The following is a 55759-nucleotide window of genomic DNA, read 5'->3' as shown; positions in this document are numbered from 1 at the left end:
GTCCTCGACCGGCGTGACGGCGATGGGCCGGGGCGCGGTGAAGGCCTGCAGGTCCTGGGACTTGAGCCACGGCGTCGCGCTCCGGGCCGAGGGACTCTCAGGGCCGCAGCCCCCGGACGCGCGGCGGCAGTATTCGCTGACCACCGTGTAGGGCCGGGCCTCGGCCCGGAAGGCGTAGCGGTCGGGCGCGTTCTTGACGTTGAAGTCCCCGCCGATCAGCACCGGCCGGTCGGAAAGCCCCGCCCGGACGAAGCCGTAGAGCTCCTCGGTCTGCACGTTGTGGGCCCACAGCGTGCGGGCCAGCGGCGCGCGGGCCGCCCGGCGGGAATTCATGTGGGTGTTGACCACGTCCACCGCGAAGGGGACGCCGTCCAGCTTCAGCGTCACCCGCATGGCGCCCTTGTTGGCGAAGCAGTCGAAGCCCGCGCAGGCGCCGTAGGCCATCCGCTCCACGTCGGCGATGGGCGCATCGCTCAGTACGTGCAGCCCGCCCCCTAATATCGGCAACCGCGGTCCGCCCTTCATGGTCCGGGAAGGGCCCTGGACCCAGTGCCGATAACCCGAGGCGCGGACCAGGTCGGCCACCTCGCCCCGGAAGCCCTCCTGGATCAGCACCACGTCGGGCTGGCGGCCCTGGCGGCGGAGTTCGGCGAGCTGCTCGCCGATGGCCCTGAGCGCCTGGGCACGGCCCGTCGCCACGGGCCACGGCAGGCCCCGGACATTGTAGGTGAGGACCGATATCTCGCGGCTCTCCACGGCCGCCGCCGGTTCCGCCGGAACATCCGCCCACATGCCGGTCTCTCCCAACAAGGCCGCCAATGGCTTCTGATCGATGCGGGGCGAGATGACGGTGTTCGGTGACAGGGGTTTGCAGGCTTCGTGACCGTCCTGCGAAGGTCGATGCGGCGCCTAGGCGCATCGCGCGGCGGCTGGGCTTTTGGCATGAGCGGACTCATCCGACCATCGCGAGCCGACACGCCGGGGGAGCCGTCATGCCCGAACAGATCACCAAGAAACGGCTGGCCGAATGGGCCTCGGCGGGCCTGGTGCTGCTCTCGGGCGCGATGGCGGGGCATTACGCGGCGCTCGGCATGAACCTCGTCCAGTGGGCCGGCGCCGTCGCCGCCGTCCTGGGCTCGGTGACGGTCGCCGTCGCCGTCCGCATCTGGCCCGGTCCCCGGAAGGCCGAGGCCAAGACCCGGGACTGAGGCCGGGCCGGCGAAGCCGTCATCGGGCAACCGCAGAAAACGCGGAAGATCGCAGAAGTCGGCTGTCATCCCTGCGAGTCAGCACTGGCCAGCGGCGCCGCTTCGCGGCCTGAGGGACGGTCTCTTTCTGCGTCTTATGCGGTTTCGAGCGGAAGGGCCGCTTGCCCGGAGACCGCCGATCGGACAGCCTCCGCTCCGAGGTCGAGGGCGGGGCGCATGCGGATCATCCGGAACATCGTGCTGGGCGCGCTGGCGCTCGCCTGCGCGGCGGGCGCGGCGCGGGCCGAGACCATCTATCTGCGCGCCGGACGGCTGATCGACGTGGAGCGCGGCGCCGCCCTCCCCGACCGGCGCCTGAAGATCGTCGACGGCCGGATCGCCGAGGTCGCGCCCTGGAGCCCGCCGCCGGCGGACGCGGCCGTGGTGGACTGGTCAAGGTTCACCGTCCTGCCCGGCCTCATCGACCTGCACACCCACGCCGCCGACGGCTTCGGCCAGACCAATGACCCGGCCGAGCCGCTCAAGCATTCCGCCGCCGAGACCGTGCTGAAGGGGGCCGAGGCCGCCCGCACCCTGCTGATGGCCGGCTTCACCACCATCCGCGACGTGGGCGTCTATCGCGGCCTCAGCGACGTGGCCCTGCGGGACGCCATCGCCAGGGGCTGGGTCGAGGGCCCGCGCATGGTCGTGGCCGGCGCCTACATCACCGCGCCGGGCGGCGGCGGGGCGGTGACCGGGGCGGCGCCCGACGTGGAGATCCCCCGCGACTTCCGCCTGGGCGAGGCGCGCGATCCCGTCGAGGCCCGCGACCGGGTGCGCTACCTGCTCCAGCAGCGGGCCGACTTCATCAAGATCATCGGCACCGGGGCGGTCCTGGCGCTGGGCAGCGAGCCCGGCGCGCTGGAGCTGACCGAGGCCGAGATGAAGGCCGCCTGCGACGAGGCCGCCGCGCGCGGCAGCTACTGCATCGTCCACGCCCACGGCGCGGCCGGGATCAAGGCCGCCATCCGGGCCGGCGCGCGGACCATCGAGCACGCCAGCCTGATCGATGACGAGGGGATCGCGCTCGCCAAGGCCCGCGGCGTGTTCCTGGACATGGACATCTACAACGGCGACTGGATCGAGGAGGTGGGGACGCGGGAGGGCTGGCCGGCCGAGTACCTGCGCAAGAACCGCGAGACCACCGACCTCCAGCGCGAGGGCTTCCGCAAGGCGGTGAAGGCCGGCGTGCGCCTGACCTTCGGCACTGACGCCGCCGTCTATCCCTACGGCCTGGGCGCGCGGCAGTTCGCCTACATGGTCCGTTACGGGATGACGCCCGCCCAGGCGATCCGCTCGGCCACCACCGAGGCGGCCGCGGCGCTTCGGATGGAGCGCGAACTGGGCCAGGCCGCGCCGGGCTTCCACGCCGACCTCGTCGCCGTCGAGGGCGACCCGCTCACCGACGTCGCGACGCTGACGCACGTGACGGGCGTGATGAAGGCCGGGCGGGTCGTCAAGGCGCCCTGACGTTTCCGCAAACAAACTGTTTGTATGTCATCTGAAGCTGCGCTACACACCTCTCCGACGCCGGGCGAGCCGCCGGCCCACGGAGAGAGACCGATGAAACCAAGAGCCGCGATGATGGGGCTGGCCGTCGCCGCCCTGGCCGCCTCAGCCGTGGCCGTTCCCGCCGCCGCGCAGACGATCGCCGACGCTCAGAACCCGCTCGAGATCGACGTCACCATCGTCAACGACAGCCCTTATCCGGTCTTCACGGACACGGAAGCTGGCGCGATCAACTGCTTCCGCGGCGGCCTGCCCGCGACCACCCTGCAGCCGGGCCAGAAGACCTCCTTCCCGCTGATGGCGGTCTGCGACACCCTCTCGGGCGAGCAGACCTTCGTCCCGGCCCTGCATGGTCCCGAGCAGCGGCTGAACCTGGCCTTCCGCGTCGACCTCGCCAACCCCGCCGCGCCGGTCGCGGGCGCGGCCAACGCCGCCATCGCGGTGGAGGCCCAGGGGTGGGTCGCGCCGAAGAGCTGGCTCGGCAATCAGACGCCGGCCGCCATCACCTGGCGGATCGCCTGCCCCGCCGGGGGCTGCACCGCGAAGTGACCCCTTTCCCGCGCACCTGAAGCCTAGCCTGCGCCGGGCCGCGGCGCTGTTCCTCGCAGACCTTCCGAGAGGAGCCCGACCATGAAGCCCGCTCGTTCCCTCGCCCTGCCTGCCCTCGCCCTGCCTGCCCTCGCCGTCGGCGCCGCCGCCCTCGCCACCCCCGCACTGGCGGACGACGTGCCGATTCAGCTCGTGACCCAGAACAACATGCCCGTGCCGGTCTACACGGACACCCAGGGCGGCGGTTCGACGTGCCTGCGCGGCCTCCCGGGGACCAGCGTGCCCGCCAACGGCGTCGTCTACGTCACCATGTGGATGACCTGCCAGCCGATGCGGGGTCAGCAGGTCTTCATCCCCTCGGTCGCTGGCCCGGAAGTACGCACGAACGTGGGCTTCGGCTTCAAGGTCGACCCCGCCAGCGACGCCCTCGATTTCAGCGGTGGGACCGGAGCGTCTCCGGCGCTGAGCGTCTCGGTCTCCGGCTTCGACGCCAGGACCATCACCCGGGTGGAACTCAACCTCGGCAACGTCGTCACGGTCCAGGGGCTGAGCTGGAAGTGGACCATCGACTGCCCGGCCGCCGGCTGTCCGAAGCCCTGAGCGCCGCGGGCCGACGACGGGTCCCTATTCCGCGGGGGTCAGCGGCACCTGGATCTCGCCGCCGCTCTCGCGGAACTTCCTGGACATTTCGACCATCCCGGTCCGCACGTCGTTCTGGCCCATGTCGTTCTGGCCCATGTCGTTCTGGCCCATGTCGTTCTGGCCCCGGGCCGCGTCGCGGATGTCCTGGCTGATCTTCATCGAGCAGAACTTCGGCCCGCACATCGAGCAGAAGTGGGCGGTCTTGAACGCCTCCTTCGGCAGGCTCTCGTCGTGGTACTCGCGCGCCGTCTCGGGATCGATGCCCAGGTTGAACTGGTCCTCCCAGCGGAACTCGAAGCGGGCGCGGCTGATGGCGTCGTCCCACATCCGGGCGGCCGGGTGGCCCTTGGCGAGGTCGGCGGCGTGGGCGGCGAGCTTGTAGGTCATCACGCCGACCTTCACGTCCTCGCGGTTCGGAAGGCCCAGGTGCTCCTTGGGCGTGACGTAGCAGAGCATCGCCGTGCCGAACCAGCCGATCATCGCCGCCCCGATGGCCGAGGTGATGTGGTCGTAGCCGGGCGCCACGTCCGTGGTCAGCGGACCCAGGGTGTAGAACGGCGCCTCGCCGCAGACGGCGAGCTGCTTGTCCATGTTGGCCTTGATCTTGTGCATCGGCACGTGGCCTGGGCCCTCGATCATCACCTGGACATTGTGCTTCCAGGCGATCTGGGTGAGCTCGCCCAGTGTCTCCAGCTCGGCGAACTGGGCCGCGTCGTTGGCGTCGGCGATCGAGCCGGGGCGCAGGCCGTCGCCCAGCGAGAACGAGACGTCGTACGCCTTCATGATTTCGCAGATGTCCTCGAAGCGCTCGTAAAGGAAGTTCTCGCGGTGGTGGGCCAGGCACCACTTGGCCATGATCGAGCCGCCGCGCGACACGATCCCGGTCACCCGGCTGGCGGTCAGCGGCACATAGGCCAGCCGCACGCCGGCGTGGATGGTGAAGTAGTCGACGCCCTGCTCGGCCTGTTCGATGAGGGTGTCGCGGAAGACCTCCCAGGTCAGGTCCTCGGCCACGCCGCCCACCTTCTCCAGCGCCTGGTAGATCGGCACGGTGCCGATCGGCACGGGGCTGTTGCGGACGATCCAGTCGCGGATGTTGTGGATGTTGCGGCCGGTGGAGAGGTCCATGACCGTGTCGGCGCCGCAGCGGATCGCCCACACCATCTTGTCCACCTCGTCGGAGACGTGGCTGAGGACCGCCGAGTTGCCGATGTTGGCGTTGATCTTCACCAGGAAGTTCCGGCCGATGATCATCGGCTCGAGCTCGGTGTGGTTGATGTTGGCCGGGATGATGGCGCGGCCGCGGGCGATCTCGTCGCGGACGAACTCGGGCGTCACGAAGTCGGGGATCGCGGCGCCGAAGTCCTCCCCGTCGCGGATGAAGGCGTCGGCCTCCTTGCGGCGCAGGTTCTCGCGGATGGCGACGTATTCCATTTCCGGCGTGATGATCCCGCGCCGGGCGTATTCGAGCTGGGTGACGTTGCCGCCCGCCTTGGCGCGATAGACGCGGCGGGGCGCGGTGAACTCGGGCGCGAGATGCTCGCCTTTCGCGAAGCCGTTGTCCTCGGGCTTCACCTGGCGGGGGCTCTCGACGATCTCGACGTCTCCCCGGCTGACGACCCACGGCTCGCGGGTCTTCGGCAGGCCCTTCTCGATGTCGATCCGGACCGCGGGGTCGGTGTAGGGGCCCGAGGGGTCGTAGAGCGTCAGGGCCGGCTCGTTGGCCGACGGATGCACCGCCACCTCGCGGAAAGGCACGCGGATGTCCGGCCACAGCCGGCCGGGCTCGTGGACCTTCCTCGATCCGGGGCGCTCGCCGGTCGGGATGGCGGCGGGCTCCAGGGTTCCGGCGGGCTTGTTCATCGGCGCGGCTCCGTAACAGGACGGATCACGGGCGTCGGGACGGGGTCTTCAAGCTGGCCCTTCCCTTCGCCGGCATGACCCGGATCAGGTTCGACGGGTCGTGGGCTCACCCACCTCTCAGCCGCTTGGGCGCGGCCCCCCGAGGATCGGCGGACGCTACGCCGGAAGGCGCCGCGGGGGAAGGCCCGAATGCCGGCGATATCGAATCCATCGACCTGGACGGCGGAGCTTGGTTTGATGGCCCCAGCGACGAGGGGGATGGAATGGCGCAGATCGAACTGGGCGCGGGCGACCTGCTGGACCGCCGGGGGCGCCTCGCCGAGGCCGGCTGGGCCCGGAAGGAAGCGCGCCGCTACGACCGCGCCGCCATCGCCGCCTCGCCGCTCCGGATCAAGGAGTGGGACTACTACTGCGTGCTGGCCGGCGACTACGGCCTGTCGGCGGTGGTGGCCGACAACGGCTACATGGGCTTCCTGTCGGTCGTCTGGCTGGACTTCCGCACGCCGTCGGTCACGGTCGAGAGCGTCATCACGCCCTTCCCGTTGGGCCGGATGCGGATGCCCGGGAGCGCCGATGCCGGCGACATCGTCCAGGACCGCCCCAGGCTCAGGCTCGCCTTCCGCCACACGCCGGGCGGCCGCCGGCTGAGCATCGACTGCCCGGGCTTCGCCAAGGGCAAGGGCCTCCGCGGCGTCATCGACCTGGCCCAGCCGCCCATGGACCGGATGATGATCGCCACGCCCTGGCGAGGCGCGCCCAAGGCCTTCTACTACAACCAGAAGATCAACTGCATGGCGGCCAGCGGCGAGGTGATCCTGGGCGGCGAGACCTACGCCTTCCGGCCCGACCGGGCCTTCGCCGTGCTGGACTGGGGCCGGGGCGTCTGGACCTACCGCAACACCTGGTACTGGGGCTCGGCCTCGGGCCTGGTGGACGGCCAGCCGTTCGGCTTCAACATCGGCTACGGCTTCGGCGACACCTCGGCCGCCTCCGAGAACATGGTCTTCCACGAGGGCGTGGCCCACAAGCTCGACCAGGTGACCTTCCACCTGCCGCCGCCGAGCGCCGCCGGGACCTATGACGCCGCGCCCTGGCGGTTCTCCAGCAACGACGGGCGCCTGGAGATGACCTTCGAGCCGATCATCGACCGCGCCGAGACCACCGACCTGAAGGTCATCCGCTCCATCGCCCACCAGGTGTTCGGCCGCTTCTCGGGGACCGCCATCCTCGACGACGGGCGCAAGGTGGCCTTCACGGACCTGCTGGGCTTCGCCGAGAAGGTGGAGAACGCCTGGTAGCGGGCGTAGGATCGCGGCCACACGGAGGACCGCCGATGAAGCTCCTGCTCGCCGCCACCCTGGCCCTGGCTCTCCCGCTGACCGCCTGCGCCGCCAAGCCGCCGCCGGGCGACATGGCCGGCGTCCTGCCCCCCGCCCCGCCGCCGGGGACGCGGCTGGCCTCGGCCGACTGCTTCCGTTCGGCCGACATCCGCAACCACACCATCGGCGACAGCCGCACGCTGTTCCTGAGCGTCCGCAACCGCGACGTCTACCGCGTGGGCATGAGCGGCGCGTGCCTGGCCGGCGCCTTCCCGTCGGACTTCCTGGTCACCCGCCAGCCGCCGGGCTCGTCGCTGATCTGCGCGCCCATCGACATGGACATCGCCATCTCCAAGGGGACGAGCGGCGGCTTCGAGACGCCCTGCATCGTGGAATCCATCGTCAAGCTCACCCCGGCCCAGGTCGCCGCCCTGCCGCCGAGGTTGCGGCCCTGACCGGAAAGGGGCTAGGGGCGGAGGATGCATTTCGCCCGCTACAACCCCGTCCGCTTCGCCCACCTGCCCACGCCGCTGGAGCCCCTGCCCGGCCTGACCGAGGCGCTCGTCACGCCCGACGGCGGCGGGCCCACGCTGTGGATCAAGCGCGACGACTGCACGGGCCTGGCCGGCGGCGGCAACAAGACCCGCAAGCTGGAGTTCCTGCTGGGCGATGCGCTCGCCAACGACGCCGACACCCTGGTGACGCAAGGCGCCGTCCAGTCCAACCACGTGCGCCAGACCGCCGCCGCCGCCGCCCGCTTCGGCCTGAAGTGCGAGGTCATCCTGGAGCACCGCACGGGCTCCGAGGCCCACGACTACAACCGCTCGGGCAACGTCCTGCTGGACGAGCTGCTGGGCGCGCGGATCCGTCACGTCCCCGGCGGAACCGACATGAACGCCGCCCTGGCGGAGGTGGCCGAGGAGGTCGCCGAGGCCGGCGGCCGGCCCTATGTGATCCCCGGCGGCGGCTCGAACGTCATCGGCGCCCTGGGCTATGCCGAGTGCGCCATGGAGCTGGTGGCCCAGGCCAATGAGCTGGGGCTGGAGATCGACCGCATCGTCACCGCCACCGGCAGCGCCGGCACCCACGCGGGCCTGGTGGCCGGCCTGGCGGTGATGGGCGCCGACATCCCGGTGCTGGGCATCGGCGTCCGCGCGCCCCAGGACGTGCAGGAGGCCAACGTCTTCAATCTGGCCCAGGGAACCGCCGCCCTCCTGGGCCACGAGGACCGGGTGAGGCGGGACATGGTGGTCGCCGACTGCGACTACGTCGGCGAAGGCTACGGCCTGATCGACCAGGGCGTGATCGACGCGCTGAAACTGATCGCGCGGACCGACGCGATCCTCCTGGACCCGGTCTATACGGGCAAGGCGATGAAGGGTCTGATCGCCCTGTCGCGGGCCGGCGCGTTCGACGGCGAGACCGTGGTCTTCCTGCACACCGGCGGCGCCCAGGGCCTGTTCGGCTACCAGGGCGAACTGGACGGCAAGCTCTGATGTCCGAGGAGAGCGACAGCCTGACCCTCGGCGTCCTGGGCGGCATGGGCCCGGCGGCGACGCTGGATTTCCTGGCCAAGATCCTGGCCTACACCCCGGCCGAGAAGGACCAGGACCACATCCGGGTCATCGCCGACATCAATCCCAAGGCGCCCGACCGCAACGTCCCGGGCTCCGACACCGGGCACGTGCTGGCCGAGATGGCCGGCGCCCTGCGCGGCGCGGGCGCCGAGCTGCTGGCCATGCCGTGCAACACGGCGCACGCGCATGCCGACCTGATCCAGCGGGCCTCCGGCCTGCCGCTGATCGACATGATCGACCTGGCCGCCGAGGCCGCCGCCGAGAGCGGCGCGATCCGGGCGGGCGTGCTGGGCGCCAAGGGGGCGCTGAAGCTCTACCGCGAATACCTGGCCGCGCGGGGCCTGGGCATGGTCGCCCTGCCGCCCGATCGCCAGGAGGCGTTCATGGAGACCCTCTACGCCATCAAGGGCGGCGACCTGGGCCCCGAGGCGAAGCGCCAGATGAAGGCCTACGCCGCCGAGCTGGTGAAGGGCGGCGCCGAGGTGCTGATCGCCGGCTGCACCGAGGTCCCGCTGGTGCTGGAGCCCCAGGACGTGAAGGTCGAGCTGGTCGACCCCGCCGACCTCCTGGCCCGCCGCTGCGTGGCCGTCTGCCTGGGCTACGAGACGATCCCGCAGGTCGGGGCCTGACCAGCGCTCACCGCCGCGTCTTCGAGATCTCCTGCACCCGCCGGTTGGAGTCGGCGAGCGCCCTGTCGGGGATGCTGGGCAGGTGCGAGGTGTCGATGCTTGCGGGCGGAGCGCCCGGATAGGGCAGAGACGGCAGGCCCGGCGGCGGCCGCTGGCCCTGGATGATCGCCTGCTCGGCCCGCTGGCGGGCCTCCAGCGACATGAGCTGGTTCTGGAGGTCGATCGAGCGCTGCTGCTGCATCTGCTGCTGGAGACGCAGCTCGTCGAGCTGAAGCTGGTTGAGCCGGTCGAAGTCCTGGGCCGCGGCGGTCCCGGCCGTCGCCAACGCCAGTCCCGCGATGAGAACCAGGGTGCGCATGGCCTTCATATGGGCGCCCTCGCGCCGGGCGGAAGTCCGTGCGGGAACCACGAAGGACACGAAAGGGGGGGGGCTTGTCCCCTGCCGCCGCGCCAGCGGGGGCGCCCTTTTGAAGGAACCACGGAATACACGGAAGGACACGGCAAGCGCCGACGCCGTCCGTGTATTCTGCGTCTTCCGTGGTTTGATCCTTGCGGACTGACCGCTGCGCGGTCGGTCGGAGATCGCTCCCCCTTTCGTGTCCTTCGTGCTTTTCGTGGTTCCTAGCGCCGCTGGACGGTGAAGCGGGCGAGTTCGCGCCTGGGGGCGTCCCATTCCGGGCTGAGCTCGACGGCCTTCTGGTAGTCGAAGTAGGCCGACTTCATGTCGTCGAGCCCTTCGTGGGCGAGCGCGCGGTTGTAGTAGGCCTTCTCCGGCTCCTGCACGCCCAGCGCCAGCGCGCGATCGAGGTCGGCCAGGCCCTCGGCGTAGCGGCGCGCGCCCACGGCCGCCGCGCCCCGGTTGACGTAGGCCTCGCCCAGCTCCGGCTGGATGGAGACCGCCTTGTCGAAATCGGCGGTCGCGGCCGCGAACTCGCCCCGCCGCAGCTTGAAGACGCCGCGGTTGACGAAGGTGCCGGCCCGGTCGCGCGGCGACAGCGCCTCGGTCGTGAGCGCGATCGTGCAGTCCTCCTCGAAGCGGCGGTCCGACTCCCCGGCCAGGGCCGCGTCCGAGCACTTGCGGGCCATGCCGCCGCCCAGCACCGTCACCGACTGGGCCGCCGCGCCGGAAGCCGCCAGCGCCACAACGGAAAAGACGAGATATCTCAGCATGGACCAGCTCCCGCTAGGAGGTCCCGAGGCTCCGCCCGTAACGCCGGTCTGTCAAACGATACTCCGGGCGCCGATCAGGACGGCGAGCGAAATCGGCGCAGCTCGCGGTGCAGGATGTAGACCCCGCTGGCGGCCACGATCAGCGCGCCGACGACGGTGGCCGGATGGGGCAGCTCCCCCCAGATGACGAGGCCCAGGAGCGCGGCCCAGACGAGCTGGGTGTAGTCGAAGGGCGCCACCACGCCGATGGGGGCGTTGCGCAGGGCCTCGGTGAGGAAGAGCTGGCCCACGCCGCCGATCAGGCCGGCCACCACCAGGAGGCCCAGGGTGGCCGGGTCGGGGATCGTCCAGCCGAACAGCAGCGAGCCCGCGAGCCCCAGCACCGTGCCGCCCAGGGTGAAGTAGAAGACGATGGTCGGGCCCCGCTCGGTGTCGGCGATCTGACGGATGGCGACCATGGCCCCGGCCGCGCCCAGCGCGCTCAGGATGCCCAGGGTGACGCCCACGACGTTCATGTGGCCGGGGACCGGGCGGGCCATGATCATCACGCCCACGAAGCCCACCACGACCGCGCCCCAGCGGTGCTTGCCCACCGGCTCGGCCAGCAGCAGGGCCGACAGCGCGGTCATGAACAGCGGCGAGGCGAACTGCAGCGCCGTGGCCTCGGTGAGCGGCAGGTGCTGGACCGCCGAGAAGCCGCACACCATGCCCGAGAGCCCGACCACCGAGCGCAGCAGGTGGCCCAGGGGGCGCTTCGTCCTCAGGACCTCGAAGCCCGTGGTGCGCCAGATGTAGAGGCCGAGCGGGACGAAGGCGAAGGCGTTGCGGAAGAAGATGATCTCGAAGACCGGCACGCCCCGGTCCCCGCACCACTTCACCAGCGCCGACAGGAGCGCCATGCAGGCCATGGCCGACACGCGCAGCACGATGCCCAGGAGCGGACGGTGGACGGGCGCGTGGAGGCTGTCGGCGGGCACGGCGGCGCTCGTCGCAGGCCCCGGCGGGGCCGTCAACCGGCGACGCCGGGGAAGGGGTCGGTTCAGGCGGCGCGGCGGGCCGTCTCGGCGAACGCGAGCGGCAGCCGGATCTCGGCCTCGAAGCCCGGTGAAAGGTCACGAACCGCCAGGCTCCCGGCCGCGCCGTAGAGCGCCGCGAGCCGGGCGCGCACGTTGGCTAGGCCGACCCCGGCCCCCATCAAGGCGCCTGGCGCGGGCGGTGCGGCGGCCGCGCCGTCGTCCTGGACGCCGAGCACAAGTTCCGCGCCCTCCTGTCGCGCGGCGACCCGCACGGTCACCGGCCGGCGCGAGGCGGCGACCCCGTGCTTGACCGCGTTCTCGACCAGCGGCTGGAGCAGGAAGTGGGGGATCATCGCGCCCATCAGCTCGGGCGGGGCGTCTATCTCCACGGCCAGGCGCGGCCCGAAGCGCGTCGCCTCGATCTGCAGGTAGGACCCGATCACGTCCAGCTCCTCCTCCAGGGGCAGGACGGCCCCGGGCGGCGTGCCCAGCGAGGCGCGGAAGAAGCTGGAGAGCCGGCCCACCACCCCTTGCGCCTCGGCGTTGCGGCCGGCCCCCACGAGCGAGGTCACGGCGTTCAGCGCGTTGAACAGGAAGTGCGGATTGATCTGGAAACGCAGGGCGGCGAGCTGGGCCTCCTGGGCCGCGGCCCGCGCGTCCGCCAGGCTGCGCTCGCGCTCCCGCAGCGCCTCGTCCGACAGGGCCAGGGCCGCGCCGGTGGCGAAGATCGCATAGACCGAGGCGAGCGCCGTCAGGTTGGTGAGCAGCAGCATCTCGAAGACGCCCGCCGGATCGCGCCGGCCGAGCACGGCGGCCGGATGCATCAGCGCATGGTACAGCCAGGAATCGAACACGGTGTGGACGCCGAGCGCGGCCAGCGTCACGCCGGCGCCCATGGCGAGGCGGCGTCGGCGCGTCGCCCGCTGGCCCGCCCGCAGCGCCAGGAAGATCCCCCAGCAGAACGCCATGCCCACCAGGCCGCAGACGCTGAAGTAGGCGACCAGGCGCGGTTCGAGCCGGCCGATGGACAGGAACGGGGCCAGGTAGAAGACCTCGGCCACCAGCCAGAGCCCGATGCAGAGCAGCGCCGCCTGCCGGGCGGTCCGCGCCCCTCCTCTGTCCGTCACGTCGCGCATCCTCGAAGGCCCCGCGCCAGCCTAGCACGGCCGGACGGAGCCCCAGGAGTCGCATTCGTCGCGCGATCGGCGGCGCTCGTCGCGCCGGGGGAAGAAAAGTACGGGAGGGCCGACTTCGGGGATTGGCGGCCCTCCCGCCCCACGCTCCAGCCCTAGAAGCTGTAGCGGAGGGTAAGGCGGACGCTGCGCGGCGCCTGGTAGGACCGCGGCCGGCCGTAGGTCGTCACCGGCGTGCCGGGCAGGCCGCCCGTCTCGCCCTGCTCCACGACGCGGGTCACGGCGTGTTCGTTGAAGACGTTGAACACGTCGAGCGCGGCGGTGACGGCGCCCAGGCCGTCGCGCTGCGGAACCACGTCCCAGGTGACGTTCAGGTCGGTGTTGGTCACCCAGTCGGTACGGCCCGCCGCGCCGCGCGGCGTCGGCGTCGGGACGCCGTCCTTCACGCAGTACCAGGCCCCCGGCGTGTTGCCCGGGGTCGGGTCGTCCGGATGGTAGCCGATGCAGCTATAGGGCCGCCCCGACTGGGCGTAGAAGTTCGCGCCCACCCGCAGCCGCTCGGTCGCCTGCACGAAGCCGTAGAGCTTGAAGGTGTGCCGGTGGTCGTTCGGCAGGTAGCCGTAGCCGCCCTCCGACAGGAAGTAGGCGTCGAAGTCCTGGGTGAGCGAGGTGTCGGTCTGGCCGATGTCCGACTTCACCGCGCCCTCGTAGTTCCCCTTGGACTTGGCCCAGACATACGAGCCCTGCAGCGCCCAGCGGCCGTCGAAGGGACGTTCGAAGGTGAATTCCAGGGCGTCGTACTTCCGCTTGACCTTTTCGAGCCGCAGATCCTCCTCGGTGAAGACCACCTCCTGGAGGTTCGCCCCGCCCGGGCCGCCGGCCAGGTCGAGCATCACGCGGATCGGCTTGCCGGGGTTGGTCAGGATGTAGTGGCCGCTGAACCGGTCGTTCGCCGTGCCGTCGGCGTCCGGCGCGCAGCCGGCCGCGTGGGTGCGCGCGCAGTAGCGGTCCACCGCCCCGCCGTGGCCGATGTCGGTGTCCTCGATGGTCGACTTCAGGTCGCGGTGGACCCAGCGGACCCCTCCGCGCCAGCCGTCGAACATGCCGCCGGCGAACTCGTGCTCGTAGCCGAGGATGAACTCCTCCTCGAACATCGGGTCGATCTCGGCGTTGACGATCTCGCGCGGGTCCGGGGCGACGGGCCGGGCGAAGACGGCGTCGGGCCGCAGGCGCTCGCCGAGGATCGGCACGCCGTTGGCGTCGCGGCGCAGGGAGCCGTCCGGATTGACCGTCACCGCGCGGTACTCGACGTGGAAGTCCTCGCCCGACACCGCCCGGATCGAGGTGTTGGTGGCGATCGGCAGGTAGTAGCGGCCGAACGAGCCGTACAGCTTGTCACGCCCCTCGCCCCGCGGGTCCCAGGTGAAGCCCAGGCGCGGCGCGATCTGGTCGTCGAGCTTGATGTAGCTCTCGCCGTCGCGGTTCTTGTAGTTGTACTGGTCGAGCCGCAGCCCGGCCTGGATCGTCAGGGTGTCGGTGACGTCCCACGAGTCCTGGACATAGGCCGCCGTCTGGCTGGCGTCGTACTCACCGCCCGATCCATAGTAGGTGGTCTGGGCGTAGGCCTGCGGCGGCAGCGTCGTTCCGGGCGGGGTCCGGAAGAGCACGTCCATGGCGAAGCCGCCGTTGTAGAGGTGGGTGTCGGTGGACTTCAGGTCCTCGCGGTCATAGCCCATCCGGACGTGGTGGCGGCCGAAGAAGTCGGCGTAGAAGTCGGCGTCCACGCGATAGGTCTTGCGGACGTCCTCGCCCACCGGCTGCAGCGAGCCGGCGACGTTGGCGGGGGTCAGGAAGACGGTCGTGCTGGTGCGCCGGTCGCGGACGCGCGGCGTATCCACCAGGTCGCCCTCGTCCTGCTGGTCCGAGACCGTCTCGCCATAGAGCGCCGAGAGCGTGAACCAGTCGGTGAAGGCGCCGGTGTACTTGTAGATCTGGTTGAAGCCGCCCGCCTTCTCCACATAGCCGAGGCCTTCGCCCGTGATCCCCTGCCGGGCGTCGAAGTCGAAGAAGCGCTGGTCGGTCTCGGACTCGTCCGAGAACAGCGTCGCCTCCAGGCGCTGGCGGTCGGTGATGTTCAGGTCGAACTTGGCCAGCCAGCGGGGGCTGTCGCTCTTGTTGTAGGTCTGGGTTCCCCGGTACTGGTTCTCGCCGGTGGTCCCGAGGGACGTCACGGCGAAGTATTCCTCGGTCTTGCGGGCGTTGTAGAGGCCGAAGAAGAACAGCCGGTCCTTCAGGATCGGGCCGCTCAGGTAGACCGAGGTGTCCAGGGTCTCAAGGCTGGCGGCGTCGTTGTAGACGTTCGCGCCCGAGACGCCGACGCCGCCGGCGCTGAAGGCGTTGGGGGACTTCGCCCGCCAGGTCTTCGGCGAATAGGTGGCGGTGACGCCGCCGTGCCACTCGTTCGAGCCCGAGCGGGTGACGATGTTGACCACGCCGCCGGTGGCGCGCCCGAACTCGGCCTGGTAGCCGCCCGTCTTCACGTCGATCGACTGGATCGCGTCGAACGGCAGGTCCGCGTAGCCCAGCAGGTTGCGCAGGTCCGTCACGTTCAGGCCGTTGATGTAGTAGACGCTCTCGGCCGCCGATGTGCCGCCCACGACCAGCGTCGACTGGTTGCGGCGCGAGCTGGCCGCGATGGTGGCGTCCGGGCGCGAGACGCCGGGGGCCAGCAGGGCTACGTTGGCGATCGAGCGGCCCACCGGAATCTGCGAGGCGACCTCCTGCACGTCGATCACCTGGCCCACGTCGGTGCGGGCGAAGTCCTGGGTGCGGCGCGCGCCGGTGACCACCAGTTCCTCGACCGTGCCGCCCGACAGGGTGAAGGTGAAGGACGAACCGCCGGGGGCGACGCTGACCCGCTGGTTGGCGAGCGAGGTATGGCCCGGCGCTGTCACCTCGGCCGTGTAGGCGCCCACCGCGAGCGCGTTGATCTGGTAGCGGCCGTTCGCGTCGGTGACAGCTTGGCGCACCGCGCCCTGGCTCGAACGCACCGTCACCTGGGCTCCGGCGACCGGGGCGCCGTCGGCGGTCTCCACCCGGCCGGCCAGGTTGCCCGAGGTGTAGTCCTGGGCCAGCGCCACGCCGGGCGTCAGGACGGGAACGGCGAGGCCGAGGGCCGCGGCGCCGGCGAACAGGGTCGTCGCCAGAAGCCGACCGCGCATGGTCGAAGTCTTCACGTCATCGCTCTCCAGTGTTGCGAAGGGGCGGCCTGCCCGGCCGCGCGTTCGCGAATCCCCAAGCGACGCCCTGCGGCGTCACACGGGCGTCACACTGGTCGGGGCGCTGGCGGCGCGCTGGCGGTTTGCGACGAACTGCGACAAGTCTGCGGCCGGCGGCGGGGTCAGCCGGCGCGGTCCAGCCCCAGCGCTTCTGCGACCTTCCTGGCGTAGCTGACGCCCACCTCGACCGCGGCCCCGTCCTCGGTGTGCAGGCGCATGAGGTTGCGCCCGCCCCGCTCCACGCGGGCGACGGTCGAGAGCCGCACGAAGGCCGACCGATGCACCCGCATGAGTTCGGCCGGGTCCAGCCGCCCGGCGAGCTCGGCCATGGTCGTCCGCTGGATGTAGGTCTTGGCTGCGGTGTGGATGAGCGCGTAGTCGCGGGCCGCCTCGATCCGCAGGATCTGGGAAACGCGCACGCGCACGAAGCCGTCGCGGCGTCGGACCCACAGCTCCTCGTCGTAGCCGTCGGCGGGCGGAGCTTCCGCCGCCTGCGCCCGCACCTCCTCGCCGTCCCGGGACCGGCTCTCGCGCCGCCGACGGGCCCGGCGCACCGCCTCGGCCAGGCGGTCGGGCTGGACCGGCTTCAGGAGGTAGTCGACGGCCTCGATCTCGAAGGCCTCGGCGGCGTGCTCGGCGAAGGCGGTGACGAAGACGATCTCCGGCCCCCGCGTTTCCGACATGGCCCGCGCCAGGGTCATCCCGCTCTCGCCCGGCATCTGGATGTCCAGGAACACGAGGTCGGGCCGCAACTCGGCGATCAGCGCCCGCGCCGCCTCGGCGTCGGGGGCCGTCCCCACCAGCTCCATGTCCGGCCAGCCCGAAAGGCATCGCGCCAGCCAGTCGGCGGCCAGCGGCTCGTCGTCAACGATCAGCACACGCAACTGAGAACGCGCCCCGTCAAAACGCCCCCGGTCGGCGCGCCCCCGCCCCGGCCGGACAAGACTGATCCCCCTGACCCCCTTCGGGTTCCGGGCGGCACCGTAACATTCATTGTCGCGCCAGGAGACGTCTTCGTCGCGAACCGGGGCGCATTCGTCGCAAAGACCGGCGCGCCGGACGCGGAAGGACGCCGGACCCGGGACATCGCCGATGGGGAAGATCGCGCCGAGGAGACCGTGGTAGCTGGGGGCGGGCTCGAACCGCCGACCTGTGGGTTATGAATCCACCGCTCTAACCAGCTGAGCTACCCAGCCACGGTCGCTCGCGCGAGGTGGGGCTTATAGGGGCTTGCTTCGCGCGCTTCAAGCGCTTGGGCGAAGGCGTTTCACCGGCTAGGTTCGGGCCGCGATGAGCGTCCTCCACCTCCTGGGCGCCGCCGGCGACGGCGGCGCGGAGACCTATTTCGTCGACCTCGTGGAGGCGCTGGCCCGCGCGGGCTTGCCCCAGGCCGCGGCCATCCGCCGTCATCCCGGACGGCAGGCGCGGCTGAGGGCGGCGGGCGTGCCGGTCCGCACCCTGCCCTTCGGCGGCCCCGTCGACATCCTGACCAGGCCCGCGGCGGCGGGATTCGCCGCCCTGCACGGGACCAAGGCGGCGGTGGCCTGGATGAACCGGGCGGCCCGCCACACCCCCCGGGGACCCTGGGCCCGGATCGGCCGCCTCGGCGGCTACTACAGCCTGAAATACTACAAGGGCTTCGACCACCTGGTGGCCAACACCGAGGACATCGCCGACTGGATCGTGGCCCAGGGCTGGCCCGCCGGGCGGGTGACCTGCATCCCCAACTTCGCCGCCGCCCCGCCCGAGGTCGCGCCGGTGGACCGGGCGAGCCTGGCCACGCCCGAGGATGCGCCCCTGCTGCTCTCCATGGGCAGGCTGCACGACGCCAAGGCCCACGACGTCAGTCTCCAGGCGCTCACGAGGCTGCCCGACGCCGTCCTGTGGATCGCCGGGACCGGCCCCGAGGAGGCCAAGCTGAAGGCCATGGCCGAGGTCCTGGGCGTGGCCCCGCGCGTGCGCTTCCTGGGCTGGCGCACCGACGCCCACGCCCTCTACCGCGCCGCCGACGTGTGCGTCTTCCCCTCGCGCTACGAGCCCCTGGGCAATGTGGTCATCCAGGCCTGGGCCCACGGCCTGCCGGTGGTGGCCGCCGCCAGCCAGGGGCCGAAGGCGCTGATCACGCCCGGCGACGACGGCCTGCTGGTTCCCATCGACGACCCCGAGGCGCTAGCCGCCGCCATCGCCCGCCTGCTGGCCGAGCCCATGCTGCGCGCCCGCCTCGTCGCCGCCGGCCAGGCCCGCGTGGAGGCCGACTTCTCCGAGGCCGCCGTCGTCGCCCGCTGGAAGACCCTGTTCGCCGACTACGGGGCCCTCTGATGTGCGGCATCGCCGGCCAGCTCGGCGGCGAGGCGCCAGCCGCCGAGCCGATGATCCGCGCGCTCGCCCATCGGGGCCCGGACGGCGTGCGGGTGGAGGCCCTGGCGGGCGCATCCCTCGCCCACGCGCGGCTCTCGATCATCGACCTGGAGGGCGGCTGGCAGCCGCTGCACGCCGCCGGAGGCACGGTCGTCGGCAACGGCGAGATCTACAACTACCTGGAGCTGGCCCGGGACTTCCAGCTCGGCGACCGGCTCGCCACCGGCTCGGACTTCGAGCCCCTGCTCCATCTCCACGCCCAGGAGGGCGAGGCCGCCTTCGACCGCCTGCGGGGCATGTACGCGCTCTGCCTGATCGGCCCGGACGGGCGGGCCTGGCTGGCCCGCGATCCCTTCGGCATCAAGCCGCTCTACATCATGGAGCATGCGGGGGGGCTGGCCTTCGCCTCCGAACCCCGGGCGTTCTTCGCCGCCGGCCTGATGCGCGCCGAACTGGACGAGGCCGCCGCCCGCGAACTCCTGTCCTTCAACTACACGGTCGGCGAGCGCACCGCCTTCCAGGGCCTGCGCAGGCTCGCGCCCGGCGAGGTGGTGGAGGTGCGCGACGGCAAGATCGTGGCCGGCCGGCGGCGTCGGGCGCTCCTCCCCCGCCCCGCGGGGGAGGGGGACCCCGAAGGGGTGGAGGGGGCGCTGCCGGCGCACGGTCCCGACGCCCCCTCCGTCGCATTCGCGAGACCTCCCCCGCGCGCGGGGGAGGAGCGCGACCTCATCGCCCGCCTCGACGCCGTGCTGGAAGACAGCGTCCGCGTCCACCAGCGCTCGGACGTCCCCTACGGCCTCTTCCTGTCGGGCGGGATCGACTCCGCCGCCATCGCCACGCTCATGGCCCGCCTGAACGAACGGCCGGTGACCGCCTTCACCTGCGGCTTCGACGTTCCCGAGGCCGCGGACGAGCGCGCGGGGGCCGAGCGCATCGCCCGGGCGCTGGACCTCGACTGGCGCGAGACGACCTTCGGCGAGGCGGACTTCTGGCGCATCCTGCCGCAGGTCGCCTGGGCCCTGGACGATCCCACCGCCGACTACGCGACCTTGCCCACCTACAAGCTGGCCGAGGCCGCCAAGGGGACGCTGACGGTCGTGCTGACCGGCGAGGGCGGCGACGAGCTGTTCGGCGGATACGGGCGCTATCGCCGCGCGCTCAGGCCCGCCTGGCTGGGCGGCCGTCCCGCCGAGCCCCGGGGCGCCGACGCCGCGTCCCTGGAGAGCTGGCGGCGCGCGGCCAAGGCGCCGCCGGGCCTTACCCAGCTACAGCAGGCGCAATGGGCCGACATCGCCACCTGGCTGCCGAACGACCTGCTGCTCAAGCTGGACCGCTGCCTGATGGCCCACGGGCTGGAGGGCCGCACGCCCTTCCTCGACCCCGAGGTCGCCGCCTTCGCCTGGGGCCTGCCCGACCGCGCCAAGGTGCGGGGCGGCTACGGCAAGTGGCTCCTGCGCAAGTGGCTGGAGCGCGCCTGCCCGGCCGCCAGTCCGTGGGCCGGGAAGCAGGGCTTCACCGTCCCGGTGGACGCCTGGATCGCGCCGCGCGCGGGCGACATCGCCGCCCGCATCGGGAAGGTCGGGGCCGTCCGCCGCATCCTCGGCGACGAAGCCGCCGTAAGGATGCGTGAAGGGGGGCCGGGACAGCGCTGGCCCCTGCTGTTCTTCGCCGTCTGGGCGCTGATCCATCTGGAGGGCGCGGAACCCGGGGCCGCGCTTTCCGCTGTCGCCGGGATGGAGGTTTGAGGGAATCCGACATGAAGACGCCGCTGATCGCCACGGCCGCCGCCGTCCTCGTCGCCGCCTGCGGCGGCGCGGAAGGCCAGGCCCAGCCCAAGGCGCCCGCCGCGCCGGAAGAGACCCGGCCGCCGAACGCCGCGGCCCAGACGTCGGCCTTCCCCGGCCAGACCCGCGCGCCGGCCGTGAAGTCGAACGTGGCCTACCGGGTCGCCGACTACATCACCGGCGTCGAAAAGCCCTGGGCGCTGGCCTTCCTGCCGGACGGCGGCCTGCTGATCACCGAGAAGGCCGGCCGCCTGCGCCTCTTCAAGGACGGCAAGCTGTCGGACCCGATCGCCGGCGTCCCGGCCGTGGACGCCTCGGGCCAGGGCGGCCTGCTGGGCCTCGCCGTCGACCCGGACTTCGCCCGCAACGGCTACGTCTACATGTCCTTTTCCGAGGCCCAGGATGGCGGGCGCAACAACACCGCCGTGGCGCGCGGGCGTCTGGTGACCGCGACCGGCCAGCCGCCCCGCCTGGAGGGGGCGACGACGATCTGGCGCCAGACCCCGGCCATCGCCTCGCGCGGCCACTTCGGTTCGCGGCTGGTCTTCGCCCGCGACGGGACGCTCTTCGTCACCACCGGCGACCGGCAGATCAACGAGAGCCGCCCCAACGCCCAGCGGCTGGACGGGACCATCGGCAAGGTGGTCCGCATCACCCGCGACGGCGCGGCGCCGAAGGACAATCCCTTCGTCGGCCGGGCGGACGCCAGGCCGGAAATCTTCTCCCTGGGTCACCGCAACATCCAGTCCGCGGCGCTCAATCCGCGCACCGGCGAACTCTGGGAGGTCGAGCACGGGACCAAGGGCGGCGACGAGCTGAACATCGTGCGGGCGGGGCGCAACTACGGCTGGCCCGACGTGGCCTACGGGGTCGAGTACGCCGGCGGCCCGATCACCGGCGGGATCACCCAGATGGCCGGGACCGAGCAGCCCGCCTACTACTGGGACCCGGTGATCGCCCCCTCGGGCATGGCCTTCTACGAGGCCGATCTGTTCCCGGCCTGGAAGGGCAGCCTGTTCGTGGGCGGCCTGGGCTCGAAGCGCGTGTCGCGCCTGACCCTCGACGGCGACCGCGTCACGGGCGAGGAGTGGCTGTTCGGCGAGCTCGGCGAGCGCATCCGCGACGTGATCGTGGGCCCCGACGGCGCCCTCTACCTGGCCACCGACAACGCCGACGGCCGCGTCCTGCGCATCGCGCCGCGATAGGCCGAGGCGCGCTAAAGCCCCAGCCGCGCCGCCGCTTCCTCGCCGATGGCCAGGGACGAGGTCAGGCCGGGGCTTTCGATGCCGAACAGGGCGACCAGCCCCGCGATCCCGTGGACCTCCGCCCCGTCGATGCGGAAGTCCGGCTGCGGCTCGTCCGGCCCGTGCAGCTTGGGCCGCACCCCGGCGTAGTCGGGCGAAAGCGCCCCGTCCGGCAGGCCCGGCCAGAACCTGCGGATGTAGCGGTAGAAGCCATCGGCCGCCTCGGGCTCGACCGTGTAGTCGGGGGCGTCCACGAACACCAGGTCGGGGCCGAACACCGCCTGGCCGCCGAGGTCGCGGCGGTAGTGGACGCCGAGCGCCCCTTGGATCGGCGGCGGGTAGATGAGCCGCGCGAACGGCGCCCGGCCCTGGAGCCGGAAGTAGCGGCCCTTGCCGAAGTGGGCCTCGGGGATCTGCGCGGCCGGGAAGCCCTCGATGCGGGCGGCCACGTCCTGGGCCGAGAGCCCGGGCGCGGTGACCAGCCGCCGGCAGGTGAGCGTCGTGGGCTCGGCCCCGCCCGCGCGCACCTCGAAGCCGCCGCCGTCCAGCGGGGTCGCCCCCTCGAACGGCGTGGAGAGCGCCACCGCCCCGCCCGCCGCCTCGATCTCGCCCTGCAGGGCCAGCATGTAGCCGTGGCTGTCGAACACCCCGCTCTGCGGCGAGATCAGCGCCGCCTCGCAGGCCAGTTCCGGCTCCAGCGCCTGGGCCTGGGCGCGCGACAGCCGGGCCATGCCCTCGACGTCGTTGACCCGCGCCTGCTCCAGGATGGCGTCCAGCCGCTCCACCTCCTCGGGGCCCGTCGCCACCACCAGCTTGCCGCAGCGGTCGTAGGCCACCTGGTGGGCGTCGCAGAAGGCGTAGAGCATCCGCCGCCCCGTCACGCACAGCCGCGCCTTCAGCGAGCCGGTCGGATAGTAGAGCCCGCCGTGGATCACCTCGGAATTGCGCGAGGAGACGCCCTGGCCGATGGCCGCGTCCTGCTCCAGCACCGCCACCACCAGCCCGCGCCGGGCGAGGGCGTAGCCGCACGCCAGCCCCACGGCGCCCGCGCCCACGACCACCGCGTCGAAATCGAAATCCGCCATCCCGTCTCTTGAAGCACAGAATCGCCGCGCGCGGCACGGCGCCTACGCAGTCTCCCGGACTTGGGGCCGCTCCTTCGGCTCGCTATGTCGGGCCCATGAACGCGTTCGAGCACCCTCGCCGCCCCCGCATCGGCCCCGGCGTGGCCGTCGGGATCACCGAGGAGGTCATCCGCCGCCAGGTGCACGCCTTCTACGGCCGGGTGCGCGAGGACGAGGTTCTGGGCCCGATCTTCAACGGCGCTATCGCCGACTGGGACGAGCACCTCGCCAAGCTGTGCGACTTCTGGTCCTCGGTCGTCCTGATGACCGGCCGGTTCAAGGGCTCGCCCATGGCCGCGCACGCCCGCCTGCCGGGGATCGAGCCCGAGCACTTTCCCCGCTGGCTCGGCATCTGGCGCGAGACCGCCCGCGACCTCTGCCGCCCCGAGGCCGCCGACCTCTTCATCGCCAAGGCCGAGATGATCGGGGAGAGCCTGAAGCTGGGCCTGGCCGTCAGCCGCGGCGAGATCCCGCCCCTGGCCGAGCGCCGTCCCTAGGGGGGGCGGCCAGTCGTCGCACCACGACGCTTGTTAGGTTGACCGAAAGCCCGACTGCCCCATCTTGGCCGGACCGTTTCGCCGGCCTGGAGGCGTTTTCGTATGCCCAACCTCGTCCCCAAGACTTGGCGACGCCGGGACACGCTTGCCTTCGCGGCTGGCGCGCTCGGCTTCTCCGCCCTCTCCGTTCCCAACTGGGCCAACGCCCTCCCCGTGACCGCGCCCCGCCGCGCGGCGCTGAAGAACCTGCACACCGGGGACGCCTTCAACGACGTCTATTTCGAGAACGGCCGCTACCTGCCCGACGCCCTGGCCGAAGCCCAGCGCGTGCTGCGCGACTGGCGCAACGGCGAGGAGCACTTCATGGACCCCGGCCTGTTCGACGCCCTGCACGCGATCTCGGAAAAGCTGGAGACCCGCGCGCCCTTCCAGATCATCTCGGGCTACCGCTCGCCCAAGACCAACGCCATGCTGCACGCCCGCTCCAAGGGCGTGGCCTCCAACAGCCAGCATACCCAGGGCAAGGCCCTGGACGTCCGCATCCAGGGCGTCGACCTCGCCAACCTGCACAAGGCCGCCCTCGCCGTGGGCGCCGGCGGCGTGGGCTACTACCCCGTCTCGAACTTCGTCCACGTGGACACCGGCCGCGTCCGCCAGTGGCGGGGGGCCTGAGTCACGCGGGTCCGGGAACCAGGCCGGGGTAGAGGTCTTCCCAGCGCGGGTTGAGCTTCTCGATCAATTCGAGCTTCCAGCGCCGGCGCCAGCGCTTGATCCGCTTCTCTGCCGAGATCGCCGCGTGCGCCGTTTCGTACTGTTCGAACCAGACGAGCAGCTTCAGGCCGTACTTGGCGGTGAAACCCGGCGCTAGGCCCTCGCGGTGCTCATACGCGCGGCGAAGCAAGTCATTTGTCATGCCGACGTACAGAGTACCGTTCCGGCAGCTGGCCATCATGTAGACGAAGTAGGTCCGGTCCACGCCCGAACCCTAACCGTCATCCCGGCCGTAGCGAAGCGGAGAGCCGGGACCCAGGGGTTCTGGAGTGCGGCGGCCCCTGGGTCCCGGATCGGCCTTTGGCCGTCCGGGATGACGAAAGATTATGTTCAGGTCGGCGGCCGATCCTTCGGCGCTTCCTTCGGCGCGGGCGGCGGCGGGAGGGCGGGCTCGACCGTGGTCAGGCCGACGGCGGCGGCGTCCTCCTGCACCTGCAGCTCCTCTGGCGTGAGCGCCGGCGGCGCGGCCACCACCGGCTCAGGCGCCTTGGTCACGGTGGGCTGGGCGGCGTCCTCGGCGGCCGGCGCCTTCTCGGGGACCTTGGCGGGCTCGGAGGTGAACCGCACGCCGCGGCTTAAGGCCAGCACCGCCAGGATGGCCGCGCAGGCGAGCGCCAGCCAGATCACCGTCCGCTTCATCGTCTTCCCAAATCCTTTCAGGCCCCAAATCGTCTCAGGCCGCGGCGGGGGCGAGTTCGCCCGTCAGCTCCAGGAGCAGCGTATCCCACTTATAGGGGTCGGCGCGGAAGTGCATCTGCCCGTCCGCGCCTGCGAAGGCCGTCCAGTAGAGCACGAACACCGGCACGTGCTCGGAAAGCGGCGCCCGCAGGGTCTTGCCGGTGGCGAGCTGGGCCTCGATGCCCGCCTTGTCCCACTTCGGGTCCCCGGCCAGCAGCGCCTCGGCCAGCAATTGCGCCTTCTCCAGCCGCACGCAGCCGTGGCTGGCCTGGCGGGCATAGAGGTCGAAGGCGCCCCGGCTCGGCGTGTCGTGCAGATAGATGGTGAAGGGGTTGTCGAAGTCGAACTTGAACCGCCCGAGCGCCGCCTTGGGCCCCGGCTTCTGCTGGATGCGCGAGCCGCCGCCCTCGGTGGGAATGACCACATAGTCGTTGCGGGCGAAGTAGCCCGGATCGCGCTTCGCCTTGGGCCACAGCTCCTTGGTCGCGATGGAGCTCGGCACGTTCCACGGCGGGTTGATGACCACCGAATGGATCTCGGAGATCAGCATGGGCGTCTCGTCGCCCGGCCTGCCCGAGACGGCCTTCATCGACAGCACCGGCTTGTCGTCGCGGAACAGGGTGACGATGGCCGCGCCCGCATTCACCTGCACCCGGGTGGCGGGCATGGTCCTGGGCAGCCAGCGCCAGCGCTCCAGGTTGGCGACGATCTGGCGGATGCGCGCCTCGACGGGCACGTTCAGGAAGGCCAGCGTGCCCGGCCCCACCGCCCCGTCGGGCTTGAGGCCATACCGCTTCTGGGCGCGAACCACGGCGTCCTGCAGGGCCTGGTCGAAGGTCGCCGCCCCCTTGGCGGCGAGCTGCGGGTCCTCCGCGGCCAGGCGGGCGCGGAGCGCGGGGACGCGCGGGTCCGTGGAGCCCAGGCTCATGGTGTCGCCGGCCGGAATGGTTTTCCAGCCGCCGGCCGCGGCGATCTCCCGGTAGCGGGCCAGCCCGCGCAGCAGCGCCTGGTAGCCGGCATAGGGGGGATCGAGCCCGTCCAGCCAGGGTCCCAGCCGGTCCTCGGCCACGGCCTGGGCCAGGTCGGCGGTCGGGTCGTAGGGCGCCGGCCGGACCGCCCAGTTGCGCGGGAAGTCGCCCAGCGCCAGGCGGCTCACCTTCACGTCGTGGGCGTAGCGGATCAGTCCGCGCACCAGGGCGGCGCCCTGCTCGGGGCTCAGCGCGGCGGCGTCGGTGACGCCAGCCGGCAGGTAGTCCTTCGGCCGCAGCCCGTGGGCGTCGGCCGCGCGCAGGGCTTCCAGCGCCGTCGCCGCCTGGGCCGGACTCAGCATGATACTCTGCGCTGAGGGCGGGGCGATGCTCAGGACCGGCGCCTGCTGGACGGCCGGCGGGGGGACCGGGACCGCCGGCGGCTCCTGGGCCGCCGCGCCGAACCCCAAGGCCGCTGCCGGCAGGGCCGCGATCCATCCCCAACGCATCGAAACTCTCCTCGTGGCCGTCGCCTCCCTAGGCAACGCATGAGATGCGGATTTGCGCCCCCATTCCTGAACCCCGCATTGACGGGCGTCACTCGCCCTCTTGGGGAGCCTCCGGCGGATAAGCGTGCGGAATCCCTTGCGGATCGGTGACATGGGTCCTGCCGTCGCGCTCGGATACATAGGTCGGGCCCACCGGCGCCTTGCCGTGGCCGCCGGGGATGTCGAGGACGTAGGTCGGCTGGGCCAGGCCCGAAAGCCGCCCCCGGATCGCCCGCATCAGCGCCTGGCCCTCCTCCAGCGTCGTGCGGAAGTGGCCGGTGCCGGGCGCGAGGTCGCCCTGGTGGAGGTAGTAGGGCTTGATCCGGGCCTCGACGAAGGCGCGCATCAGGGCCTCCAGCACGGGGGGATCGTCGTTCACGCCCTTCAGCAGGACCGTCTGGCCCACCATGGGGATTCCGGCGTCCACGATCCGCGCGCAGGCGGCCCGCGCGGCGGGCGTCAGCTCCTCGGGATGGTTGGCGTGCAGGGCGACCCACACCGTCTTGCCCGAGGCCTTCAGCGCCTCGACCAGCTCGGGCGTCACCCGGGCCGGGTCCACGGCGGGCGCCCGGGTGTGGAAGCGGACGACCTTCACGTGGGGGATGGCGGCCAGCCGCGCGCCGATGTCGGCCAGTCGCCGGGGCGAGAGGATCAGCGGGTCGCCGCCGGTGACGATGACCTCCCAGATCTCCGGCCGGGCGGCGACATAGGCCATGGCCGCGTCGAGCTGGACCGGCGAGAGCGGCCTCACCCCGTCCGGCCCCACCATCTCGCGCCGGAAGCAGAACCGGCAGTAGACGGCGCAGGCGTGGTTGGCCTTCAGCAGCACCCGGTCGCGATAGCGGTGGACGATCCCCTCGACCGGCGAGTGGGTCTCGTCGCCGATGGGGTCGGCGCTTTCCTCGGGCCGGGCGTCCAGCTCGGCGGCGGTGGGGATGAACTGGCGCGCGACTCCCTCGCACTCGGCGGCAAGCCCCGCCATGTCCGGCGTGATCGCCACGGCATACCGCTCGGCCACCCGCGCGAGCCCCTCCAGCGCCTCGGGCGGCGCGAGCCCGGCGGCGGCCAGGTCCTCAGGCGTGCGGAGGGGACGGGTCATGCCGGGGCGCATATGGCCCGGACGCCCCGCGACTGCAACTTGGGGGATGTCCACGAACCCCACGAACAACACGAACAACACGAACGAGGGAGACCCGAGACGCCGCGCCAGCGGCGGCTCGCCGATCTGGAACCACGGACTTCACGGATTTCCACGGATGGATGCAGGGGCTCGGGCAATCCGTGCAATCCGTGAAATCCGTGGTTTGCAGATCGGCGCCGCTTCACGGCGCGTTCGTGCCTTTCGTGGGGTTCGTGGACCTTACGGAACCGGCGCCCAGAGGACCTGTTCGATGTGGGCGGCCCCCGTGGCCAGCATGGCCAGGCGGTCGAAGCCCAGGGCCCCGCCGCTGGCCGGCGGCATGAGGGCCAGGGAGTCCAGCAGCTCCTCATCGATGGGATAGGTCTCGCCATAGACCCGCTGCTTCTCGGCCATCTCGGCCTCGAACCGCCTGCGCTGCTCGGCCGGGTCGGTGAGCTCGCCGAAGCAGTTGGCCAGCTCCACCCCGCAGGCATAGAGCTCGAAGCGCTCGGCCACCCGCGGATCGCCGGCCTTGGGCCGCGCCAGGGCCGCCTCGGAGACGGGGTATTCGCACAGGATGGTCGGCCGCCCCTGTCCCAGCGCCGGCTCGACCTTCTCGACGATGATGCGGGAGAAGACGTCGGCCCAGACGTCATCCTCGGCCACCCGGATTCCCTTCGCCTTCGCCTGGGCCGCCAGGTCGCCGAAGAGGTCGATCCCGGCGTGGCGCTGGAACGCCTCGGCCACCGTCACCCGCTCGGGCTCGGCCAGCGGATCGCAGGCCATCCCCTTCCAGCGGAACTCGGCCGCGCCCGTCGTCCGCGCCGCCAGCCGCAAGAGAGCCGCGCAGTCCTCCATCAGGACCTCGTAGGGCGCGCCCGTCCGGTACCACTCCAGCATGGTGAACTCGGGATGGTGCAGCGGTCCCCGCTCGCGGTTGCGCCACACCTTGCCCAGGCTGAAGATCGCGGTCTCCCCGGCCGCCAGCAGCTTCTTGCAGGCGAATTCGGGCGAGGTGTGCAGGTAGAGCGTCCGCCGCGCCCCGTCCGTCCCGACCGCCTCGGTGGCGAAGGCGTGCAGGTGGGCCTCGTTGCCGGGCGAGATCTGCAGGGCGGCGGTCTCCACCTCGGCGAACCCCTGGCCCTCGAACCAGGCCCGCACGGCCCGGGTGATCGCCCCCCGCCCCGTGAGGAACGGGCGGCGGTCGGCGTGGCGGTCCGGGGCCCACCAGGGCGAGGTCTGAAGGTGCGGCATCGGCTCGGGGGACTGGCGATTTCGGCGACAGTCGCTATACGAGCCGGCCAAGAACTCGCAAAGCATCCTCGAGGACCGAACTTGAAGGTTTCCGCCAGCTCCCTCCGCAAGGGCAACGTCGTCGATCTCGAAGGCAAGCTCTACGTCGTGCTCAGCGCCCAGAACATCCACCCGGGCAAGGGCACGCCGGTCACCCAGCTCGACATGCGCCGCATCTCCGACGGCGTGAAGGTGTCGGAACGCTACCGCACGACCGAAACCGTCGAGCGGGCCACGGTGGACGAACGCGACTACACCTTCCTCTACGAGGACGGCGAAGGGTTCCACTTCATGAACCCCGAGAACTACGAGCAGGTCACCGCCTCGGCCGAGATGATCGGCGACGCCAAGTACTACCTGACCGACGGCTGCACGGTGAAGCTCTCGACCCACGAGGGCGTGCCGATCGCCATCGAGCTGCCGCGCCTGGCCACCTTCGAGGTCGTGGACACCGAACCCTCGGTGAAGGGCCAGACGGCCTCGTCCTCCTACAAGCCCGCCGTGCTGTCGAACGGCCTGCGCACCATGATCCCGCCCTACATCACCGTCGGCACCAAGATCGTCGTGCTGACCGAGGACGGCTCCTACCAGGAACGCGCCAAGGACTGACAAATCCCGTCATCCCGGACGGCCGACGGCCGATCCGGGACCCAGGGCCGCCGCACCGCCGAACCTCCTGGGTCCCGGCTCTCCGCTGCGGCGCGGCCGGGATGACATGCACCTCTTCTGAGCCCGCGATCAGAGGAATTGGTTGGCGGGGCCGCGAGCTAGGCCTTAGCTGGCGGCCCGATGGATCCTGATTTCTGGCTCTTCGCCGCCGTCGGCTTCGCCGCCCAGCTCGTCGATGGCGCGCTGGGCATGGCCTATGGGGTCATCTCCACCACCGTCCTGCTCAGCTTCGGCGTGACGCCGGCCAACGCCTCGGCCAGCGTGCACGCGGCCAAGGTGTTCACCGGCGCGGCCTCGGGCCTGTCGCACGTCCTCTACCGCAACGTGGACTGGAAGCTGCTGGGCCTGCTGGCCGGCGGGGGCGTCGTGGGCGGCGTGCTGGGCGCCTATGTGCTGACCTCGGTCCCCGGCGAGGCGGTGAAGCCGTTCGTGGTCGCCTGGCTGGGCCTCATGGGCCTCGTCATCCTCTACCGCGCCTGGCGCCAGCGGCGGCCCAGGGTGTTCTCGTGGAAGTCGCCCCTGCCGCTCGGCCTCGTGGGCGGCTTCTTCGACGCGGTCGGCGGCGGCGGCTGGGGTCCCGTGGTGACCAGCTCGCTGATGGGCGCCGGGGCCGACACCCGCAAGGCCATCGGCACCACCAACGCCGCCGAGGTGTTCGTGGCCGCCGCCACCTCGGCCGCCTTCCTGGGCTCGCTGCTCACCGGCCATTGGGAGACCGACGGCCTGCGCGACCTGCTGTGGTCCTTAGGGGGGCTGATCGCCGGGGGCGTGGTGGCCGCGCCGCTGGCGGGCTGGATGACCAAGGTGCTGCCGCTTCGCCTGCTCACCTGGATGGTCGGCGTCCTGGTGGTCGCCCTGGCGGGCTGGCAGGCCATGACGCTCTTCTAGCTGCAACCTCGCCCTGCCCCGCGGGTTAACGCCGACGCCGGCCCGGCCGGTCCCACCCGCATCGCAGGAGCCTTCCCCATGAGGATCAACGAGATCATGTCGCGCGACGTGGAGCGCGCGAGCCCGCGGGACACCATCCAGGAGGTCGCCCGCAAGATGCGCGACATCGATTCCGGCGTCATTCCCGTCTGCGACGGCGACAAGGTCCAGGGCATGGTCACCGACCGGGACATCGTGCTGCGCGCCGTCAGCGAGGGCCGCAGTTTCGCCACGCCCGTCTCGGAAGTGATGACCTCGGACGTCGAGTATTGCTACGAGGACGATGACATCACGGCGGCGGCCGATAAGATGGCCGAGCTCCAGGTCCGTCGCCTCGCCGTGCTGGACCGCGACCGCAGACTGGTCGGCATCGTGTCCCTGGGCGACATCGCCCAGCAGGGGAAGGACAAGACCACTGGCCAGGCTCTGGAAGAGATCAGCGAGCCCAACCGCCACTAGGCGCCTGAGGGCGGGCGGCCCCCTTGGCGCTCCAAAGGGCGACGGCGAGCGTTCGGCCGCCCTGTTCCTCGCCGCCTCCGACAGCATCAGGAAGGGAAGGGCCGGCCGGGTGTCGGACGCCGCCGTCCTCAGGCTGGCCGACAAGATCCGTCCGGCGGTGCTCGCGGCGCGCGTGGCGCGCACCGCGCCGGGCGCCGGCTTCCACCTGCTCGACACCACCATGATGTACGCGCCGAAGTCGGGGGGCGTGAAACGCTACCTGCTGGCCAAGCGCGCGTGGCTGGAAAAGCGCCGCCCCGACCTGCGCCACAGCCTGGTGGTGCCCGGCGCCCGGACGGCCGCCGACGCCTCGGGCCTCGTCACCGTCGCCGCCGCGCGCCTGCCGTTCGGCAACGGCTACCGGATGCCCGCCAGCCTGGCGAAGTGGCGGACGGTGCTGACCCTGCTCAGGCCAGACATCATCGAGGCGGGCGACGTCTTCGTGCCCGGTCACGCGGCGCTGGAGGCCGGCGAGGCCCTGGGCGTGCCGGTCGTGGGCTTCTGCCACACCGACGCCGCGGCGCTGGCCGCCCTGCATTTCGGGGAATGGGCCGAGACGCCCACCTTCAACTTCTGGGCCCAGGCCTTCCAGCGCTTCGACCATGTGGTGGCCCCGTCGCGCCACATGGCCGCGCGGCTGGCCGAGGCGGGCGTCGAGCGGGTGACCATCCAGCAGCTCGGCGTGGACACCGAGGTCTTCGACCCCGCCAAGGGCGACCGGGCCAGGCTGTTCAGGCGGCTGGGCCTGCCGTGGGAGACGCGGCTGCTGGTCTTCGCCGGGCGTCCGGCGCGGGAGAAGAACATCGAGTCCATGGTCGCCGCCGTCGAGAAGCTGGGCGATCCCTACCGCCTGCTGCTGGTGGGCGCGGGCGAGGACGCGCCCTATTCGCGCAGCGTCATCTGCCTCGACTACGAGCGCGACCAGAACCGGCTGGCCGGGATCATCGCCTCCTGCGACGCCTGCCTGCACGCCAACGAGAACGAGATCTTCGGCCTGGTGGTGCTGGAGGCCATGGCCGCCGGCCTGCCCGTGGTGGGCGCCCGGACCGGCGGCGTTGGCGAGCTGATCGACGAGACCGTGGGCCAGCCGGCCGAGACGGTCGACGCCCCGGGCCTGGCCGCCGCCATCGAGGCCCTGTTCGCCCGCGACCTGGCCGAGCTCTCGAAGGCCGCGCGCCTGCGGGCCGTCACCCGCCACGGCTGGGACGCCACCTTCGAGAACCTGACGAGGCTCTACGGCGAACTCGTGGGCCGGAGCGCCGAGGCGCCCCTGGCCCTCACCGCCTAGGAGCTAGCGCCCCGTCGGCAGGTCCTTGAAGGCGATGTCCTTGTCCACCCGGATGTCGCCGGGAAGGCCAAGCACGCGCTCGGCGATGATGTTCTTCAGGATCTCGTCCGTGCCGCCGGCGATCCGCAGGCCCGGCGCGAACATCAGCGAGCCGTGGAACGCGCCCTTCAGCGGGGCGAGGTCCGGGTCGTTGATGATCCCGTACTGGTCCAGCATCTCGATGGCGCTGTTGGCCAGCTCCTGCATCTGCAGCGCCGAGACCACCTTGCCGATCGAGCTCTCCGGCCCGGGCGTCTGACCGCGCGACAGGGCGGTGATCGTCCGGTTGCGCGTGTGCTTCAGCCCTTCCGTCTGGACGTACCAGTCGGCCAGCTTCTCGCGCAGGGCCTGGTCCTTGATGGCCGGCGCGCCGTCGATCCCGGCGATCCCGCGGGCCGCCTCCAGGAACTGGGCCCAGCCCGCCCCCGAGGGACCGCCCACCGCCAGGCGCTCGTTCATCAGCGTGACGAGGCTCACCCGCCAGCCGTCGTTGACCGCGCCCAGCCGCTGACTGTCCTTCACTCGCACGCCAGTGAAGAACACCTCGTTGAACCCCGACCCGCCCGACATCTGGTGGATCGGCCGCACCTCCACGCCCGGATCGTGCATGTCGATCCAGAACATGGTGAGGCCCTTGTGCTTCGGCGCGTCCGGGTCCGTCCGCGTGACCACGATGCCGAAATCCGAGAACTGGGCGCCTGTCGTCCACACCTTTTGGCCGTCGATGATCCAGTCGCCCGACCCGTCGTCGACCCGCACCGCGCGGGTGCGCGCCGCGGCCACGTCGGAGCCGCCGGACGGCTCGGAAAAGAGCTGGCACCAGATTTCCTCGCCGCGAAGGGCGGGGCCCACGAAGCGCTTCTTGGTCTCGTCGTCGGCGAAGGTCATTACCGTGGGCACGCACATGCCCAGGCCGATCTGGAAGACGTTCGGCGGCGTCGGATACTTGGCCTCTTCCTGGTTGAAGATGACCTGCTGGATCGGCGTGCCGCCCGGGCCGCCCCATTCCTTGGGCCAGGTGATCTGGGCGAAGCCGGCGGCGGCCTTCTTGGCCTGCCAGGCCTTGGAGGCGGCGAGCGAATCGCCGCCGCCCTCGGGGTCGTCGGTGGCGGCGTGCTTGGGCGCGTTCTCCTTCAGCCAGGCCTGGACCTTGGCGCGGAAGGCGGCTTCTTCGGGCGTGTCGTTGAAATCCATGTCTGAAAATCCTCAGGCCGCGTTGCGCCGTTCAAGGTGGCTGACCAGCCGCTCCTTCCAGACCCGCGGCGCGCCGGCCACGAGGGAGAGCTGGCGCGAACGCCGGTAGTAGAGGTGGGCGTCCACCTCCCAGGTGAAGCCGATGCCGCCGTGCGTCTGGATGTTCTCCTTCGAGCCGAACCAGAACGCCTCGGAGGCGGCGATGCGCGCGGCGCTGGCCGCGATCGGCAGCTCGGGCGCGTTGGTGTTGAGCGCCCAGGCCCCATAGTAGGCGTTGGAGCGGGCGAGCTCGTTCTTCACGTACATGTCGGCCAGCTTGTGCTTGATGGCCTGGTACGAGGCGATCACCCGGCCGAAGGCGTAGCGCTCGAGCGCATAGGCCTTGGCCATCTCCAGGCACTTGTCGGCCCCGCCGCACTGCTCGAAGGCCAGCAGGACGGCGGCGCGGTCCATGACCTGCTCCAGCAGGGCCAGGCCCTCGCCCGCCTCGCCCAGGCGTTCGGCGGGGGCGTCCTTGAAGGTCAGCCTGGCCGCGTCGCGGGTGGGGTCGAGAGTTTTCAGCGCCTCGCGGGTCACGCCGGACGACAGGTCGACCAGGAACAGGCCGGGCTTGCCGCCCTCCTTGGCCAGCACCACCGCGTGGGTCGCGATGTCACCGTCGGTCACCGGGATCTTCGTCCCCGACAGCTTGCCGCCCGAAACGGAGGCCTGCACCGAGGCGGCCGTCACCGGGCCGGGCCCCTCGGACGTCGCCAGGCAGCCGATGACCTCGCCCGCAGCGATCTTCGGCAGCAGGGCGGCCTTCTGGGCGTCGGAGCCCGCCAGCATCACCGCCTCGGCCAGGAAATAGACCGTGGAGGCGAAGGGGATCGGGGCCACCGCGCGGCCAAGTTCCTCGGCGATCACGCAGAGCTCCAGGTGCCCCAGGCCAAGACCGCCGTGCTCCTCGGGGATGGCGGCGCCCAGCCAGCCCTGCTCGGCCACGGCCTTCCACAGCGCCTCGTCATAGGCCTTGCCGTCATCGTCCAGCACCTTGCGGACCTTGGCCGCCGAGGCGTTGGCGTCGAGGAACTTGCGCGCCTCGGACTTCAAAAATTTCTGGTCGTCGGAAAAGTCGAAATTCATCTCGGCCCCATCGCGCCGGTTATCGCCGGCTTCGGCTTCCTCTGCCCGGAAGCATACGCGTGGGTTCGGCGGTGAAAAGTATGACCTCGCGTCAGCCCGAGCCGCCTGCGGTGAACAGCCCCAGGCTCGAGAAGCGGCCGACCAGCCGTCCGCCCTCCCAAAGCTCCATGGGACGCTCGGCGTCCTGCAGCACGCGCGCGGTCTCGATGGCCAGGGTGTCGCTCTCGGCGTTGAAGGCCTCGCCCAGCAACAGGCGGCCGCCGTGGCCGACGCGATAGATCCGATAGGAAGGCAAAGGCGCAAATCCCCGAGGGCGGAGAGCCCAGGTTGACTTGCGGCGCCGTGGAGCCCCTGTCTGTCGCCTTCCTGACCCTCGTCGCAACAAAGGCGGGCCGGAACACCCCTGCCCACGCCCAGGCCGCCTCGCGGGGCGGCGGCGCGCTCGGTCACGGCGGCCCAAGCCATCGCCGTGCTGGTCGGCGCCCACAGAGGACACCACCCTGGACGCCATCGACCTGACGGCCGGCTATCCCGCCCGAGGCCTCAGGCGGCGTCCTGCCAGGGGTAGTTCATCCGCATCATCACCGGCCGGCAGATCGCGGCCACGGCGGCCTGCCAGTCGGCCCTCAGGGGGTCGAGGCGGGGCGTCAGGTCGATGGAGCCGCCATACTTTGGCGAGCTGGTGGGGTCGTCATCGGAGCCGAAGCTGGTCCGCAGCCGCCCGTCCGGCGTCTGCCATAGGCGGCTGGCGACGAACCCGGGCGCCTCGACGAGCTTGGCCATGGCGCTCAGGACTCTCGCGGTGTTGAGGTCCTCGTACCGGAACATCAGGTGCCGGCCGCGGAAGTTGTGGGAAAGGACGGACTGGTAGTCGCGGAGGTAATCGCGCGCGACGTCCAGCGCCATCTCCAGGGTGAAGGGCTCGCCGCTGGTACGCTCATAGCCGTCCTGCCGCGACCGCACGACGTCGAAGGGGTGGCGGCAGACCGTGACGAAGCGCGCGTCCGGCAGCAGGCGGGCCGCCCATGGAAACCACTCGGTCATCAGCGGGTCCTTGAGGCACAGAACCCTTGGCCGGCCGACGTGGCGCCAGAGGTCCTGGAGAACCGCCTCCGCGGCCGCCGCGATCGAAAGGCGGAAGGTCTCCGCGTCGGGATAAAGCCCGTGGGTGTGGATGTCCCAGTGCGTGACCCCGGCGTAGTAGGCCTTCACCAGATGCACGAAGAAGCTGGCCTCCGGGACGTACCCGTTGACGCCCGGCGCAGCGCAGAGAACGGCGTGGGTGATGGTTGTTCCTGAGCGCGGCGTGCCGCCAACGAACACCACCTTCTCTGGGCCACGGGGGCTCGCGCTCATCCGTCGAGGCTCCTGAAACGCCGCAGGTTAGCGCGGCCGGCAAGGCGTCCAGTTATGAGTCCCCCGTAGCGCTTCAGCAAGCGGCGGTTGCGGGGAGTCCGCGATGCGCCCTCTGATACACGTCGTCTTTCCCGAGCCGCTCATGCTCTGGCCGACCGACGACGGCTGATCTTTCCCCCTCTCCATTGTCATCTTCCTGGCCTTGGCGTGGCGGGACAACAAGTGGATCGTCGAGCGGAACACCGCCGAGGTCGGCGCCTACGCCTACCGCCCCATGCGATCGAACGCGCCAGGACACTGGCCGCCGACGGTCGCCGCCCAGGGGATCGACTGCTACCTCCTGATCCGGGAACGCGACGGCGCCTGGTCGGAGCGCCCCTGTCCCCGCCCCGCCCGACGTCGCGCGGGCCGCTGATGCGCGACGCGCCGCCTTGGCGCCGCCCAACCGGAAGGCCTAGATGACCGCCATGCGCACCGACACGCCCCAGGCGATCAAGCTCGCCGACTACCGCCCCCCCGCCTTCCTCGTCGACGAGGTCCAGCTCACCTTCGACCTCAAGCCCAACGCCACCCGGGTGAAGGCGCGCCTGTCCGTGCGCCGCAACGGCGACCACGCCGAGCCCCTGCGGTTCAACGGCGAGCGGCTGAAGCCCCTGTCCGTGGCCATCGACGGCCGCATGTTGGCGGCGGCCGAACACAGCATCGACGCCGAGTGGCTGACCATCCCCGACGCGCCTGACGCCTTCACCCTGGAGACCGAGGTCGAGATCGACCCGGAGAACAACAAGGCGCTGGAAGGCCTCTACATGTCCGGCGGCCGCTTCTGCACCCAGTGCGAGGCCGAGGGCTTCCGCAAGATCACCTTCTGGCCCGACCGCCCCGACGTGCTGTCGCGCTTCACGGTCCGCATCGAGGCGGACAAGACGTTCCGCCACCTGCTGTCGAACGGCAATCTGCTGGAGGCGGGCGACCTCGGCGACGGCCGCCACTACGCGGTCTGGAACGACCCCTTCCCCAAACCCTGCTACCTCTTCGCCCTCGTGGCCGGCGAGCTGGACGTGCTCGAGGACAAGCTCGTCACGATGAGCGGCCGGACGGTCGACCTGAAGATCTATGTCGACACCGGCATGGCGCCCCGGGCCGCCTACGCCATGGACGCCCTGAAGCGCTCGATGAAATGGGACGAGCGGGCGTTCGGCCGCGAATACGACCTCGACCTCTTCATGATCGTCGCGGTGCGCGACTTCAACTTCGGGGCCATGGAGAACAAGGGGCTGAACATCTTCAACAGCTCCCTGCTGCTGGCCGATCCCGCGACGGCCACCGACCTCGACTACGAACGCATCGAAAGCGTCGTGGCCCACGAGTATTTCCACAACTGGACGGGCGACCGGATCACCTGCCGCGACTGGTTCCAGCTCTGCCTGAAGGAGGGCCTGACGGTCTTCCGCGACCAGAGCTTCTCGGGCGACATGCGCGGCGAGGCCGTCCAGCGGATCAAGGACGTGAAGGCGCTGCGCGCCCGCCAGTTCGCCGAGGACCAGGGGCCGCTGGCCCACCCGGTGCGGCCGTCCAGCTACCTCAAGATCGACAACTTCTACACCGCGACGATCTATGAGAAGGGCTCCGAGGTCATCCGTATGCTGAGGACCCTGATCGGGCCCGAGGCGTTTCGGGCCGGCATGGACCTCTACTTCGAGCGCTGGGACGGCCACGCCACCACCGTCGAGGCCTTCATCAACTGCTTCGAGGACGCCTCAGGCCGGGACCTTTCGGATTTCTTCGCCTGGTACGAACAGGCGGGCACGCCGCGCGTGTCGCTCACCAGCCGCTACGACGAAACGTCTCGGACTCTGGAGCTGAAACTCAGCCAGGAGACGCCGCCCACGCCCGGCCAGGCCTACAAGAGGCCGCTGCCGATCCCGGTGCGGCTGGGCCTGCTGGACCAAGAGGGCCGTACGCTGGCCTTCGAGCGCGACGGCCAGGCCGTGGACGAGACAGTGGTCGTGCTGGACGAGGCGCAGGTCACGCTCACGCTCTCCGGCGTGGACCGGCCGCCGGTGGTCTCGGCGCTGCGAGGCTTCTCGGCGCCGGTGGTGCTGAAGACCGACGCGCCGGCCAAGGACCGCTACGTCCTGCTGGCGTCCGACCCCGACCTGTTCAACCGCTGGGAGGCGGGCCAGGAGCTGGCGACCGACCTGATCCTCGCCCGAGCCGCGGGGCGGCCAAACGAGGTGGGCGAGGAGCGCTACGCCGAGGCCGTCGGGCGGGCCCTGAGCGACCAGGCCGCCGAGCCCGCCTTCAAGGCCCTGCTGCTGGCCCTGCCGTCCGAGCCGGACCTGGCGCTGAAGATGAGCCCGGCCGATCCCACCGCCATCCACGAGGCCCGCGACGCGCTCAGGGTTCGGCTGGCCCTGCACCTGGACGCCGAACTGCGGCGGCTGCACACCGGCCTGCAGGACCTGGGCGAGTTCTCGCCCGACGCCGCCGGCGCGGGCCGGCGCGCCCTGCGCAACGCCGCCCTGGAGCTGCTGACGGCCAATCCGCGCCATGAGGTCGCAGACCTGGCCCTGGGCCACTACCGGGCGGCCGGCAACATGACCGACGCCATGGGCGGCCTCTCGGCCCTGATGCAGATCGGCGGCGAGGCGTTCGAGGAAGCCCTGACCGACTTCTACACCCGCTGGAAGTCCGAGCCGCTGGTCATCGACAAGTGGTTCGCCGTCCAGGCCCGGGACCCGTCGGAAGGCGCCCTGGGCCGCGTGCTGGGCCTGACCGCCCATCCCGCCTTCGAGGCCAAGAACCCGAACCGTCTGCGGGCGCTCGTCTCGACCTTCGCCAACTTCAACCCGGCGCGGTTCCACGATCCGAGCGGGGCGGGCTATCGCTTCCTCGCCGACCAGATCCTGGCCACCGACGGCTTCAACCCGATGACGGCGGCGAGGCTGGTGGACCCGCTGGGCGGCTGGCGGCGCTACAAGCCCGAGCTCGGCGCGCAGATGAAGGCCGAGCTGCAGCGGATCGCCAAGGCCGAGGGCCTGTCGAAGAACGTCTACGAGCTGGTGACGCGCGCGCTCGCCGACTGACGGGCGGGTGACGCTCCGACGCCGATTCGCTTAGACTCCGATTTGCGCCGGGGCTGACTCGGCGCCGGCGACGGAGTTTGGGCCTTGGCCAAGGGCGGGGGGCGGAAGGCTGGAGGCGCGCGGCCGCGGGGCCGCTTCGCACCGCTTGAGCCCGCGCGTCCGCCGACCCAGCGCTTCGTCCGGATCGGCATCCTCTCGGCGCTCCTGCTGCTCGCGGTCTACACGGCCCTTGCGCTCGCCCGCCTGCGCACCGGCCCGCAGAGCGCCGAGGAACAGTTCGTGTGGCTCGCCACGCCGCTCGCCGTAGCCTTCGCGCTCGGCGTGCTGCTGCTCCTCGAATCCCGCCGGGTGGAGCGGGCGCATGCGGCCTATTCGGATTCCGAGCAGCGTTTCCGCATGGCCGTGGAGGCCGCGCGCTGCGGCATCTGGGAATGGGACCTGGCGGCGGACAGGATCTTCATGTCCGAGGTCACGGCGGCGCTGTTCGGCTGGCGCGGCGGGGTGGTGGACGGTCAGGACGTGCTGGACCGCGTCTCGCCCGGCCACCGGGACGGCCTGCGCGAAGCCCTGGCGACGGCGGCGATCTACGGCGATTTCGACGTCTCGTTCCGGGTGCCCAGCCTGGCGGGCGGCAGGCCGGTGTGGATCGACGCACGCGGCCGCGGCTTCGGCGAGGCGCCCGAGGGCGGCTACGCCCGGATCATCGGGGTGGCCCTGGACGTCACCGAGGAACGCTTGGCCCAGGCCCGCGCCCAGCAGGCCGAGACCCGCCTGCGCGACGCCATCGAGAGCGTCTCGGAAGCCTTCGTGCTCTGGGACCGCCACGGCCGGCTCCTGATGTGCAACCGGAACTTCCGCGACTACTTCCGGCTGGACCCCATCCTGCTGACCACCGGCGTGGGGCGCGAGCAGGTGGACCGGGCCGCCCGCGCCGCCATCCGGCAGGAGTATCCCGGCGGCGGCCCCGGGGTGCGCGAGGCCGAGCTGTCGGACGGCCGCTGGGTGCAGATTTCCGAGCGGCCCACGGCCGAGGGCGGCCTCGTGGTGACCGCCGCCGACATCACCGTCCTGAAGGCCCAGGAGGAGGCTCGGCGGCTGAAGGAGGAGGAGCTGCGGCGCGCCGTCGTGAACCTGGAGCGCAGTCAGGAGCAGCTCTCCGAACTGGCCCGCAAGTACGAGATCGAGAAGATCCGTGCCGAGGGCGCGAGCCAGGCCAAGAGCGAGTTCCTGGCCAACATGAGCCACGAGTTGCGCACGCCGCTGAACGCCATCAACGGCTTCTCCGAGATCATGGTGGCCGAGATGTACGGGCCGCTCGGCGACGGGCGGTATCGCGACTACGCCCGCGACATCCTGAATTCGGGCCAGCACCTGCTCGCGCTCATCAACGACATCCTCGACATGTCGAAGATCGAGGCGGGCAAGATGAACATGCGCTTCGACCCGTGCTCCATCGAGGAGATCGCCGAGGACGCGCTGCGCCTGGTGCGCAATCGCGCCGAGAGCGCCGGCCTCCAGCTCGTCCTCGACTTCGTGGAGCTGCCGGACGTCGAGGCCGACTACCGGGCCATCAAGCAGGTGCTGTTGAACCTCTTGTCCAACGCCATCAAGTTCACGCCCCGCGGCGGCAAGATAACCGTACGCGCCGAGCGGCGGGACGACCCGCGCGGCGAGCGGGTGAAGATCAGCGTGCAGGACACCGGGATCGGCATCGCCCCCGACGACCTGGCCCGCCTCGCCCGGCCCTTCGAGCAGGTCGAGAGCCAGCACTCCAAGACCCAGCAGGGCTCGGGCCTGGGCCTGGCCCTCACCAAGGCCTTCGTGGAGATGCACGGCGGGCTCCTGGACCTGAAGAGCACGCCCGGCCAGGGCACCACGGCGAGCTTCGCCCTGCCCGTCCGCCAGAGCCAGCTACCCGCGCGCCCGGAGCCGACCTCCCAGCGTCAGGCGCGGACGATGGCCTCGTAGGCGGCGCGGGCCTGGACCTGGGCGTCGGACAGCGACTTCACCAGGCTCCTGAACGTGCGCGCTCCACCGGCCCGCGCCAGCAGGGCCTGGAAGGCCTTTGGCTCCCGGGCGGGATCGGCGTCCTCGTCGAGCGCCACCTTGAGGAGCTGGGTCAGATCCTGCTGCAACCGCCAGGCGCCGGAGAGCGCCTCCAGCGGCTCTTCCGGAGCCAGGCCCGAAACCCGGAACGCCTCCAGCGCCTGGGCCGTATTGGGCGATAGCGGCCCGCCCTCGGCGGCGTTGACGAGTTGCAGGAACTGGGCGGCGAATTCGACATCGACCAAGCCGCCGGGCGAGAGCTTGAGGTCCCAGTCTCCCTTGGGCGGGCGCTCGCGCTCCAGGAGCTGGCGCATGTCGCGGACGTCGGCCGCGGTGCGCTTCGGATCGCGCGGGCGCCGCAGCGCGGCCTCGATGGCGGCGCCCGCCTCCGCCGCGAAGGCCTCAGAGGTGGCCCAGACCACCCGCGCCCGGGTGAGCGCCAGCAGCTCCCAGGTCTCGGCCTCGCCCTCGTAGTAGGGCTGGAACGCCGCCATCGAGACCGCCACCGGCCCCTTGGTGCCGGACGGCCTGAGCTGCATGTCGACCTCGTACAGCGCGCCCTCGGCCGTCGGGCTCGACAGCGCCGCGATCAGCCGCTGGGTGAACCGGCCGTAGAACGTCGAGGCGTCCCAGCCCTTCATCGCCGACATGCCGGCCGGATCGGCCGGCCGATAGAGCGTCATCAGGTCGAGGTCGGAGCTGGCGCTCATCTCCCGCGAACCGCACTTGCCAAGCGCGACGACGGCCACGTCGCCCTCGAAGGCTCCGCCCAGTCTTTCCGCCTCCGCCAGGGCGGCGGGCGCCAGGGCCTGGATGCACAGGTCGGCGAGGTCGGCGAAGGCCTTGCCCGCCGTTTCCGCCGTGGCCGCCCCGCTCATCACCTGCACGCCGACGCGGAAGGCCTGCTCGCGGTGGACCCGGCGCACCACGTCCATGGCCGCCTCGAACCCGCCAGCGCGCGCGACCGCCTCGGACATGACCGCCCCGTCCTCGGCCACGTCGATCGGCTGGAAGAAGGCCGGGTCCAGCATGGCGTCGATGGCCGCCGGGCGCCGGGCCAGCGTCGAGGCCAGGCGCGGGGCGAAGGCCATCACCTGCACCACCAGCTCGAACAGCTTCGGTTGGGCCAGGAACAGCGACTGGAGCTGCACCCCGGTGGACAGCCCCGCGAAGAAATCGCCGAAGCGGTTAAAGGCGGGGTCCGGGGCGCCGGTGGCCTGGGCCGCTTCCAGCAGGCGCGGCGCGAGCCGCGTGAAGAGCTCGCGGCCCCGCTCGGTGCGGGTGGCCGGGATATGGCCGTGGTGCCAGCTTCGGATGGTCTGGGCGACCCGGGCGGGGTTCGAGAAGCCCATGCGCTGCAATGTGGCCAGGGTCTCGGGATCGTCGTCGACACCGGTGAACACCAGGCTGCCGAAGCGGGACGACAGCGGCTCCTCCTCGGCGAACAGCTCCCCGTAGCGGGCGTTGACCGCCTTCAGGATGCGGGTGACGGCGGCGTCGAAGCTCTGCAGGCGGTCATAGCCGGAGAGTGCGGCCACGCGCCTTCGCTCCGCATCGTTCTCCGGCAGGCGGTGGGTCTGCTCGTCGGCCAGCATCTGGATGCGGTGTTCGACGGCGCGCAGGGTGTCGTAGGCGGCGGCAAGCTCGGCGGCGGTCTCCTTGGCCACGTGGCCGGCGTCGGCCAGGGCCTGGAGGGCGTCCAGGGTGCGAGGGCTGCGCAGCTCGGGATGGCGGCCGCCCAGGATGAGCTGCTGGGTCTGGACGTAGAACTCGATCTCGCGGATGCCGCCCCGGCCGAGCTTCAGGTCCACGCCCTTGGCCGAGACGCGCTCGTCCACCTTGTGCGCGTGGATCTGGCGCTTGATGGAGTGGATGTCGGCGATGGCGGCGAAGTCGAGGTTCTTGCGCCAGATGTAAGGGACCAGCTCGCCCAGGAAGGCGCGGGCGACCGCCATGTCCCCGGCGCAGGGCCGGGCCTTGATGAAGGCGGCGCGCTCCCAGTTCTGGCCGACGCTCTCGTAGTAGTCGAGGGCCGCCGGCACCGGCACGGCGGGGGGCGTGGACGAGGGATCGGGCCGAAGCCGCAGGTCCATCCGGAACACGTAGCCGTCGGCGGTCTTGGCCTGCATCAGGTCCGACACCCGGTGGGTCAGGCGCACGGCGAAGGCCTGGGGCTCCACGTCGGGCGCGAGAGCGTCGGCGATCTTGTCCGGATCGAAGAAGACCGAGACGTCGATGTCGCTGGAATAGTTGAGCTCGAAGGCGCCCTGCTTGCCCATGGCGACGCAGAACCAGCCGGGAACCGGTCCTTCTTCACCCTCTCCAAGCCGCGAGAGGCGGCCGGCGTCGATCTCGCCCCGGGCGGCCGACAGCAGGGCCGCCGCCACCGCGGCGTCGGCGAAGCGGGTGAGCGCCCCCGTCACCTGGTCGAGCCCCCACACCTTGCCCAGGTCGGCCAGCGCCGTCAGGAGGTGCAGCTCCTGCTTCAGCAGGCGCAGGGGACGCTCGGCCTCGGCCGGCGGGAGGTCGCCCACGGCCCGGGTGCGGGCCAGGATGTCGGCCAATCGGACGTCGGGATCGCAGGCCAGGAGGTCGACCAGGCGTTCGGGATCGCGCCGCGCCAGGCTGGCGAGATAGGGCGAGGCGCCGAAGACGGGCGCGAGCGCCGGCCACGCCGACTCGACGGCGGGCGTCCAGACGGTTTCGGCGATGATCTCGCGCGCCCGCTCGGCGGCCTTGGGATCGATGACAGGGCCGCAGGGACGGAGCTGTTCGCCGAGCTTCATGCCGACGCTTCTAGGCCCTGGGCAGGATCAGCGCCACGCGCAGGCCGGGCCCCATGTCGCCCACCTTGCCCGGCCCCTCGTCCAGCTCCAGCCGGCCGCCGTGCGCCTCGGCCACCGCGGCCACGAGCGACAGGCCGAGGCCCGCGCCGGGCTCGTTGCGGCTGTTCTCCAGGCGCACGAACCGCTGGATCACGCGCTCGCGGTCGGTTTCGGGCACGCCTGGGCCGGTGTCGGTGACGGAGAATTCCACTTCCCCCGAGGAGCGGCGGCGCACCCGCAGCATGATCGCCCCGCCGGCGGGCGTGTACTTCACGGCGTTGTCGAGGATGTTGGCCAGCGCCTGGGCCAGGAACTCGCGGTTGCCGCGCACCGTCAGGTCCTTGGCGAACTCGGCGTCGAAATCGATGTCCTTGTCCTCGCAGAGCGGCTCGTAGAGCTCGGCGATGTCGGCGCCCAGCTCGGCCGGATCGAAGATGACAGGGTCGGGCGCCTGGCCGGCGGCCTGCAGCCGGGCGATGGAGAGCACCGCGCCAAAGGTCTTCAGCACGCCGTCCGTGTCCTCCAGCGCCTGGGCCAGCGCCTGCCGCGGATCGCCCTTGCCCGCCTCGACGTCCAGGAAGGCCGCCTCCAGCCGGGCGCGCAGGCGGGTCAGCGGCGAGCGCAGGTCGTGGGCGATGGCGTCGCCGGCGTGCTTATGGCCGGCCATGGAGCGCTCCAGCCGGTCCAGCATGTCGTTCACGCCCTGGGCCAGCTCGTCGAACTCGTCCCGGGCGCCGCGGACGTGGGCGCGGGCTCCGAGCTCGCCGTTGCGCACCCGGTCCACCACGTCGGTGAGGCTGGCCATGCTGCGCGAGACGTTGCGGCTGACCAGGACGCCGCCGGCCAGGCCCAGGATGACCACCAGCACCACCGCGCCCCAGAGCGCATTGACGATCTTGCCCACATAGGCCTCGTCGGCGCCGACGTCGGCGCCCACGAAGAGGATCTCGCCGCCGGTCAGCCGCTGCTGCAGACCCCGGGCAGGGTGCTTGGTCTCCCGCCCCTGCACGTCGACGTCCGTCACCTGGAAGGTCGCCCAGGTGGGCTCGCCCTTGAAGGCCTCGACGGGGCTCTCCTCGATCGAGCCCGAGACGCGCTGACCCTTGGGGTCCATCAAGAGGTAGAGGAAGGGCCTCTCACTGGCGGCCCGCTCGATGAGCGACTGGTTCACCGCGTCCACCCCCGCCCGGTAGTAGACGTCGGTCAGGGACCGCATCTCGCGCCGGATTTCCTGGTCCGTGCGGCGCGTCGCCTCGCCGGCTGTCGCCACGTAGATGTAGGCCAGGAAGGCGCTCGCCGCGCTGGCGAACAGCGCCAGGAAAAGCAGCGTCAGCCGGAACGGCGTCGTTCGGAGGATGCGCGGCAGGCGCATGACGCCGCGCTTCGCTTAAGCGTCCAGCCGGTAGCCCGCGCCGCGGACCGTCTGCAGCATGGGGCGGTCGAAGCCCTTGTCGATCTTGGACCGCAGGCGGGAGATGTGGACGTCGATGACATTGGTCTGGGGGTCGAAGTGGTAGTGCCAGACCTTCTCCAGCAGCATGGTGCGCGTCACCGACTGGCCGGCGTGGCGCATCATGAATTCCAGGAGCTGGAACTCGCGGGGCTGGAGGTCGATCTCCTTGCCCTGCCGGTGGACCGTGCGGGCGATGAGGTCCATCTCGAGCTCGCCCACCTTGAGCAGGGTCTGCACCGAGCCGGTGTCGCGCCGCCGGGCGAGCGCCTCGATCCGGGCGATCAGCTCGGCGAAGGCGTAGGGCTTCACCAGGTAGTCGTCGGCGCCGGCCTGCAAGCCGTCGACGCGGTCGGTCACCTCGCCCAGGGCCGAGAGGAACAGCACCGGCGTGCGATCGCCCTCCCGGCGCAGGGTCTCGACCAGCGTCACCCCGTCCATGCGGGGCATCATGCGGTCGACCACCATGACGTCGAACTCGCCGGCGCGAGCGGCCACCAGGCCCTCCTCGCCATCCGGCGCCTGGACGCAGGCGTGACCGGCTTCGGTCAGCCCCCGCGCCATGGCCTCGGCGGCTTCAAGGTCGTCTTCGACGATCAGGATGCGCATCTGATTCCCGCCCCCCACACAGGCGTAGAAGCTACCCCGAAATCTTCAGCGGCAGGAAGGAGGTGCGGCCATTGCGGAACACGCCGACGAGCACGCTCGCGCGGCCTTCCTTCTTCGCGGCCTCGACGGCGGCCACGACGTCGGCCGGGCCGGTCACGGCGCGGTTGTTGGCCCGGGTGATGACGTCCCCGGCGCGCAGGCCCTTGCTCCCGGCGTCGGACGACTGGTCCACGCTGCGAACCAGCGCGCCGCGCAGGTCGGCCGGAAGGTTGAAGCGGTTGCGCGCAGCCTCGTCGAGCGGGGCGAGCGACAGACCGAGCACCGGCGCCTGGGGCGCGGCCGACGACCCAGGCGCCCCGGGGCCCTGGCCGCCACCCTGGTTGTCGTTCGCCGCCAGCTCACGCTCGGACGGGCGCACGCCCGAGCGCACGTCGATGGTGCGGCGGCGGCCCTCGCGGATCACCTCGAGGCGCAGGGTGTCGCCCGGCCGCGCCCGGGCCACCTGGCGGGTGAGTTCCGACGACGAGCGGACGGTCTGGCCGTTCACGGCGACGACGATGTCGCCCACCTGGAGCCCGGCGCGCTGCGAGGGCCCGCCCGGCGTGAGGTCGGCGACGATGGCGCCCTTCTGGTCGCCCAGGCCCGCGGCCTCGGCCATCTCGGTGGTGAAGTTCTGGATCGTCGCGCCAATGTAGCCGCGCTCGATCTTGCCGCCGTTGATGAGCTGCTTGGTGACCGCGTCGGCGATCTCGGCGGGAATGGCGAAGCCGATGCCGACCGAACCGCCCGACGGCGAGAAGATCGCCGTGTTCACGCCGATGACCCGACCGTAGATGTCGAAGGTCGGGCCGCCCGAGTTGCCCCGGTTGATGGGTGCGTCGATCTGGATGTAGTCGACGAAGGTCTCGCCGATGTCACGGCCGTAGGCCGAGACGATGCCGGCCGTGGCCGTGCCGCCCAGGCCGAACGGGTTGCCGACGGTGATGACCCAGTCGCCGACGCGCGGCTTGGCCGAGTTCTCGAAGTTGACGAACGGGAACGGGCCCTTGCCGCCCTTGACCTTGATGACCGCGAGGTCGGTGGCCTCGTCGCGGCCAACCACGGTGGCGTCGAGCTCGGTCTCGTCCTTCAGCACGACCTTGATGGTCTCGGCGTTCTCGACGACGTGGTTGTTGGTGACGATGTAGCCGTCGGCCGAGATGAAGAAGCCCGAGCCCGCCGACTGCTGGGTGGGCAGGCGCGGCTGGCCCCGCTCGGCGCGGCCGCCGCCATTTTGACCCTGGCCGCCGTCCTCGTCGTCCTGGCCGTCCGGGCGTGGGATGATGTTGAAGGGGAAGCCCGGGAAGCCGGGAAGCTGGCGAAGCTGGCTGGGATCGACCCGGCTGGTGACGTTGATGGAGACGACCGCGGGCGAGACCCGGTCGAAGATGTCGGCGAAGGACATCGGCGCGCCGGGCGGTGGCGCGAAGATCGGTGCGGTCGAGGCCTTGATCAGGCCCGTCGGCGCGAGTTCGGCTCGCGCCTCGGGCATCCGCATCCCCGCCCCCGCCACCGCGGCGGCCATCACGCCGGCGCCGGCGATGGCGCCCAGGAGGTAACCGGTCTTCTTCGAAGTCATAAGCCTTCAGTTTCCCTGTGCGCGCAGCGACCTGCGACGCGCCCGAACAACCTAGGTCCGATGCACGGAAGTGCAATGACCCTCAAGTTACGTTTCGGACAGCCTCAGCGCTTCTTCGCGACCCTTCTGGGGCGCAAACGTGTCAGGGTGTTTCGTTATCCGAGAGTTTCTTCAGGCGCTCGGCTTCCTCGACCGACAGTTCGCTCTCCGCGACGGCCCGGCCGCGCAGCCGGATCGCCAGCAGGATCACCCCCAGCACGACGACCACGAACGGCCCGACCCACAGCGCCAGGTTCCAGGCGTTGAACGCCGGCGTCATCAGCACGAATTCGCCGTAGCGGTCGGTCAGGAAGCGCTTGATCTCGGCGTCCGACTTCCCGGCGGAGACCTGCTCGCGGACGATGCGGCGCAGGTCCTTGGCGAGCTCGGCCTCGGAGTCGTCGATCGACTCGTTCTGACAGACGAGGCAGCGGACGTCCTGGAAGATCTCGCGGGCACGGGCCTCCTGGGCCGGATCGGGCAGGCGTTCGGCCGGATCGGAGGCCGCCGCGATGGAGAGGACGCCCGCGACGGCGGCGAAGAGCGCGCGCAGCCTCATGCCGTTGCTTCCCGCGCCGCCTTGCCGACGCCGAGGCGCAGGCGCCGGTCCGAGAGCGAGACGAGCCCGCCCAGGGCCATGATCGCCGGTCCCAGGAAGATCAGGGTGGCCCATGGATTCCAGTAGGCCCGGACCAGCCAGACCGGCCCTTGCGCGCCCTCCCGGCGTTCGCCGAGCACGAGGTAGATGTGGCTGGATCCGCGGTAGCACAGGCCGACTTCCGAGGTGGTCTGGCCGCCCGCCGTGTAGAGCCGCCGCTCGGGTTCAGCGCGGCAGACGACCTCGCCCTTGCGGGTGACGGTGACGCCGGCGCGCTCGGCCTCGTAGTTCGGCCCGTCCACCGCGCGGATGGAGTCCAGGGCCACGTGATAGGCGCCCACGTCCAGCGATCCCCCGACCGGCAGGGCCTCGGCGGCCTCGACCTTCCAGGTGGTCTCGAAGACGGCGCCGAGCACGAACACGCCCAGGCCCAGGTGCGCGAGCGTCATGCCCCAGGCGCCGCGCGGCAGGCCCCAGAGCCGCCGCCAGCTCTCGGTGGCCGGGGCGCGGAAAGCGCGGACGCGCTCCAGGATCTCGGCCAGCGCGCCGGCGATCAGCCACGCGCCCAGCATGACGCCGGCCGCGCCCAAGGCCTTGTGTGGGCTGGCCAGCGCCAGGGTGGCGAGGCCCGCGCCCACGGCGATCAGGGCGGCGCCCCACAGGCGCTGCAGGACGCCGCGCGCGTCGCCGCGCTTCCAGGCCAGCAGCGGCCCCGCCGGCAGCAGGATGAGCAGGGCGGCCATGAGCGGGGTGAAGGTGAGGTTGAAGTAGGGCGGGCCGACCGAGATGGCCTCGCCGTCTGCGGCCTCGCGGATCAGCGGAAACAGCGTGCCCAACAGCACGGTGGCGGTGGCCGCCGCCAGCAGGATGTTGTTCAGGACGAGCGCGCTCTCGCGGCTGATGGGGGCGAAAACGCCGCCCTGCTGGAGGCTGGGCGCCCGCCAGGCGAACAGCGCGAAGCCCAGGCCCGCGGTCACGCCCAGGATGATGAGCAGCAGGACGCCGCGGGTGGGGTCGACAGCGAAGGCGTGGACGGAGGTCAGCACGCCCGAGCGCACCAGGAAGGCGCCCAGCATGGAGAAGGTGAAGGCCGCCAGCGCCAGGAAGACGGTCCAGCCCGGCAGCGCGCCGCGCTTCTCGGTCACCACGGCCGAGTGCAGCAGGGCCGTGGCGATCAGCCAGGGCATGAAGCTGGCGTTCTCGACCGGGTCCCAGAACCACCAGCCGCCCCAGCCGAGCTCGTAGTAGGCCCAGAAGGCGCCCAGCATGATGCCCAGGGTCAGGGCGCTCCACGCGGCCAGGGCCCAGGGCCGGACCCAGCGCGCCCAGGCGGCGTCCACCCGGCCCTCGACCAGGGCGGCGACGGCCAGCGAGAAGACCACCGACATGCCGACGTAGCCCGCGTAGAGCGCGGGCGGGTGGAAGGCGAGCGCCGGGTCCTGCAGCAGGGGGTTGAGCGAACGGCCCTCGACCGGCGGCTGGGCCAGCCGCACCAGCGGGTTCGAGGCGAAGACCGTGTAGGCCAGGAAGACGACGCCCAGCATCCCCTGGGTGGCCACCGTGACGGCGCGAAGGCCGCGCGGCAGGCCGCGCCCCAGGCCGGCGGCGGCCGCACCGAAGCCGGTGAGCGCCAGGCACCAGAGCAGCATCGAGCCCTCATGGCTGCCCCAGGTCCCGGCCACCCGGTAGAGCAGCGGCTTCTCGGAATGGGAGTTGGCGGCCACGTTGGCCACCGAGAAGTCCGAGGTGACGAAGGCGTGCATCAGGGCGGCGAACGCCACCGCCACGCCCAGGAAGGCGCCCAGGGCCGCGCCCTCGCCCGCCCCGGCCAGCACGCTGGAGCGCCGGATGCGGGCGGCGGCCGACAGCGCCGTCTGAACGACGGAGAGCGCCAGGGCCATCATCAGCGCGAAGGCGCCGATCTCGGCGATCATTGAGCGGGGCCCTTGTGTTCAGGCCGCTGGCCGTCGCCGTACCATTCGCCTTGCTCCTTGAGCGCCTTCTCGACCTCCCGGGGCATGTAGCGCTCGTCGTGCTTGGCGAGCACCCGCTTGGCCTCGAAGACGCCGTCCTGGCGGAAGGCGCCGATGGCCACGACGCCCTGGCCCTCGCGAAACAGATCCGGCAGGTCGCCCTGGAAGACCACGCGGTCCGAGGCCTTCTGGTCGGCGACGGTGAACTCGACGCGGCCGTCGGGGTGCTTGACCACCGAGCCCGCCTCCACGAGGCCGCCCAACTGGATCGATCGGCCGGGCGCCGGCTTGGCCTCGGCCGCCTGGGAGGGGGTGTAGAAGAAGGAGATCGAGTCCGAGAGGCCCCAGAGGGTGAGGCCGACGGCCAGGGCCAGGACCGGCGCGATGGCCGCGATCAGGGTCAGGCGCCGCCGCGCCTTGGGGGACTTGGGCAACCAGCTCATCGCATCGGCGCCGCACGGGCGGCGTCCTCCAACTGCTTCACGATCTCGGGCCGGTCGGCGTAGCGGGCCCTGGCGGTCTTGAGGGCCGCGTCGCGCCTGGCCGTCTCGCCGAGCACCGAATAGGAGCGGACCAGCCGCACCCAGCCCTCGGGGTCGTCGGGATTGGCCTCCAGCTTGGCGGCCAGGCCCTCGACCATGCCGCGGATGACGTCCATCTGCCCCCCCTGGGAGGGCGGAGCGGGCGCGCGGCCCTCGGCCCGGGCGATGGCGGCCAGCAGCGCCGGGCGGCGCTCGTCGTCGGCGGGCAGGTCGGCCAGCAGGGCCTTCAGCTCGGCGGCCCCCTCGGCCTGGCGGCCCTCGGCCACCTTGGCCTGGGCGAGATAGAAGCGGGCGGCCGGGTCGCCGGGCTCTCGCGCCAGCACCTGGCGGAACACGTCCTGGGCCTCGGCCTCCACCTCGCCGCCGGCCTGATAGACCAGCCCCTCGCCCAGCAGCCGCAGCAGGTCGGTCCGCTCGGGGGCGAGCGCCACGGCCCGGCGGAGCGCGCGCACCGCCGCGGCCGGATTGTCGGAGGCGCCCTCGGCCAGGGCCAGGAGGCGCATGCCCTCCGCGTCGTTCGGCCGCTCCTGGGTCACCTGCCGCAGGACGGCGGCGATCTCGGGCGCGGACAGGGTTTCGAGCCGCGAGGCCCGCCACCCGGCGAGGCGTTGGGCGTAGGGCTGGTCGGGATAGCCCGGCGCGCCGAGGGCCAGGTAGAGCCCGAGCCCCAGGGCGGGCGCGGCGACGGCCGCGAGCAGCACGGCGCCCCGACCGGCGCCGCCCGCATCCCAGGCGGCCTTGGGCGCGTCGGCGGCGGCCAGCAGGCGGCGCGCGGCCTCGGCGTGGGCGCTCTTGCGTTCCGCCTCGCCGATCAGGCCGCGGTCGGCCAGTTCGTCGATCTCGGCGAGCTGCCGGCGGTAGAGGACAGGGGCCGGGTCGGCCGCCGCCTCCGGGGCCGCGGCGCCCCGGGCGCGCATCAGGATGAGGCCGGCCGCGACGGCGGTCAGGACGCCCGCCGCGACCCAGAAGGTCAGCATGGCCGCGCGTTTAGCTCAAAGCGCCGGCCGGCGCGAGTGCGTCCCTTCTACGCTTCCTCGACGAGCGGCAGATCGGGCTGGGATGCGGCCGCGACCCGGCGACGGACAAGGTCGGCGTCCTTCTCTCCCCGCATCAGCAGGATGAAGCCGGCGGCCACTTCGAGGAACGCCTGGGCGATCCCCTCGTCCGCGGCGTCGCCGGTCTTCACGAGGTCGATGGCCTCGTCGACGTAGTGGTCGATGTAGTCGCCCAGCTTCTCCAGCAGCTTCGCCCGGGTCGCGGCGAACCCGCCGTAGTTGGCGCTGGTGCGGACCTCCTGGACGAAGGTGAGCAGGGTGGTGGCGCGGGCCACCTGGACCGGATCCGGCGGCAGGGTCAGCCTGGGCATCGGCCGACGAATCCGGCGAAGCGACGGCGGCTGGGTCGGAAGGGCGGCGACCACGTGCTTGTCGGTGTCCCGCAGCCGGCCGTCGACCACGCTGGCGAGCGTGGTCTTCTGCTTGGCGATGCGATGGCCCCAGCCGTGCTCCTTCGAAAGGTCGATGCAGGTCTCGAGTTCGGTGATCTGCAGGGTGATCAGCTCGACCCGCTTGCCCGCCGCCCGGCCGGCCTCCGGGCCGCCGTCGATGTCGAGCCTGGCGATGGCCTTCAGCGCCTCGTCGATGTCGTCCATCACGCGCTCGCCGAAGACCGCCATCTCCGAGTCGGCGAGGTAGCGTTCGTTCGGCTTGTACATGACCTCGGAGATGATCCGCAGGACCATCCAGGGGTGGGCCATCTGGGCAGCCAGCATCTCGAAGAAGCGGGGCCCGGCGTCCTCGGCGATCGCGACGGCGTCCTTGTAGGCGAGGCGGGTGGCCGCCGAGCTCTCCTCGCTGAACGAGGCGAGCCATTCGGGGATTCGGAGGGTCGCACGCCGCACGACCGGCGACAGGTCCAGGCAGGCGGCCAACTGCTCGGCGCCCCCGGGGCGGGCGGCGTCGCAGAGCTCGGCGGCCTCCAGGAATTCGGGGAAGGCGCGGGCGCGCAGGCCATAGGCCGCAATCCGCGCCAGCCGGTCGAAGGCCTCAGCCGAGGTCTCCTCGGGGTTGAACTCGTGGAAGGCCTCAAGCGCCTCCTCGATCTCGTCGGCGGCCGACGCGCGCAGGCCGCGCCAGACCAGGGCCAGGGCCTGGGCTGGAAAGCGGAGCGCCTTCGGATCGCGCCCGTCGCCAACGCACAGGGGAACGACGGGCTGGAGCACGAGGTTGCGGAACCGGCGCTCGCTCGCCTCGGCCTCGACGAGCTGGCGCACGCTGCCCAGGGCCGAATCCTCGACCGTCTCGGCCAGCGCCATCTGGAGGCCGCCCACGACCCGGTCGGGCGCGGCTTCCACCAGCGTCCTGACGATCTCGATCTTGCGCTTGGACAGCGCGGCCATGGGATTTCCAGCTCCGGCGAACACGGGTCCGCAGGCTCAACCTTGCCCAACCCCAGGTTAAGGTTTTCCCAAGCTTAAACCGTCAGGCCTCGGCGCGCGGCAGGCGGAGGGTGAGCGAAAGCCCGCCCATGGGGGAATCCCCCAGGTTGAGTGACCCCCGGTAGGCGCGCGCCAGCTCGTCCACGATCGAAAGACCCAGCCCGGAGCCCGGAGCGTTCTCGTCGAGCCGGGCGCCCCGGCGCAGGACTTCCTCGCGCCGGTCGGGCGGCAGGCCCGGCCCGTCGTCCTCGATGGTCAGGACGAAGGTTTCGCCGGTTTCCGGCGCGGCGCGGACGCGGACCTTGCCCCGGCACCACTTGCCGGCGTTCTCCATGCCGTTGCCGGCGATCTCCAGAAGGTCCTGCCGCTCGCCGAGGAAATAGAGGTCGTCGGGCGCGTCCCAGTCGATGACCACGCCCTTGTCGCGGAAGATGCGCTCCAGCGTGCGGGCGAGCTCGTCCAGCACCTCGGCCACGCTGGTGCGTTCGCCCTGGCCCTGAGCGCGGGCCGCCGCCCGGGCCCGGCGCAGGTGGTGGTCCACCTGCCGGCGCATGACCTCGGCCTGGCGGGTGACGACCTCGGCGAGCGGGCCGGGCCTCTGGGACGCCTCGGTGATCATGACGCTGATCGGGGTCTTCAGCGCATGGGCCAGGTTGCCCACATGGGTGCGCTGGCGCTCGACGGTCTCCTGGTTGTGGGCGACGAGCGCGTTCAGTTCCTCGGCCAGGGGCTCGAGCTCGGAGGGATAGTCGCCCTCCACGCGCTCGGCCTTGCCCCGGCGCACGGCCGCCACCTCGCGGCGCAGGACGAACAGCGGACGCAGGCCGACACGGACCTGGATCACCACCGCCCCGATCAGGCCAGCGCCGAGCAGGGCGAAGGCCGCCGCCGTGGCGGCCATGAAATTGCGCACGTCCCGGTCGATGGGCTCGCGGTCCTCGGCGAAGATGAAGATCACCGGCCGGTCGCGCCCGTAGAGCAGGGCCCAGCGCGCGAGGCCGCGGATCCGCTCGCCCGGCGAGGGCCCGGCGATGTCGTAGGCCACCGGCTTTCGCGGATCGGACCGCAGGCGCTTCACGAGGTCGGGCGGCGTGCGCAGCTCGGAATCCCAGACCGAGCGCGAGGGCTGGATCACCCGCACCCGGCCGTCCGGGGTCGGCTCGGCGATGGCCCAGTAGCGGCCGGAGAAGGGGCGAAGCGCCCGCTGGTCGGTGAGCGCGGGGGCGATCACCTCGCCGTTCTCGACCGTGGAGCCGCTGATCAGGTTGTCGACGAGGTCCGAGAGGTTCTGGTCGAAACGCCGGAGCGCCGCCTGCTGGAAGAGCAGAGCCAGGACCACGGCGGCGATCACCAGGGCCGCGAGGCTCCAGCCGACGGCCAGCAGCACCAGCCGCCGGGTCAGCGAGGGCCTGCTGAGCGCCTCGGGAAGCCTCAACGCCGCGTCACGCCTTGGCGGCCTCGGCCCCGAGTTCGTCCTCGGGGCAGATCAGGCGGTAGCCGAGGCCCCGGACGGTCTCGATCCGGTCCGAGCCGATCTTCTTGCGCACCCGGCCGATGAACACCTCGATGGTGTTGGAGTCGCGGTCGAAATCCTGGTCGTAGAGGTGTTCCACCAGCTCGGTGCGGCTGATGACCCGGCCCTGGTGCATCATCAGGTAGTGCAGCAGGCGGTACTCCAGCGAGGTGAGCCGCAGCGGCTCGCCGTTGACGCTGGCGCGGGCCGCCCGCGGGTCGAGCCGCAGACCGCCGCACGACAGGCTGGGCGTGGCGTGGCCGGCCGAGCGGCGCAGCAGGGCGCGCAGGCGGGCCAGCAGCTCCTCGGTATGAAACGGCTTGGTCAGGTAGTCGTCGGCCCCGGCGTCGAAGCCGGCCACCTTCTCGCTCCAGGCGCCGCGGGCGGTCAGGATCAGGACGGGCGTGGTCATGTTCTCGCGCCGCCAGCGCTCCAGCACCGAGACGCCGTCCACCTTGGGCAGGCCCAGGTCGAGGATGATGGCGTCATAGGGCTCGGTCTCGCCCAGGAACTGGGCCTCCTCGCCGTCGGGGGCGTGGTCCACCGCGTAGCCGGCGTCGGTCAGCGCCAGCTTGAGCTGGCGCGACAGGTCCGGGTCGTCTTCCACAAGCAGGATGCGCAAGTCGCGTCCCTTTCGATCTGTCTCTGTCTTCCGGCCGGCCTCAGCCGACCCGTTCAACCACCTTGGCGCCCGACGATCTGGCCCGACTCGGCGTCCACCATGAACACCACCACCCGGCCGTTCTCGAGCTGCCACTGGACGAAGTAGGCGGGCCGGCCGCCGGCATCGCCCATGGTCGTGTTCAAATGACGCCCGGGATAGCGGGCGCCGATCATCGCCAGAACGCGCGACAGCGGCGCCTGGCGGCCGGACCTGACGCCCTCGCGGGCCTGGTCCTGGTCGCCCCGCCCGGCGCCGAACACCGGACGGCCGTAGTCCTGCGCCTGCGTCACGGCGGGAGCCGCGGCGCCGGCCAGGAGAACGGCGATGGCGAAGAGGCGTTTCATGCGGCCCTGTCTATCCGCCCAGGGCTGAACCGGGGCTGAACACTGATCCTAGATCAGGTTCGGCGTCTTGGCGCGTACGGGCGCGTCTTGCGCATGTCTTCGGCCAGCGCCTCAAGCGCCGGATCCGGATTTTCGGGCAGGCTGACCACGACGCGGGCGAAGAGGTCGCCCCGGGCGCCCGAGGCGTTGGGCAGGCCCTTGCCCTTCAGCCGCAGCTTCGTGCCGGTATTCGCCCCCTTGGGGATCGAGAGCGTCACGGGGCCGTCGGGCGTCGGCGCCTCGACCTTGCCGCCCAGGACGGCGTCGTACAGCGTCACCGGCAGGTCCATGACCAGCACGTCCCCCTCCCGCCGGAAGACGGCGTGCGGCAGGATGTGGAGTTCGATGAAGGCGTCGCCGGGCCCGGACCGGCCGGGCGAGCCCTGGCCGCGCAGGCGCAGGGTCTGGCCGTCCTGGGCGCCCTTGGGGATGGTCACGTCGATGGTGCGCCCGTCCGAGAAGGCGATCCGGCGCTTGGCGCCGCGGATGGCCTCGACGAGGTCGATGTCGAGCCGGGGGGGGGGGGGGGGGCGGCGCGGGGCGCGCCCGCCGCCCCCCCCCCC

At 71.6% G+C, this 55759-nt stretch carries 50 protein-coding genes, 1 tRNA gene and 1 riboswitch (1 of these 52 only partly in view); of the genes, 19 read left to right on the top strand and 32 right to left on the bottom strand.

What is annotated here, in order from left to right; all coding sequences use genetic code 11:
* Positions 1-792: the 5' portion of an endonuclease/exonuclease/phosphatase family protein gene (locus ACK4TT_RS14575; RefSeq protein ID WP_409641320.1), read on the bottom strand. The gene continues 132 nt to the left of window position 1, outside the view; only the first 792 of its 924 coding nucleotides appear in the window; it begins with the start codon at positions 790-792; its stop codon lies beyond the left edge, outside the window.
* A gap of 200 nt (positions 793-992) precedes the next feature.
* On the opposite strand from ACK4TT_RS14575, the gene ACK4TT_RS14570 reads away from it, so the two are divergent.
* From ACK4TT_RS14570 to ACK4TT_RS14555, 4 genes are all read left to right on the top strand, one after another.
* Entirely contained in the window at positions 993-1208 is a 216-nt protein-coding gene (locus tag ACK4TT_RS14570) for a hypothetical protein (protein ID WP_409641323.1), read from the top strand.
* A gap of 216 nt (positions 1209-1424) precedes the next feature.
* Positions 1425-2717, top strand: coding sequence for an amidohydrolase family protein (locus tag ACK4TT_RS14565; protein WP_410213275.1), 1293 nt, complete (start codon positions 1425-1427; stop codon positions 2715-2717).
* 93 nt (positions 2718-2810) lie between these two features.
* Complete coding sequence (locus tag ACK4TT_RS14560; RefSeq protein WP_410213274.1) at positions 2811-3305, top strand: hypothetical protein; 495 nt, start codon at positions 2811-2813, stop codon at positions 3303-3305.
* Positions 3306-3386: 81 nt separating this feature from the next.
* The gene (locus ACK4TT_RS14555) at positions 3387-3905 is read left to right on the top strand and encodes a hypothetical protein (RefSeq protein ID WP_410213273.1); all 519 of its coding nucleotides are present in this window, start codon (positions 3387-3389) and stop codon (positions 3903-3905) included.
* Between the two features lie 24 nt (positions 3906-3929).
* On the opposite strand, the gene thiC is transcribed toward ACK4TT_RS14555, so the two are convergent.
* On the bottom strand, positions 3930-5810 hold the full coding sequence (gene thiC, locus ACK4TT_RS14550; RefSeq protein ID WP_410213272.1) for a phosphomethylpyrimidine synthase ThiC: 1881 nt from the start codon (positions 5808-5810) through the stop codon (positions 3930-3932).
* 44 nt (positions 5811-5854) lie between these two features.
* Positions 5855-5962, bottom strand: a riboswitch (TPP riboswitch).
* Between the two features lie 111 nt (positions 5963-6073).
* Here thiC and ACK4TT_RS14545 point away from each other — a divergent pair.
* The 4 genes from ACK4TT_RS14545 to ACK4TT_RS14530 are packed head-to-tail and all read left to right on the top strand — an operon-like array spanning position 6074 to position 9335.
* Positions 6074-7108, top strand: coding sequence for a DUF2804 domain-containing protein (locus ACK4TT_RS14545; RefSeq protein WP_409641336.1), 1035 nt, complete (start codon positions 6074-6076; stop codon positions 7106-7108).
* A 35-nt stretch (positions 7109-7143) separates the two neighbouring features.
* Complete coding sequence (locus ACK4TT_RS14540; protein ID WP_409641339.1) at positions 7144-7584, top strand: DUF6491 family protein; 441 nt, start codon at positions 7144-7146, stop codon at positions 7582-7584.
* A gap of 24 nt (positions 7585-7608) precedes the next feature.
* Positions 7609-8625, top strand: coding sequence for a D-cysteine desulfhydrase (locus tag ACK4TT_RS14535; protein ID WP_410213271.1), 1017 nt, complete (start codon positions 7609-7611; stop codon positions 8623-8625).
* Entirely contained in the window at positions 8625-9335 is a 711-nt protein-coding gene (locus ACK4TT_RS14530) for an aspartate/glutamate racemase family protein (RefSeq protein WP_410213270.1), read from the top strand. The genes ACK4TT_RS14535 and ACK4TT_RS14530 overlap by 1 nt, the downstream gene beginning before the upstream one ends.
* Before the next feature lie 7 nt (positions 9336-9342).
* Here ACK4TT_RS14530 and ACK4TT_RS14525 read toward each other — a convergent pair whose 3' ends face one another.
* The 7 genes from ACK4TT_RS14525 to ACK4TT_RS14495 all read right to left on the bottom strand — a co-directional run bounded on the left by ACK4TT_RS14525 (position 9343) and on the right by ACK4TT_RS14495 (position 17128).
* Positions 9343-9693 (bottom strand): hypothetical protein, encoded by a 351-nt coding sequence (locus tag ACK4TT_RS14525; RefSeq protein ID WP_409641347.1) that lies wholly within the window; start codon positions 9691-9693, stop codon positions 9343-9345.
* A gap of 263 nt (positions 9694-9956) precedes the next feature.
* Positions 9957-10505 (bottom strand): tetratricopeptide repeat protein, encoded by a 549-nt coding sequence (locus tag ACK4TT_RS14520; RefSeq protein ID WP_409641350.1) that lies wholly within the window; start codon positions 10503-10505, stop codon positions 9957-9959.
* A 74-nt stretch (positions 10506-10579) separates the two neighbouring features.
* Positions 10580-11482: a DMT family transporter gene (locus tag ACK4TT_RS14515; protein ID WP_409641353.1), complete on the bottom strand. Its 903-nt coding sequence runs from the start codon at positions 11480-11482 to the stop codon at positions 10580-10582.
* A gap of 62 nt (positions 11483-11544) precedes the next feature.
* Positions 11545-12648 (bottom strand): sensor histidine kinase, encoded by a 1104-nt coding sequence (locus ACK4TT_RS14510; protein WP_410213269.1) that lies wholly within the window; start codon positions 12646-12648, stop codon positions 11545-11547.
* A 161-nt stretch (positions 12649-12809) separates the two neighbouring features.
* A complete protein-coding gene (locus tag ACK4TT_RS14505) occupies positions 12810-15890 on the bottom strand; it encodes a TonB-dependent receptor domain-containing protein (protein WP_409641359.1) in 3081 nt (1026 codons plus the stop codon).
* 164 nt (positions 15891-16054) lie between these two features.
* Entirely contained in the window at positions 16055-16810 is a 756-nt protein-coding gene (locus ACK4TT_RS14500; RefSeq protein WP_409641362.1) for a LytR/AlgR family response regulator transcription factor, read from the bottom strand.
* 241 nt (positions 16811-17051) lie between these two features.
* A tRNA-Met gene (locus tag ACK4TT_RS14495) sits at positions 17052-17128 on the bottom strand.
* A gap of 94 nt (positions 17129-17222) precedes the next feature.
* Between ACK4TT_RS14495 and ACK4TT_RS14490 the strand changes: the two genes are divergently transcribed.
* The 3 genes from ACK4TT_RS14490 to ACK4TT_RS14480 are packed head-to-tail and all read left to right on the top strand — an operon-like array spanning position 17223 to position 21279.
* Positions 17223-18251 carry a glycosyltransferase gene (locus tag ACK4TT_RS14490; protein ID WP_409641365.1) on the top strand — a complete coding sequence of 343 codons (1029 nt, stop codon included), beginning with the start codon at positions 17223-17225 and terminating at the stop codon, positions 18249-18251.
* Positions 18251-20035 carry an asparagine synthase (glutamine-hydrolyzing) gene (asnB, locus tag ACK4TT_RS14485; RefSeq protein WP_410213268.1) on the top strand — a complete coding sequence of 595 codons (1785 nt, stop codon included), beginning with the start codon at positions 18251-18253 and terminating at the stop codon, positions 20033-20035. The genes ACK4TT_RS14490 and asnB overlap by 1 nt, the downstream gene beginning before the upstream one ends.
* Positions 20036-20046: 11 nt before the next feature.
* Complete coding sequence (locus tag ACK4TT_RS14480; protein ID WP_410213267.1) at positions 20047-21279, top strand: PQQ-dependent sugar dehydrogenase; 1233 nt, start codon at positions 20047-20049, stop codon at positions 21277-21279.
* A gap of 11 nt (positions 21280-21290) precedes the next feature.
* Here the strand turns inward: ACK4TT_RS14480 and ACK4TT_RS14475 are convergent, their stop codons facing one another.
* Entirely contained in the window at positions 21291-22403 is a 1113-nt protein-coding gene (locus tag ACK4TT_RS14475) for an NAD(P)/FAD-dependent oxidoreductase (RefSeq protein ID WP_410213266.1), read from the bottom strand.
* Positions 22404-22498: 95 nt separating this feature from the next.
* Between ACK4TT_RS14475 and ACK4TT_RS14470 the strand changes: the two genes are divergently transcribed.
* Together ACK4TT_RS14470 and ACK4TT_RS14465 are read left to right on the top strand one after the other, a co-directional pair.
* Positions 22499-22939, top strand: coding sequence for a group III truncated hemoglobin (locus ACK4TT_RS14470; protein WP_409641376.1), 441 nt, complete (start codon positions 22499-22501; stop codon positions 22937-22939).
* Between the two features lie 102 nt (positions 22940-23041).
* Positions 23042-23611 carry a DUF882 domain-containing protein gene (locus ACK4TT_RS14465; protein WP_409641379.1) on the top strand — a complete coding sequence of 190 codons (570 nt, stop codon included), beginning with the start codon at positions 23042-23044 and terminating at the stop codon, positions 23609-23611.
* Between the two features lies 1 nt (position 23612).
* On the opposite strand, the gene ACK4TT_RS14460 is transcribed toward ACK4TT_RS14465, so the two are convergent.
* The 5 genes from ACK4TT_RS14460 to epmA form a co-directional block, all read right to left on the bottom strand.
* Positions 23613-23915, bottom strand: a complete 303-nt coding sequence (locus tag ACK4TT_RS14460) for a GIY-YIG nuclease family protein (protein ID WP_409641382.1) — start codon at positions 23913-23915, stop codon at positions 23613-23615.
* 125 nt (positions 23916-24040) lie between these two features.
* Positions 24041-24349: a hypothetical protein gene (locus tag ACK4TT_RS14455; RefSeq protein ID WP_409641384.1), complete on the bottom strand. Its 309-nt coding sequence runs from the start codon at positions 24347-24349 to the stop codon at positions 24041-24043.
* Between the two features lie 34 nt (positions 24350-24383).
* Positions 24384-25865, bottom strand: a complete 1482-nt coding sequence (locus ACK4TT_RS14450) for a murein L,D-transpeptidase (RefSeq protein WP_409641387.1) — start codon at positions 25863-25865, stop codon at positions 24384-24386.
* 88 nt (positions 25866-25953) lie between these two features.
* Positions 25954-27003, bottom strand: coding sequence for a lysine-2,3-aminomutase-like protein (locus ACK4TT_RS14445; protein ID WP_409641390.1), 1050 nt, complete (start codon positions 27001-27003; stop codon positions 25954-25956).
* Positions 27004-27264: 261 nt separating this feature from the next.
* Positions 27265-28278, bottom strand: coding sequence for an EF-P lysine aminoacylase EpmA (gene epmA / locus ACK4TT_RS14440; RefSeq protein WP_409641394.1), 1014 nt, complete (start codon positions 28276-28278; stop codon positions 27265-27267).
* A gap of 81 nt (positions 28279-28359) precedes the next feature.
* Between epmA and efp the strand changes: the two genes are divergently transcribed.
* The 4 genes from efp to ACK4TT_RS14420 all read left to right on the top strand — a co-directional run bounded on the left by efp (position 28360) and on the right by ACK4TT_RS14420 (position 31699).
* The gene (gene efp / locus ACK4TT_RS14435) at positions 28360-28926 is read left to right on the top strand and encodes an elongation factor P (RefSeq protein WP_409641397.1); all 567 of its coding nucleotides are present in this window, start codon (positions 28360-28362) and stop codon (positions 28924-28926) included.
* Positions 28927-29106: 180 nt separating this feature from the next.
* The gene (locus tag ACK4TT_RS14430) at positions 29107-29874 is read left to right on the top strand and encodes a sulfite exporter TauE/SafE family protein (protein ID WP_409641399.1); all 768 of its coding nucleotides are present in this window, start codon (positions 29107-29109) and stop codon (positions 29872-29874) included.
* 78 nt (positions 29875-29952) lie between these two features.
* Complete coding sequence (locus tag ACK4TT_RS14425) at positions 29953-30372, top strand: CBS domain-containing protein (RefSeq protein WP_409641402.1); 420 nt, start codon at positions 29953-29955, stop codon at positions 30370-30372.
* Positions 30373-30481: 109 nt separating this feature from the next.
* On the top strand, positions 30482-31699 hold the full coding sequence (locus ACK4TT_RS14420; protein WP_409641405.1) for a glycosyltransferase: 1218 nt from the start codon (positions 30482-30484) through the stop codon (positions 31697-31699).
* A gap of 3 nt (positions 31700-31702) precedes the next feature.
* On the opposite strand, the gene ACK4TT_RS14415 is transcribed toward ACK4TT_RS14420, so the two are convergent.
* The 4 genes from ACK4TT_RS14415 to ACK4TT_RS14400 all read right to left on the bottom strand — a co-directional run bounded on the left by ACK4TT_RS14415 (position 31703) and on the right by ACK4TT_RS14400 (position 35413).
* Positions 31703-32932 (bottom strand): acyl-CoA dehydrogenase family protein, encoded by a 1230-nt coding sequence (locus ACK4TT_RS14415; protein WP_409641408.1) that lies wholly within the window; start codon positions 32930-32932, stop codon positions 31703-31705.
* A 12-nt stretch (positions 32933-32944) separates the two neighbouring features.
* Entirely contained in the window at positions 32945-34057 is a 1113-nt protein-coding gene (locus tag ACK4TT_RS14410) for an acyl-CoA dehydrogenase family protein (protein WP_409641411.1), read from the bottom strand.
* Positions 34058-34148: 91 nt separating this feature from the next.
* Positions 34149-34352, bottom strand: a complete 204-nt coding sequence (locus ACK4TT_RS14405) for a hypothetical protein (protein WP_409641413.1) — start codon at positions 34350-34352, stop codon at positions 34149-34151.
* A gap of 248 nt (positions 34353-34600) precedes the next feature.
* A complete protein-coding gene (locus tag ACK4TT_RS14400; RefSeq protein ID WP_409641416.1) occupies positions 34601-35413 on the bottom strand; it encodes a sulfotransferase family protein in 813 nt (270 codons plus the stop codon).
* A 467-nt stretch (positions 35414-35880) separates the two neighbouring features.
* Here ACK4TT_RS14400 and pepN point away from each other — a divergent pair, with 467 nt between their 5' ends.
* Positions 35881-38499: an aminopeptidase N gene (pepN, locus tag ACK4TT_RS14395; protein WP_409641537.1), complete on the top strand. Its 2619-nt coding sequence runs from the start codon at positions 35881-35883 to the stop codon at positions 38497-38499.
* A gap of 84 nt (positions 38500-38583) precedes the next feature.
* The gene (locus tag ACK4TT_RS14390) at positions 38584-40467 is read left to right on the top strand and encodes an ATP-binding protein (protein WP_409641540.1); all 1884 of its coding nucleotides are present in this window, start codon (positions 38584-38586) and stop codon (positions 40465-40467) included.
* Here the strand turns inward: ACK4TT_RS14390 and ACK4TT_RS14385 are convergent.
* The 13 genes from ACK4TT_RS14385 to ACK4TT_RS14325 form a co-directional block, all read right to left on the bottom strand.
* The gene (locus ACK4TT_RS14385) at positions 40443-43331 is read right to left on the bottom strand and encodes a bifunctional [glutamine synthetase] adenylyltransferase/[glutamine synthetase]-adenylyl-L-tyrosine phosphorylase (RefSeq protein ID WP_409641544.1); all 2889 of its coding nucleotides are present in this window, start codon (positions 43329-43331) and stop codon (positions 40443-40445) included. The genes ACK4TT_RS14390 and ACK4TT_RS14385 overlap by 25 nt on opposite strands.
* A gap of 10 nt (positions 43332-43341) precedes the next feature.
* A complete protein-coding gene (locus ACK4TT_RS14380; RefSeq protein ID WP_409641547.1) occupies positions 43342-44742 on the bottom strand; it encodes a sensor histidine kinase in 1401 nt (466 codons plus the stop codon).
* 15 nt (positions 44743-44757) lie between these two features.
* Positions 44758-45429, bottom strand: coding sequence for a response regulator transcription factor (locus tag ACK4TT_RS14375; protein WP_409641550.1), 672 nt, complete (start codon positions 45427-45429; stop codon positions 44758-44760).
* Between the two features lie 31 nt (positions 45430-45460).
* The gene (locus tag ACK4TT_RS14370; protein ID WP_409641553.1) at positions 45461-47047 is read right to left on the bottom strand and encodes a Do family serine endopeptidase; all 1587 of its coding nucleotides are present in this window, start codon (positions 47045-47047) and stop codon (positions 45461-45463) included.
* 142 nt (positions 47048-47189) lie between these two features.
* The gene (locus ACK4TT_RS14365; RefSeq protein ID WP_409641556.1) at positions 47190-47645 is read right to left on the bottom strand and encodes a cytochrome c-type biogenesis protein CcmH; all 456 of its coding nucleotides are present in this window, start codon (positions 47643-47645) and stop codon (positions 47190-47192) included.
* Positions 47642-49618 (bottom strand): heme lyase CcmF/NrfE family subunit, encoded by a 1977-nt coding sequence (locus ACK4TT_RS14360; RefSeq protein ID WP_410213265.1) that lies wholly within the window; start codon positions 49616-49618, stop codon positions 47642-47644. The genes ACK4TT_RS14365 and ACK4TT_RS14360 overlap by 4 nt, the downstream gene beginning before the upstream one ends.
* The gene (ccmE, locus tag ACK4TT_RS14355; RefSeq protein WP_409641562.1) at positions 49615-50100 is read right to left on the bottom strand and encodes a cytochrome c maturation protein CcmE; all 486 of its coding nucleotides are present in this window, start codon (positions 50098-50100) and stop codon (positions 49615-49617) included. The genes ACK4TT_RS14360 and ccmE overlap by 4 nt, the downstream gene beginning before the upstream one ends.
* Complete coding sequence (gene ccmI, locus ACK4TT_RS14350; protein ID WP_410213264.1) at positions 50097-51176, bottom strand: c-type cytochrome biogenesis protein CcmI; 1080 nt, start codon at positions 51174-51176, stop codon at positions 50097-50099. The genes ccmE and ccmI overlap by 4 nt, the downstream gene beginning before the upstream one ends.
* 47 nt (positions 51177-51223) lie before the next feature.
* Positions 51224-52597: a hypothetical protein gene (locus tag ACK4TT_RS14345; RefSeq protein ID WP_409641567.1), complete on the bottom strand. Its 1374-nt coding sequence runs from the start codon at positions 52595-52597 to the stop codon at positions 51224-51226.
* 82 nt (positions 52598-52679) lie between these two features.
* The gene (locus ACK4TT_RS14340; RefSeq protein ID WP_409641570.1) at positions 52680-54071 is read right to left on the bottom strand and encodes a sensor histidine kinase; all 1392 of its coding nucleotides are present in this window, start codon (positions 54069-54071) and stop codon (positions 52680-52682) included.
* A gap of 7 nt (positions 54072-54078) precedes the next feature.
* On the bottom strand, positions 54079-54771 hold the full coding sequence (locus ACK4TT_RS14335; protein ID WP_409641573.1) for a response regulator transcription factor: 693 nt from the start codon (positions 54769-54771) through the stop codon (positions 54079-54081).
* A 53-nt stretch (positions 54772-54824) separates the two neighbouring features.
* A complete protein-coding gene (locus ACK4TT_RS14330; RefSeq protein ID WP_409641576.1) occupies positions 54825-55157 on the bottom strand; it encodes a PepSY domain-containing protein in 333 nt (110 codons plus the stop codon).
* A gap of 53 nt (positions 55158-55210) precedes the next feature.
* The coding region (locus ACK4TT_RS14325; RefSeq protein ID WP_410213263.1) for a J domain-containing protein at positions 55211-55759 on the bottom strand (549 nt) is incomplete at its 5' end.

Origin of the sequence: Phenylobacterium sp. (genome assembly GCF_046463815.1) — a bacterium.
In the GTDB taxonomy this organism is placed as follows: domain Bacteria; phylum Pseudomonadota; class Alphaproteobacteria; order Caulobacterales; family Caulobacteraceae; genus Phenylobacterium.
The sequence above is the reverse complement of the archived record's forward strand: the minus strand, read 5'-3'. Positions and strand labels throughout refer to the sequence as shown.

Bases quoted from the DNA above. Each gene is read 5' to 3' on its own strand.
- ACK4TT_RS14525 (WP_409641347.1), bottom strand. From the start codon at position 9,693: ATGCGCACCCTGGTTCTCATCGCGGGACTGGCGTTGGCGACGGCCGGG.
- ACK4TT_RS14415 (WP_409641408.1), bottom strand. From the start codon at position 32,932: ATGGATTTCAACGACACGCCCGAAGAAGCCGCCTTCCGCGCCAAGGTC.
- ACK4TT_RS14465 (WP_409641379.1), top strand. From the start codon at position 23,042: ATGCCCAACCTCGTCCCCAAGACTTGGCGACGCCGGGACACGCTTGCC.
- ACK4TT_RS14570 (WP_409641323.1), top strand. From the start codon at position 993: ATGCCCGAACAGATCACCAAGAAACGGCTGGCCGAATGGGCCTCGGCG.
- ACK4TT_RS14560 (WP_410213274.1), top strand. From the start codon at position 2,811: ATGAAACCAAGAGCCGCGATGATGGGGCTGGCCGTCGCCGCCCTGGCC.
- ACK4TT_RS14480 (WP_410213267.1), top strand. From the start codon at position 20,047: ATGAAGACGCCGCTGATCGCCACGGCCGCCGCCGTCCTCGTCGCCGCC.
- ccmI (WP_410213264.1), bottom strand. From the start codon at position 51,176: ATGCTGACCTTCTGGGTCGCGGCGGGCGTCCTGACCGCCGTCGCGGCC.
- ACK4TT_RS14380 (WP_409641547.1), bottom strand. From the start codon at position 44,742: ATGCGCCTGCCGCGCATCCTCCGAACGACGCCGTTCCGGCTGACGCTG.
- ACK4TT_RS14530 (WP_410213270.1), top strand. From the start codon at position 8,625: ATGTCCGAGGAGAGCGACAGCCTGACCCTCGGCGTCCTGGGCGGCATG.
- ACK4TT_RS14540 (WP_409641339.1), top strand. From the start codon at position 7,144: ATGAAGCTCCTGCTCGCCGCCACCCTGGCCCTGGCTCTCCCGCTGACC.
- asnB (WP_410213268.1), top strand. From the start codon at position 18,251: ATGTGCGGCATCGCCGGCCAGCTCGGCGGCGAGGCGCCAGCCGCCGAG.
- ACK4TT_RS14425 (WP_409641402.1), top strand. From the start codon at position 29,953: ATGAGGATCAACGAGATCATGTCGCGCGACGTGGAGCGCGCGAGCCCG.
- ACK4TT_RS14455 (WP_409641384.1), bottom strand. From the start codon at position 24,349: ATGAAGCGGACGGTGATCTGGCTGGCGCTCGCCTGCGCGGCCATCCTG.
- ACK4TT_RS14445 (WP_409641390.1), bottom strand. From the start codon at position 27,003: ATGACCCGTCCCCTCCGCACGCCTGAGGACCTGGCCGCCGCCGGGCTC.
- ACK4TT_RS14470 (WP_409641376.1), top strand. From the start codon at position 22,499: ATGAACGCGTTCGAGCACCCTCGCCGCCCCCGCATCGGCCCCGGCGTG.
- ccmE (WP_409641562.1), bottom strand. From the start codon at position 50,100: ATGAGCTGGTTGCCCAAGTCCCCCAAGGCGCGGCGGCGCCTGACCCTG.
- epmA (WP_409641394.1), bottom strand. From the start codon at position 28,278: ATGCCGCACCTTCAGACCTCGCCCTGGTGGGCCCCGGACCGCCACGCC.
- ACK4TT_RS14555 (WP_410213273.1), top strand. From the start codon at position 3,387: ATGAAGCCCGCTCGTTCCCTCGCCCTGCCTGCCCTCGCCCTGCCTGCC.
- ACK4TT_RS14520 (WP_409641350.1), bottom strand. From the start codon at position 10,505: ATGCTGAGATATCTCGTCTTTTCCGTTGTGGCGCTGGCGGCTTCCGGC.
- ACK4TT_RS14565 (WP_410213275.1), top strand. From the start codon at position 1,425: ATGCGGATCATCCGGAACATCGTGCTGGGCGCGCTGGCGCTCGCCTGC.
- ACK4TT_RS14400 (WP_409641416.1), bottom strand. From the start codon at position 35,413: ATGAGCGCGAGCCCCCGTGGCCCAGAGAAGGTGGTGTTCGTTGGCGGC.
- ACK4TT_RS14545 (WP_409641336.1), top strand. From the start codon at position 6,074: ATGGCGCAGATCGAACTGGGCGCGGGCGACCTGCTGGACCGCCGGGGG.
- ACK4TT_RS14450 (WP_409641387.1), bottom strand. From the start codon at position 25,865: ATGCGTTGGGGATGGATCGCGGCCCTGCCGGCAGCGGCCTTGGGGTTC.
- ACK4TT_RS14410 (WP_409641411.1), bottom strand. From the start codon at position 34,057: ATGAATTTCGACTTTTCCGACGACCAGAAATTTTTGAAGTCCGAGGCG.
- ACK4TT_RS14370 (WP_409641553.1), bottom strand. From the start codon at position 47,047: ATGACTTCGAAGAAGACCGGTTACCTCCTGGGCGCCATCGCCGGCGCC.
- ACK4TT_RS14475 (WP_410213266.1), bottom strand. From the start codon at position 22,403: ATGGCGGATTTCGATTTCGACGCGGTGGTCGTGGGCGCGGGCGCCGTG.
- thiC (WP_410213272.1), bottom strand. From the start codon at position 5,810: ATGAACAAGCCCGCCGGAACCCTGGAGCCCGCCGCCATCCCGACCGGC.
- ACK4TT_RS14330 (WP_409641576.1), bottom strand. From the start codon at position 55,157: ATGAAACGCCTCTTCGCCATCGCCGTTCTCCTGGCCGGCGCCGCGGCT.
- ACK4TT_RS14365 (WP_409641556.1), bottom strand. From the start codon at position 47,645: ATGAGGCTGCGCGCGCTCTTCGCCGCCGTCGCGGGCGTCCTCTCCATC.
- ACK4TT_RS14535 (WP_410213271.1), top strand. From the start codon at position 7,609: ATGCATTTCGCCCGCTACAACCCCGTCCGCTTCGCCCACCTGCCCACG.
- ACK4TT_RS14360 (WP_410213265.1), bottom strand. From the start codon at position 49,618: ATGATCGCCGAGATCGGCGCCTTCGCGCTGATGATGGCCCTGGCGCTC.
- ACK4TT_RS14430 (WP_409641399.1), top strand. From the start codon at position 29,107: ATGGATCCTGATTTCTGGCTCTTCGCCGCCGTCGGCTTCGCCGCCCAG.
- ACK4TT_RS14345 (WP_409641567.1), bottom strand. From the start codon at position 52,597: ATGGCCGCGCTGTCCAAGCGCAAGATCGAGATCGTCAGGACGCTGGTG.
- ACK4TT_RS14375 (WP_409641550.1), bottom strand. From the start codon at position 45,429: ATGCGCATCCTGATCGTCGAAGACGACCTTGAAGCCGCCGAGGCCATG.
- ACK4TT_RS14490 (WP_409641365.1), top strand. From the start codon at position 17,223: ATGAGCGTCCTCCACCTCCTGGGCGCCGCCGGCGACGGCGGCGCGGAG.
- pepN (WP_409641537.1), top strand. From the start codon at position 35,881: ATGCGCACCGACACGCCCCAGGCGATCAAGCTCGCCGACTACCGCCCC.
- ACK4TT_RS14385 (WP_409641544.1), bottom strand. From the start codon at position 43,331: ATGAAGCTCGGCGAACAGCTCCGTCCCTGCGGCCCTGTCATCGATCCC.